At 70.7% G+C, this 48,465-nt stretch carries 44 protein-coding genes; 18 read left to right on the top strand and 26 right to left on the bottom strand.

Annotated features, from left to right (window positions below; all coding sequences use genetic code 11):
* Positions 1-213: 213 nt before the first annotated feature.
* The 3 genes from ACFQ79_RS25700 to ACFQ79_RS25690 all read left to right on the top strand — a co-directional run bounded on the left by ACFQ79_RS25700 (position 214) and on the right by ACFQ79_RS25690 (position 2,925).
* Positions 214-579 (top strand): hypothetical protein, encoded by a 366-nt coding sequence (locus ACFQ79_RS25700; RefSeq protein WP_383587412.1) that lies wholly within the window; start codon positions 214-216, stop codon positions 577-579.
* Between the two features lie 44 nt (positions 580-623).
* Positions 624-1,409 carry a HEAT repeat domain-containing protein gene (locus ACFQ79_RS25695; RefSeq protein ID WP_383587409.1) on the top strand — a complete coding sequence of 262 codons (786 nt, stop codon included), beginning with the start codon at positions 624-626 and terminating at the stop codon, positions 1,407-1,409.
* Positions 1,410-1,611: 202 nt separating this feature from the next.
* Positions 1,612-2,925 (top strand): M28 family metallopeptidase, encoded by a 1,314-nt coding sequence (locus ACFQ79_RS25690; protein ID WP_383587407.1) that lies wholly within the window; start codon positions 1,612-1,614, stop codon positions 2,923-2,925.
* 90 nt (positions 2,926-3,015) lie between these two features.
* Here ACFQ79_RS25690 and ACFQ79_RS25685 read toward each other — a convergent pair whose 3' ends face one another.
* Together ACFQ79_RS25685 and ACFQ79_RS25680 are read right to left on the bottom strand one after the other, a co-directional pair.
* Positions 3,016-4,230, bottom strand: coding sequence for an outer membrane lipoprotein carrier protein LolA (locus tag ACFQ79_RS25685; RefSeq protein ID WP_383587404.1), 1,215 nt, complete (start codon positions 4,228-4,230; stop codon positions 3,016-3,018).
* A 318-nt stretch (positions 4,231-4,548) separates the two neighbouring features.
* Positions 4,549-5,559, bottom strand: a complete 1,011-nt coding sequence (locus tag ACFQ79_RS25680; RefSeq protein ID WP_209496298.1) for a polyprenyl synthetase family protein — start codon at positions 5,557-5,559, stop codon at positions 4,549-4,551.
* Between the two features lie 210 nt (positions 5,560-5,769).
* On the opposite strand from ACFQ79_RS25680, the gene ACFQ79_RS25675 reads away from it, so the two are divergent.
* Together ACFQ79_RS25675 and ACFQ79_RS25670 are read left to right on the top strand one after the other, a co-directional pair.
* A complete protein-coding gene (locus tag ACFQ79_RS25675) occupies positions 5,770-7,275 on the top strand; it encodes a peptide MFS transporter (protein WP_383587400.1) in 1,506 nt (501 codons plus the stop codon).
* Between the two features lie 31 nt (positions 7,276-7,306).
* Positions 7,307-9,307 carry a CocE/NonD family hydrolase gene (locus ACFQ79_RS25670; RefSeq protein WP_383587397.1) on the top strand — a complete coding sequence of 667 codons (2,001 nt, stop codon included), beginning with the start codon at positions 7,307-7,309 and terminating at the stop codon, positions 9,305-9,307.
* A gap of 39 nt (positions 9,308-9,346) precedes the next feature.
* Here ACFQ79_RS25670 and ACFQ79_RS25665 read toward each other — a convergent pair whose 3' ends face one another.
* Positions 9,347-10,678 carry a peptidase gene (locus tag ACFQ79_RS25665; protein WP_383587394.1) on the bottom strand — a complete coding sequence of 444 codons (1,332 nt, stop codon included), beginning with the start codon at positions 10,676-10,678 and terminating at the stop codon, positions 9,347-9,349.
* Positions 10,679-10,968: 290 nt separating this feature from the next.
* Here ACFQ79_RS25665 and fahA point away from each other — a divergent pair, with 290 nt between their 5' ends.
* Positions 10,969-12,195, top strand: coding sequence for a fumarylacetoacetase (gene fahA / locus ACFQ79_RS25660; protein ID WP_383587391.1), 1,227 nt, complete (start codon positions 10,969-10,971; stop codon positions 12,193-12,195).
* 25 nt (positions 12,196-12,220) lie between these two features.
* Here the strand turns inward: fahA and ACFQ79_RS25655 are convergent, their stop codons facing one another.
* The 16 genes from ACFQ79_RS25655 to ACFQ79_RS25580 form a co-directional block, all read right to left on the bottom strand.
* Positions 12,221-13,045: a carbohydrate-binding protein gene (locus ACFQ79_RS25655; RefSeq protein WP_383587388.1), complete on the bottom strand. Its 825-nt coding sequence runs from the start codon at positions 13,043-13,045 to the stop codon at positions 12,221-12,223.
* 46 nt (positions 13,046-13,091) lie between these two features.
* Entirely contained in the window at positions 13,092-14,096 is a 1,005-nt protein-coding gene (locus tag ACFQ79_RS25650; RefSeq protein WP_383587385.1) for a helix-turn-helix domain-containing protein, read from the bottom strand.
* Positions 14,097-14,238: 142 nt separating this feature from the next.
* Positions 14,239-15,900 carry an NADH-quinone oxidoreductase subunit NuoN gene (gene nuoN / locus ACFQ79_RS25645; protein ID WP_383587382.1) on the bottom strand — a complete coding sequence of 554 codons (1,662 nt, stop codon included), beginning with the start codon at positions 15,898-15,900 and terminating at the stop codon, positions 14,239-14,241.
* The gene (locus tag ACFQ79_RS25640) at positions 15,897-17,468 is read right to left on the bottom strand and encodes an NADH-quinone oxidoreductase subunit M (protein WP_383587379.1); all 1,572 of its coding nucleotides are present in this window, start codon (positions 17,466-17,468) and stop codon (positions 15,897-15,899) included. The genes nuoN and ACFQ79_RS25640 overlap by 4 nt, the downstream gene beginning before the upstream one ends.
* A 5-nt stretch (positions 17,469-17,473) precedes the next feature.
* The gene (gene nuoL, locus ACFQ79_RS25635) at positions 17,474-19,366 is read right to left on the bottom strand and encodes an NADH-quinone oxidoreductase subunit L (protein WP_383587377.1); all 1,893 of its coding nucleotides are present in this window, start codon (positions 19,364-19,366) and stop codon (positions 17,474-17,476) included.
* A 10-nt stretch (positions 19,367-19,376) separates the two neighbouring features.
* Positions 19,377-19,676: an NADH-quinone oxidoreductase subunit NuoK gene (gene nuoK, locus ACFQ79_RS25630; protein ID WP_189800457.1), complete on the bottom strand. Its 300-nt coding sequence runs from the start codon at positions 19,674-19,676 to the stop codon at positions 19,377-19,379.
* A complete protein-coding gene (locus ACFQ79_RS25625; RefSeq protein WP_383587373.1) occupies positions 19,673-20,497 on the bottom strand; it encodes an NADH-quinone oxidoreductase subunit J in 825 nt (274 codons plus the stop codon). The genes nuoK and ACFQ79_RS25625 overlap by 4 nt, the downstream gene beginning before the upstream one ends.
* Entirely contained in the window at positions 20,494-21,090 is a 597-nt protein-coding gene (nuoI, locus tag ACFQ79_RS25620; protein WP_383587370.1) for an NADH-quinone oxidoreductase subunit NuoI, read from the bottom strand. Before nuoI ends, ACFQ79_RS25625 begins: the two co-directional genes overlap by 4 nt.
* Positions 21,065-22,426 (bottom strand): NADH-quinone oxidoreductase subunit NuoH, encoded by a 1,362-nt coding sequence (gene nuoH / locus ACFQ79_RS25615; protein WP_383587367.1) that lies wholly within the window; start codon positions 22,424-22,426, stop codon positions 21,065-21,067. Before nuoH ends, nuoI begins: the two co-directional genes overlap by 26 nt.
* Positions 22,423-24,921 carry an NADH-quinone oxidoreductase subunit G gene (locus ACFQ79_RS25610; protein WP_383587364.1) on the bottom strand — a complete coding sequence of 833 codons (2,499 nt, stop codon included), beginning with the start codon at positions 24,919-24,921 and terminating at the stop codon, positions 22,423-22,425. Before ACFQ79_RS25610 ends, nuoH begins: the two co-directional genes overlap by 4 nt.
* A complete protein-coding gene (gene nuoF / locus ACFQ79_RS25605) occupies positions 24,918-26,270 on the bottom strand; it encodes an NADH-quinone oxidoreductase subunit NuoF (RefSeq protein ID WP_383587361.1) in 1,353 nt (450 codons plus the stop codon). The genes ACFQ79_RS25610 and nuoF overlap by 4 nt, the downstream gene beginning before the upstream one ends.
* Positions 26,267-27,007: an NADH-quinone oxidoreductase subunit NuoE gene (nuoE, locus tag ACFQ79_RS25600; RefSeq protein WP_030318838.1), complete on the bottom strand. Its 741-nt coding sequence runs from the start codon at positions 27,005-27,007 to the stop codon at positions 26,267-26,269. Before nuoE ends, nuoF begins: the two co-directional genes overlap by 4 nt.
* Positions 27,004-28,326, bottom strand: a complete 1,323-nt coding sequence (locus tag ACFQ79_RS25595) for an NADH-quinone oxidoreductase subunit D (RefSeq protein ID WP_383587358.1) — start codon at positions 28,324-28,326, stop codon at positions 27,004-27,006. Before ACFQ79_RS25595 ends, nuoE begins: the two co-directional genes overlap by 4 nt.
* Positions 28,326-29,057: an NADH-quinone oxidoreductase subunit C gene (locus ACFQ79_RS25590; protein WP_383587355.1), complete on the bottom strand. Its 732-nt coding sequence runs from the start codon at positions 29,055-29,057 to the stop codon at positions 28,326-28,328. Before ACFQ79_RS25590 ends, ACFQ79_RS25595 begins: the two co-directional genes overlap by 1 nt.
* Positions 29,054-29,608: an NADH-quinone oxidoreductase subunit B family protein gene (locus ACFQ79_RS25585; RefSeq protein ID WP_319310819.1), complete on the bottom strand. Its 555-nt coding sequence runs from the start codon at positions 29,606-29,608 to the stop codon at positions 29,054-29,056. The genes ACFQ79_RS25590 and ACFQ79_RS25585 overlap by 4 nt, the downstream gene beginning before the upstream one ends.
* A gap of 17 nt (positions 29,609-29,625) precedes the next feature.
* On the bottom strand, positions 29,626-29,985 hold the full coding sequence (locus ACFQ79_RS25580) for an NADH-quinone oxidoreductase subunit A (RefSeq protein ID WP_019888619.1): 360 nt from the start codon (positions 29,983-29,985) through the stop codon (positions 29,626-29,628).
* A 670-nt stretch (positions 29,986-30,655) separates the two neighbouring features.
* Between ACFQ79_RS25580 and ACFQ79_RS25575 the strand changes: the two genes are divergently transcribed.
* A complete protein-coding gene (locus ACFQ79_RS25575) occupies positions 30,656-31,540 on the top strand; it encodes a C40 family peptidase (RefSeq protein ID WP_383587352.1) in 885 nt (294 codons plus the stop codon).
* Between the two features lie 90 nt (positions 31,541-31,630).
* Here the strand turns inward: ACFQ79_RS25575 and ACFQ79_RS25570 are convergent, their stop codons facing one another.
* Positions 31,631-32,524 (bottom strand): NAD(P)-dependent oxidoreductase, encoded by an 894-nt coding sequence (locus ACFQ79_RS25570; RefSeq protein ID WP_383587350.1) that lies wholly within the window; start codon positions 32,522-32,524, stop codon positions 31,631-31,633.
* Between the two features lie 85 nt (positions 32,525-32,609).
* On the opposite strand from ACFQ79_RS25570, the gene ACFQ79_RS25565 reads away from it, so the two are divergent.
* A complete protein-coding gene (locus tag ACFQ79_RS25565) occupies positions 32,610-33,605 on the top strand; it encodes a GlxA family transcriptional regulator (RefSeq protein WP_383587347.1) in 996 nt (331 codons plus the stop codon).
* On the opposite strand, the gene ACFQ79_RS25560 is transcribed toward ACFQ79_RS25565, so the two are convergent.
* The gene (locus tag ACFQ79_RS25560; protein ID WP_383587344.1) at positions 33,571-34,857 is read right to left on the bottom strand and encodes a geranylgeranyl reductase family protein; all 1,287 of its coding nucleotides are present in this window, start codon (positions 34,855-34,857) and stop codon (positions 33,571-33,573) included. The two genes, ACFQ79_RS25565 and ACFQ79_RS25560, sit on opposite strands and share 35 nt — an antisense overlap.
* 176 nt (positions 34,858-35,033) lie before the next feature.
* Here ACFQ79_RS25560 and ACFQ79_RS25555 point away from each other — a divergent pair, with 176 nt between their 5' ends.
* Both ACFQ79_RS25555 and ACFQ79_RS25550 read left to right on the top strand, forming a co-directional pair.
* Entirely contained in the window at positions 35,034-35,759 is a 726-nt protein-coding gene (locus tag ACFQ79_RS25555; RefSeq protein ID WP_383587342.1) for a peptidase inhibitor family I36 protein, read from the top strand.
* Positions 35,756-37,216 carry a phosphodiester glycosidase family protein gene (locus ACFQ79_RS25550; RefSeq protein WP_383587339.1) on the top strand — a complete coding sequence of 487 codons (1,461 nt, stop codon included), beginning with the start codon at positions 35,756-35,758 and terminating at the stop codon, positions 37,214-37,216. The genes ACFQ79_RS25555 and ACFQ79_RS25550 overlap by 4 nt, the downstream gene beginning before the upstream one ends.
* Positions 37,217-37,230: 14 nt before the next feature.
* On the opposite strand, the gene ACFQ79_RS25545 is transcribed toward ACFQ79_RS25550, so the two are convergent.
* Positions 37,231-37,923: a demethylmenaquinone methyltransferase gene (locus ACFQ79_RS25545; RefSeq protein WP_383587336.1), complete on the bottom strand. Its 693-nt coding sequence runs from the start codon at positions 37,921-37,923 to the stop codon at positions 37,231-37,233.
* A 126-nt stretch (positions 37,924-38,049) separates the two neighbouring features.
* Between ACFQ79_RS25545 and ACFQ79_RS25540 the strand changes: the two genes are divergently transcribed.
* Complete coding sequence (locus ACFQ79_RS25540; protein WP_383587334.1) at positions 38,050-38,268, top strand: hypothetical protein; 219 nt, start codon at positions 38,050-38,052, stop codon at positions 38,266-38,268.
* A 13-nt stretch (positions 38,269-38,281) separates the two neighbouring features.
* Here the strand turns inward: ACFQ79_RS25540 and ACFQ79_RS25535 are convergent, their stop codons facing one another.
* The 3 genes from ACFQ79_RS25535 to ACFQ79_RS25525 form a co-directional block, all read right to left on the bottom strand.
* Positions 38,282-38,881 carry a hypothetical protein gene (locus ACFQ79_RS25535; RefSeq protein ID WP_383587331.1) on the bottom strand — a complete coding sequence of 200 codons (600 nt, stop codon included), beginning with the start codon at positions 38,879-38,881 and terminating at the stop codon, positions 38,282-38,284.
* Between the two features lie 7 nt (positions 38,882-38,888).
* Positions 38,889-40,088 (bottom strand): cyclic dehypoxanthinyl futalosine synthase, encoded by a 1,200-nt coding sequence (gene mqnC / locus ACFQ79_RS25530; RefSeq protein ID WP_187623262.1) that lies wholly within the window; start codon positions 40,086-40,088, stop codon positions 38,889-38,891.
* A 199-nt stretch (positions 40,089-40,287) separates the two neighbouring features.
* Positions 40,288-41,160 (bottom strand): menaquinone biosynthetic enzyme MqnA/MqnD family protein, encoded by an 873-nt coding sequence (locus ACFQ79_RS25525; RefSeq protein WP_383587329.1) that lies wholly within the window; start codon positions 41,158-41,160, stop codon positions 40,288-40,290.
* Positions 41,161-41,421: 261 nt separating this feature from the next.
* On the opposite strand from ACFQ79_RS25525, the gene ACFQ79_RS25520 reads away from it, so the two are divergent.
* Entirely contained in the window at positions 41,422-41,625 is a 204-nt protein-coding gene (locus tag ACFQ79_RS25520; RefSeq protein WP_015035453.1) for a cold-shock protein, read from the top strand.
* 178 nt (positions 41,626-41,803) lie between these two features.
* On the opposite strand, the gene ACFQ79_RS25515 is transcribed toward ACFQ79_RS25520, so the two are convergent.
* Positions 41,804-42,640: a M23 family metallopeptidase gene (locus ACFQ79_RS25515; protein WP_383587326.1), complete on the bottom strand. Its 837-nt coding sequence runs from the start codon at positions 42,638-42,640 to the stop codon at positions 41,804-41,806.
* A gap of 152 nt (positions 42,641-42,792) precedes the next feature.
* On the opposite strand from ACFQ79_RS25515, the gene ACFQ79_RS25510 reads away from it, so the two are divergent.
* From ACFQ79_RS25510 to ACFQ79_RS25485, 6 genes are all read left to right on the top strand, one after another.
* Positions 42,793-43,194 carry a DUF1992 domain-containing protein gene (locus ACFQ79_RS25510; RefSeq protein WP_319310837.1) on the top strand — a complete coding sequence of 134 codons (402 nt, stop codon included), beginning with the start codon at positions 42,793-42,795 and terminating at the stop codon, positions 43,192-43,194.
* Positions 43,195-43,270: 76 nt separating this feature from the next.
* Positions 43,271-43,777, top strand: a complete 507-nt coding sequence (locus tag ACFQ79_RS25505) for a DinB family protein (RefSeq protein ID WP_383587415.1) — start codon at positions 43,271-43,273, stop codon at positions 43,775-43,777.
* Positions 43,778-43,961: 184 nt separating this feature from the next.
* Positions 43,962-46,277 carry an FG-GAP-like repeat-containing protein gene (locus tag ACFQ79_RS25500; RefSeq protein ID WP_383587323.1) on the top strand — a complete coding sequence of 772 codons (2,316 nt, stop codon included), beginning with the start codon at positions 43,962-43,964 and terminating at the stop codon, positions 46,275-46,277.
* A gap of 107 nt (positions 46,278-46,384) precedes the next feature.
* Entirely contained in the window at positions 46,385-46,891 is a 507-nt protein-coding gene (locus ACFQ79_RS25495; RefSeq protein ID WP_383587320.1) for a DinB family protein, read from the top strand.
* A gap of 10 nt (positions 46,892-46,901) precedes the next feature.
* Positions 46,902-47,522, top strand: coding sequence for an HAD family hydrolase (locus ACFQ79_RS25490; RefSeq protein WP_383587317.1), 621 nt, complete (start codon positions 46,902-46,904; stop codon positions 47,520-47,522).
* Positions 47,523-47,617: 95 nt separating this feature from the next.
* Positions 47,618-48,169 (top strand): DinB family protein, encoded by a 552-nt coding sequence (locus ACFQ79_RS25485; protein ID WP_383587314.1) that lies wholly within the window; start codon positions 47,618-47,620, stop codon positions 48,167-48,169.
* The last annotated feature ends 296 nt before the right edge of the window (positions 48,170-48,465 follow it).

Genomic DNA, 48,465 nt, shown 5'->3' with positions numbered 1-48,465 from the left:
CCGCCCTCCGAGTGTGAAAAGGCGGCCTCCGCCGCCGGGTCAAGGGTGGGCGCAGCCCATCGGCGAAGCCGACGCCGAAGGCGCCCTTGACGCGGCGGTGGAGGACGCCACACTCGGAAAGAGGGCGGCCGCACCCGAGGTAGACCTGGGCGGCAACCCCAGACACCTCACCCCCGCACCCGCACCCCCCACACCCTCCGTACGCTCCCACCCATGGACCAGGATCCTCCCGCTCCCCCCGCTCCCCCGCTCCTCCGTGACGTCCACCCGTCCCTCGTCCGTGAGCTCGTGCGGCTGCTCGAGAGCGAGGGCGAGCGGGAGCTCGCCCTCGTCGTTCACGACGTGCGGATGTACGGGCCCTGCGGCTGCAGTGACGACTTCTGCCAGAGCATCCGCACCTCCGACCACCCCCAAGGGCAGCCCTTCGGCGAAGGCCATCGCTGCGTCCTGCTCCTCCCCGAGTCCGGGATGCTCAACCTGGACGTCGTGCACGGCCGGATCGTCTACATCGAGGTCATCGACCAACCTCCGCTGTTCCGGGCCGACTTCGGCCCCGTCACGCCCTCCCCCTCCAGCTGAAACTCGGTCGAGACCAGCCCGCCGGGCCTCCTACGATCACGCCCATGGCGACCTTCGTTCACCTCACCCCCGCCGCCCACTCCGCCCGCGTCCGTCGTGCCGGGCTCAAGGCCGCCGGGCACGCCCAGTGGCGCGGCGTGTTCCTCTTCCCCGTACTCCCCTCGTACACCCTCACCCACCAGTGGCTGCGCGAGCTCGCCCGTCGCCCCGGCCCCCGTGGGCTCGTCGCCGTCCACGTGCGGCTGCCCGACGACGAGCCCGTGACCGTCGGGCGGTACAGCGACCACCGGCCCCCGCAGGTGTCGGCCGCCGAGGCCGTGCGGCGGGTCGCCGACGCCGAGGACTGCCGGGGCTGGGAGGTGTTCCTGCCGCGCTCCGTCTCCCCCTCCGAGGTCCGGCACATCCGGCCCGTGCGCCAGGTCAACGGGTGGCGCTACCGACCCGACGCCCACGGCCGACCGCCCTGTCTCTGTTTCGGCTGCCGGGACCGCGGCGGCTACGGCGCCCGCCGGCTCCGTGAGCGGCGGCCCCATCCGCTCGACGGGCCGCCGCCCGCGCCCCGCGTCCTGCTCGCCCGGATCGACGCCGCCGAGGCCCGCGGCGACACGGCGGCGCTCCGCGAGGCGCTCGGCTGGTACGGGATGCGGCGGCGCGCTCCGCTCGCCCGGCTGTCACGGCTCGCGCGGCACGACGACCCGACCGTGCGGATCGCCCTCGTCGAGGCCGCGTCCTCCTGGTCCACGCCCGGAGTCGACCTGCTTCTGGGGGAGTTGGAGAACGACTCCGATCCGGGGGTACGAGAGGCCGTCATGGAAGCGCTTGTTCGGTGAGCGAACGTACCTGACCGGTTTCCGCTCTTGACGCGGAGTCAAAATCTCACTGAACATTCAGCACGCACAACAGAACATCTGAACACCCAGACAACTGAACACAGCACACGCACTCGCACAGCTCCAGCGCCTCGTGGCACTCAAGCCCGAGGCGTCTCGCACGTTCCGTCCCATCCCCGTTCGGAATCCGGAGCCCCCACAGATGAACATCTCCGTGCCCAGACGTGTCACCAAAGCCACCGCGGTCGCCGCTCTCGCGGCGCTCGCCCTCGCCGGGCTCACCGGCACCACCGCCTCGGCCAACCCGGCCGCGGCCGCAGCCGCGCCCGACATCCCGCTGGCCAACGTCAAGCAGCACTTGACGGACCTCCAGTCGATCGCCACCGCCAACGGCGGCAACCGCGCCCACGGCCGCACCGGCTACAAGGCGTCGATCGACTTCGTGAAGGCCAAGCTGGACGCCGCCGGCTACACCACCACGGTCCAGCAGTTCACCTCCGGCGGTTCCACCGGCTACAACCTGATAGCCGACTGGCCCGGCGGCGACCCGAACCAGGTCCTGATGGCCGGTTCGCACCTGGACTCCGTGACCTCGGGTCCCGGCATCAACGACAACGGGTCCGGTTCCGCGGCCGTCCTGGAGACCGCCCTCGCCGTCGCCCGCTCCGGCTACCAGCCCACCAAGCACCTGCGTTTCGGCTGGTGGGGCGCTGAGGAGCTCGGTCTCGTCGGCTCGAAGTACTACGTGGCGCAGCTGCCCACCGCCGAGCGGGCCAAGCTCTCCGGCTACCTGAACTTCGACATGATCGGCTCGCCGAACCCGGGCTACTTCGTCTACGACGACGACCCGACGATCGAGACGACCTTCAAGAACTACTTCGCCGGTCTCGGCGTTCCGACGGAGATCGAGACGGAGGGCGACGGCCGCTCCGACCACGCGTCCTTCAAGAACGTCGGTGTCCCGGTCGGCGGCCTCTTCACGGGCGCCAGCCGGGTCAAGTCCAGTGCCCAGGTGCAGAAGTGGGGCGGTACGGCCACGGCCTTCGACCGCTGCTACCACTCGTCCTGCGACACGACGTCGAACATCAACGACACCGCTCTCGACCGCAACAGCGACGCGATCGCGCACGCGATCTGGACGCTGTCCGCCGGTACGACCACGCCGCCCGGCACGGTCTTCGAGAACACGGCCGACGTCTCGATCCCGGACAACGGCGCCGCGGTGACCTCGACGGTGAACGTCACGGGTGTCACGGGCAACGCCCCGAGCAACCTCGCCGTCGGCGTGGACATCGTCCACACCTACCGCGGTGACCTCGTCGTCGACCTCGTCGCCCCGGACGGCTCGGTCTACAGCCTGTCCAACCGGTCGGGCGGCAGCGCCGACAACATCGTCCAGACCTTCACCGTGAACGCCTCCTCCGAGGTCGCCAACGGTGCCTGGAAGCTCCGCGTCCAGGACAAGGCCTCGGTCGACACCGGCTACATCAGCGGCTTCAAGCTGACGTTCCCGTAAGGCCGCTGGAGCGGAACACAAGAACGCCCGGGCGGGTCGGTGAACATCGCCCCCGACCCGCCCGGGGTCCCAACTCTCTTCCGTGCCGCTCTACTTGCCGGCGTTCGCCGCCTGCACCAGCGCGTCCTTCGTCACCGCGCCGACGTAGACCTTGCCGTCGTCGGTGAGGAGCGCGTTCACGATCTTCGTCTTGAAGAGAGTGCCCGAGCCGAACGCGCCGGTGACCTTGTCGCCGAAGGAGTCCAGGAGCCCCTGGAACTCCTTCGGCGCCTCGTCCGTCCTGGGCGCGGGCGCCCCGGTGTCGATCTTCGCGATCGTCGTCCAGCCCTCGCCGATGACGTTCACGCCGCCCTTGTCGGAGTCGGCGCCGGGACCGAAGCCGCCGAACGCGTCCTCGAGGCCCTCCGGCAGCTGTCCGCCGAACGGGTCGCCCTTCTCGCCGGCCTCCTTCTCCGCCCCGCCCTCGGTCACCTTCGCGCCCTCCGGCGCCTTGAAGGTGAAGTCGGAGGCGGCCGGCTTCGAGAAGTCGATCTTCGTGAAGCCCGCGTCGACGACGGGCTTGCCGCCCTCGACCGAGGCGAGGGTGAACTTCAGCGGGGTGCCGTTCGCCGCGTCCACCGCGATCTTCACGGACTCGACCGTCGAACCGGACTGCTTGGGCTTGATCACCAGCTGGTACGCGTCCCGGCCGGCCACCTTCGCCGTCCCGTCGACGGTGATCGACGTGGTGTCGCCCGCCGCCTTCAGGACCTCGTCCGCGAGCTGCTTGGGCGTGCCCGGGAGCTCCTGGCCCTTCGGTCCTTCGTGGGCGCCCGGGGCGTCCGCGTCAGCCGGGGCCTTCTCGTGGAAGACCTCCTTGGACTTGCTGTCGTAGGCCCAGACGTCGTTGCCGTTGTGGATCAGGCTGTACTCGTCGGAGCCGTCGAGCACGGTCAGCTTCTGGCGCTCGGGGCCGTCCGCCGCCACCCGCAGGGTGTGGCTGCCGGAGACGAGCTGGGTCAGCCGCTCCGAGGGGTCGGCCGACGAGCCGCCGCCCGCGCCGCCGCCCAGGCCGCCGGCGAGGCCGCCGAGGCCGGACGTCAGGCCGTCCAGGGGCAGGCCCAGGTCGGTGGAGATCCGGAACGTGCCGGACAGGGTCTGGGTGTCGGAGGCGGCGATCTTCTCGATGAGCTGCTGGGCGCTGATCTCCGGCAGATCGGGGTCGCCGGACGCCGCCAGCGCCGGGACAAGGCCGATGGTCGCCGCGGCAACTCCTGCCACCGCGACCGGGACGATGTACCGGCTCGCCTTACGGGACTCTGCCATGGTCTCCCCTACCTCCGTGCCCTTGCGGGCCCTCTTGGTCGATGTCTCCATCTCACCAAAAGGGAGGGGCGGAAGCGTCAGCCCCGGGGATCAACCTCACGTACTGCTTCGGGATGACCCGACCCTGAGAAGGGCCACCGCACGGCGGACCGCGCCGGACCCGACGGCACGCCGCTTCCGGACCGCGCCGGACCCGACGGCACGCCGCCTCCGGACCGCGTCGGACAACGCCCGTACGCCCGTTCAGGGGCCGCCGGCCCGTCCTGTACGCCGTTCCCGGAGGCCGCCGGCCCGCCCTGTACGCCGTTCCGGAGGCCGTCAGCCCGCCCGGTGCACCACCGCGTCGCACATCTCGGCGAGGGCCGCCTTCGCGTACCCGTCCGGCAGCGGTGCGAGCATCGCGCGCGCCTCCTCGGCGTACCGCACGGTGTCCCGGCGTGCCTGCTCCAGGGCCGGGTGGGCGCGCAGCCGGCGCAGGACCTCGGCGTGCCGGGTGTCGTCGGTCAGGTCGCCGTCGACGAGTTCGACGAGCTCCAGGTCCTCGGGGCGTCCGTGCGCGGCGGCCGCGGCCCGCAGGTGCAGGACGGGCAGGGTCGGGATGCCCTCGCGGAGGTCGGTGCCGGGGGTCTTGCCGGACTCGTGGGAGTCGGAGGCGATGTCGAGGACGTCGTCGGCGAGCTGGAAGGCGACGCCGAGCCGTTCGCCGTACTGGGTGAGGATGTCGACGACGCTCTCGTCGGCGCCGGACATCATGGCGCCGAAGCGGCAGGAGACGGCCACGAGGGAGCCGGTCTTGCCGCCGAGGACGTCGAGGTAGTGGTCGACCGGGTCGCGGTCCTCCTGCGGACCGGCGGTCTCCAGGATCTGGCCGGTGACGAGCCGTTCGAACGCCTCGGACTGGATGCGTACGGCCTCGGGGCCGAGGTCCGCGAGCGTGTGCGAGGCGCGGGCGAAGAGGAAGTCACCCGTGAGGACGGCGATCGAGTTGCCCCAGCGGGTGTTGGCGCTGTCGACGCCGCGCCGGACGTCGGCCTCGTCCATGACGTCGTCGTGGTACAGCGTGGCCAGGTGGGTGAGTTCGACGACGACGGCGGAGGGCACCACGCCGGGCGCGTAGGGGTCGCCGAACTGGGCGGCGAGCATCACGAGCAGGGGGCGGAACCGCTTGCCACCGGCCAGGACGAGGTGCTGCGCGGCCTCCGTGATGAAGGGGACATCGCTCTTGGTGGCGTCGAGGAGGCCCGCCTCCACTGCCGCCAACCCGGTCTGGACATCGGCCTCAAGAGCCTGGTCCCGCACGCTAAGACCGAACGGCCCGACGACGGTCACGAGGGGGTCTCCTGTCTGCTGACGCCTGCTGATGTTCCCACGAATCGTTCACACGGATTGCGGGCGATCACGCTGACGATCACATGGATTGTCGATGTGTCGCTCGATTCACTCAAGCCAGCGTATCCGGTCACCTTTCGATCACCGTGGGCGCCTTCCCGTCACCCCCGGTATGTTCGGGATCAGCTCATACGACCAGGAGTATGCCCTTTGTCCCGAACAACGATCGACACCGATCCGAACGGCGAGCAGCCTCCCCCCGAGGACGACCACGCCTTCCTCGGGCACCCCCGGGGTCTGCTGACGCTGTCGGGCCTGGAGGTCTGGGAGCGGTTCTCGTTCCTCGGCATGCAGGCGATCCTCGTCCTCTACTTCGCCGCGGCCGTCTCCGACGGCGGTCTCGGCATGGCGTCGGGCACCGCGGCCTCGGTCGCCGCGGCGTACGGCACGCTCGTCTACCTGGTCTCGGTGGCCGGCGGCTGGCTCGCGGACCGCATCCTCGGCTCGTACCGGGCGGTCCTCTGGGGCGGCATCCTGATCGCCTGCGGCCACTACGCGATGGCCGTGCCGACGGCCGCCATGACCTGGGTGGGCCTCGGCCTGATCAGCGCGGGCACGGGACTGCTCAAGCCGAACGTGGCGACCATGGTCGGCAAGCTGTACCGGACGGACGACGACCGCCGGGACGCCGGCTTCGCGCTGTACTACATGGCGATCAACATCGGCGCCTTCGCCGGCCCGCTGATCACCGGCTGGCTCGCCGACCACAAGGGCTACCACTGGGGCTTCTCTGCCGCCGCGCTCGGCATGACGCTCGGCCTCGTGCAGTACGTGGCGGGCCGCCGTCACCTGGCCGGACGCAAGCACTCCGCCGAGTTCGCGCTGGCCCCCGAGGCCATGCGGCGGGCGGTCCGGCTGATGATCGCCGGCGCGGTCGTCGTGGCCGTCCTCGCCACCGCCCTCGCGCTCGCGGGCTGGCTGACCATGGACCGCTTCGTGGACGTGCTGACCGTGATCTCGGTGATCGCGCCGGTCGTCTACTTCTGGGTGATGTTCACGAGCCCCCGCGTCACCGCGGAGGAGCGCGGCCGCCTCAAGCCGTACATCGTGCTCTTCCTCGCCTCGGTCGTCTTCAACTTCATCCTCTTCCAGGCGTACTCGACGATGATCCTGCTGGCGTCGACCAACGCCCGTACGACCATCCTCGGCTTCGACTTCCCGGCGAGCTGGTACGCCTCCGCGCTCGGCGCCTTCGAGGTGGCGCTGGCGCCCGTCGTGGCCGCCGTCTGGGCCCGGATGGGGCACAGGCAGCCGCACGCCTCCAACAAGATCGCCTTCGGCGTGATCCTCGGCGGTCTGTCGTTCCTCCTGATGGTCCTGCCGACCTCCGGGCACGCGGACGACACGTACCAGATGGCCGCCTGGTGGATCGTCGGCTCGTACCTGCTGCTCGGTCTCGGTGACGTGCTCCTGGAGACCTCCGGCATGTCGGCCACCAGCAAGCTCGCCCCGAAGGCCTTCTCCAGCCAGACCATGTCGCTCTGGTTCCTCTCGCTGGCGCTCGCCAACGGCATCCAGGCGCAGACCGTGAAGCTCTACGACGACGTCTCCAAGCCCGTCTACTTCGGCGTGAACGGCGCCGTGGCCGTGGTCGTCGGCCTCGTCGTGATCGCCCTGGCGCCCTGGCTGCGCCGCACCATGCACCCCGTCCGCTGAGGACCGCCCACCCGTCCCTTGAGGTGACGTGATGACGAAGATCCGTACCGACTTCCCGTACGAGACCCGCCACGAGGACCTCCGCATCCCGCTGCCGGACGGAACCCGGCTGTACGCGCGCGTGTGGCGGCCGCTCACCGACGAGCCCGTGCCGGCGCTCCTGGAGTACCTGCCGTACCGGCTCACCGACTGGACGGCGCCCCGCGACTGGCAGCGCCACCCCTGGTACGCGGGCCACGGCTACGCCTCCGTACGGGTCGACGTCCGCGGCCACGGCAACAGCGACGGCCTGCCCGGCGACGAGTACGACCCGGTCGAGCTCGCCGACGGCGTGGCCGTCGTGAACTGGCTCGCCGAGCAGCCCTGGTGCACCGGCAAGGTCGGCATGTTCGGCATCTCCTGGGGCGGCTTCAACTCGCTCCAGATCGCCGCGCTCGCCCCCGAGCCGCTCAAGGCGATCGTCACCGTCTGCTCCACCGACGACCGCTACGACAACGACGTCCACTACATGGGCGGCTCGGTCCTCGCCGTCGACATGCACGCCTGGGCCGCCACCATGCTCGCCTTCGTCTGCCGGCCGCCCGATCCGCAGTACGTGGGCGAGGAGTGGCGGGAGATGTGGCTGAAGCGCCTGGAGGCCGTGGAACCCTTCCTGCACACCTGGCTCTCGCACCAGACCCGCGACGCCTACTGGCGGCACGGCAGCGTCTGCGAGGACTACGGCGCCATCCGGGCCGCCGTCCTCGCCGTCGGCGGCTGGCACGACCCGTACCGCGACACCGTCCTGCGGCTCGCCCGGCACCTTCCCCAGGACCGGGTGCGCGGCATCATCGGCCCCTGGTCGCACCAGTACCCGGACCGCGGCCTGCCGCCCGGCCCGGCCATCGGCTTCCTCCAGGAGACGCTGCGCTGGTGGGACCACCACCTCAAGGACGCCGACAACGACGTGATGGCCGAGCCGCTGCTCCGCTCCTGGATCAGCGACTCGCACCTGCCGGCGACGGTGTACGACGAGCTGCCGGGGCGCTGGGTCACCGACCCCGCCTGGCCCTCCCCGAACGTCACCCCCGTGACGTACGCCTTCCAGGGCGCGCCGGTCGTGGTCGACTCGCCGCAGCAGACCGGACTCGACGCGGGCCGCTTCTTCCCCTTCGGCAACGACGCCGACCTGCCGCCCGACCAGCGCGACGAGGACGCCCACTCGGCCTGCTTCGACTTCCCCGTCCCGGAGGACGGCGGCCCGGTGGAGATCCTGGGCCGCCCGTCGGTGAGCCTCGCCCTGCGCACGGCCGCCCCGACCGGCCAGGTCGTCGCCCGGCTCTGCGACATCGCCCCCGACGGCTCCTCCACCCTGGTCACCCGGGGCGTGCTGAACTTCTCCGCCCGCTACGGCCGGGACCGGGCCGTGGAGGCGCAGATCGGCGAGACGGAGAGCTTCGTCTTCGAGCTGAACGGCATCGGGCACGCCTTCGCGCCCGGCCACCGGGTGCGCCTCGCGGTCTCGTCCGCGTACTGGCCGTGGATCTGGCCGCAGCCGGACGCGGCGGGCTTCACCCTCGACCCGGCGGGCTCCTCCCTGACCCTGCCGGTCCGCCGCCCCACCCAGGACGCCGTCGCATGGGAGGAGCCGGAGCAGTCCGAGCCGCTCGGCGTGGTCTTCCCGCGCACCCTGGAGGAACCGCGCCCGGAGCGGGTGGTGGTCAGGGACGTGGCGAAGGGCGAATGGACCCTGGAGGTCGACCCGAAGTACGGCGGCACGCGCGTGTACCCGGACGGTCTCGAGTTCACCGAGGACGCCGTGGAGACCTACACGATCGACGAGAGCGGCCCGCTGTCCGCCCGTACGAACTCGGAGTGGACGATCCGGCTGCACCGCCCGGAGCTGGCCTGGGACGTCACGGTCGACACCCGCTCGGAGATCACCTGCGACGCGGACTCGTTCTTCACGACGAACGAGGTGGTGTGCAAGGAGGGCGGGGAGGTCGTCTTCCACCGGACGTGGGAGAAGACGATCCCCCGTACGGCGGGCTGAGAGCACGCCGTACGGGGGACCGGGAGGAGCGGGTGCCGGTTACGCGTCCGCGCCGGCCTTGCGGCGGCGGGCGATCACCAGGGCGCCGGCGCCGAGGGCGACGGTCGCGGCGGCCGCGAGGCCGAGCCGGGTGAGGTTCTCGTTCGCGCCGGTGGCGGCCAGGCTGCCCTTCACCGGGGTGTTCGAGGAGCCGCCCTGCTGGGTGGTGTTGTCGTTGCCACCGGTGGTGGGCGCCGGGGTGGGCGTCGCGGTGGTCTCCGACGGGGTCGGCTCGGGCGTCGGCTTCGGCTTGTCGGTCTTGGCCGCGAGGATGTCGAAGTCGACCTGCGCGAACTGCTCGCCGCCGCACTCCTCGTCCATCTGCCCGTAGCCGGCGAAGCTGAAGGCCGCGCCCTTGCCCGGGGCGGCGTCGGCGGGGACCGTGAGGCGGAGCTTCACGTCGTAGTGGCCGCCCTTGACGAGCTTGCCGATCTCGATGGAGTCGAACTCCTCGGTGAACGGGGTCCACTCCAGGTTGTCGGCGGAGGACCACTCGACGGGGATGATCCGCTTGCTGAAGTCCGTCTCGTCGTCGATGAGCTCACCGGGCTCCGGGAAGCGCACGGCGTCGACGAAGGCCTCGACGTCCTCCAGGGTCCGCTCGGAGGTGTTGCTCACGCGCAGCGAGAAGGAGGCGCTCTTGCCGGCGGTGACCGCCTTCGGTCCGGTCAGCGCGACCTTGAGGGAGTCGTCCTCCTCGCAGTCGTCGAAGCCGCCCTCCTCGAACTCCTCCAGGGCCTTCTCGGCCTCGGCGAGATCGGTGCGGGCCAGCGTCAGGTCCACGTCGAGGAGGGAGATCTTCTGGCTGAGAGCGACGCGCGCGTCGTCGAAGGGCTTCGCGGCCTCCCCCGCCTTCTTGTTCCGCAGCTCGGCGGCGGTCAGGGTGGCGGCGGCCTCCTCGACGGCCGTCTTCGCGTCGGCGACCGCCTTCTCGGCCGCCTCCTTCTGCTCCGGCGTTGCGGCCGCAAGGGCCTCCTCGGCCTTGACCAGCTTCTCGTCCGCGTCCTTCTTGGCGGCCTTGGCCGCCACGAGGGCCTTCCAGGCCTCGGCCAGCTCGGTCGCCAGGGCCTCGTCGAGCTTCATGTTCCTGAGCTCGGTCACGAGGGTCTTGCGCTGCTTCTCCAGCGCGTCGACCTTCTCCTCCGCCTCGGTGACGGCGGCGACGAGCTTCTCGTACTCGTCGAAGTCGGGGTCTTCCTCACCCGGCGCGGGCTTCTGCGTCGACGCGGGCGCCGGCTTCGTGTCGGCGAAGGCGGGCGCGGCGGAGAGGAACACGACCGGGGTGGTCACGGCGGCGGCCACGGCGGTCGCGAGGATGCGACGAATCTTCACAGTGCGGGACCTTTTTCCTGGTCAGGGAAGGATGAGAGAAATGCGGGGCGCGCGCCTGCGGCAACCTCACGCGGCGCGATACCACCGTGATCGTATGGCCAGGAACGGCGGTTCGGGAGCCCTGTTCTCGCAGCTCGGAGCGGGGGTGAACGCCCTCCGGCCACGCAAAGCGCGCAAAGCCCGACAGTTGCCCACGGAGGCCGCGCTTTCTGTGTGATCCATGTCATCCACGCCCGAGAGCGCGCCCCGTAACGTGTCCCCCACACCCGTGGAAAGCGAGGCACGCACCGATGTCCGAGCACAGCCCGCTCGACCTGGCCGAGGGCGATCCCTTCGGCCCGCACAACCTCCCGTACGGCGTCTTCTCCACCGCCGACGAGCCCGACCGGCGCCGGCTCGGCGTCCGGATCGGCGGGCACGTGCTGGACGCGGGTGCCGCGGCGCACGCGCTCGGCTCCCCGTACGCGGCGCTCCTCGACCGGCCGAGCCTCAACCCGCTCCTCGCGGCCGGGCGGACCGCCTGGCGTGACGTCCGCCGGGCGCTCACCGCCTGGCTCACGGTGCCCGCGCACCGGGCGGACATCGAGCCGCTGCTGCACCCGCTCGACGAGGTGACCCTGCATCTGCCGTACGAGGTCGCGGACTACGTCGACTTCTACGCGAGCGAGCACCACGCGACGAACGTGGGCAGGATCTTCCGCCCCGACGGCGACGCGCTCACCCCCAACTGGAAGCATCTGCCGATCGGTTACCACGGTCGCGCGGGCACGGTCGTGGTCTCCGGCACCGATGTCGTACGCCCTTCGGGGCAGCGCAAGGCCCCGACGGACCCGGCGCCGGTCTTCGGCCCCTCCGTCAAGCTGGACATCGAGGCGGAGGTCGGCTTCCTGGTCGGCACGCCGTCGGAGCTCGGCACGCCGGTCGCGCTCGCCGACTTCCGGGAGCACGTGTTCGGTCTGACGCTGCTCAACGACTGGTCGGCGCGGGACGTGCAGGCCTGGGAGTACGTGCCGCTCGGCCCGTTCCTGGGCAAGTCGTTCCAGACCTCGGTGGCGGCGTGGGTGACGCCCCTGGAGGCGCTGGACGCCGCCCGGACCGCCCCGCCCGCGCGGGACTTCCCGCTCCTTCCGTACCTGGACGACGCGGGCGAGGAGGAGCCGGGCGGCTTCGACGTGCGGATCACGGTGGAGATCAACGGCGAGGCGGTGGCCGAGCCGCCGTTCTCCACCATGTACTGGACGGCCGCGCAGCAGCTGGCCCACATGACGGTGAACGGCGCCTCTCTGCGCACGGGTGACCTGTACGGCTCGGGGACGGTGTCCGGGCCCGAGGTGAACCAGCGCGGTTCGCTGCTCGAACTCACCTGGAACGGCCGCGACGCGATCGAACTCGCCGGTGGCAAGCGGACGTTCCTGGAGGACGGCGACGAGGTCGTGATGACGGCCTGGGCGCCGGGCCCGGACGGCACGCGGGTGGGCCTCGGCGAGGTCCGGGGCCGGATCGTCCCCTCGGCCTGATCGTCCCCTCCGCCTGATCGCCCGCCTACACGGCCCGCCAGAGCGCGGGCACGTTCGGCGGCTCCCAGCCGGCCTGGCCCGTGTGTGCCTGGAGGCACACATAGGCCGGGCCGCCGTACGTGACCCGGTCGCCCGCCCGGTAGGCGGTCCCCGCGGCCCAGCTCCCGCCGGGCGGCTGGGTGGTCGCGGTGGGGGTCGGGCTCGGGCCGGGGTTCTGCGGCACGTTCAGGACGAAGTCGAAGGCCGCCTCCTTGGCCGTGCCCGCGTCCCGCACGCTCATCAGGAGCCGGGCGTCGAAGATGCTGTCGGTGTTGTTGCGGGGCTCTCCCGGGAAGTACAGCTGCGAGGTGAGCACCGGGCGTCCGGGCGCCTGCACCTTGACGTGGAGGTGCCGGGTGCGGCCGGGATAGAGGCCGGGCACGATGGTGGTCAGCTTGAACGCGCCCTGGGCGTCGGTGAACTGGTGCCCGCGGAACCGGAAGCCGGTGTTGTCGTAGGCGCCGTTGGTGTCGGCCTGCCAGAAGTCGAGCAGGGCGCCGGCTATCGGCCGGCAGGCGAGCCCGAAGACGTAGCCGCTCACCGTCAGCCGTACGCCGGTCGTCCCGGACTCCAACAGGCTGTTCCGCAAGGGCGAGTTGGGCTTGAAGTACGGGCCCTCGGTCTGCGGCACCGTGGGGTCGTCGCCGTCGTCGCACTCCGGCGTGAGCGCGGGCGCCGTCTCGCCGGCCGTGAGCGTACGGGCGAGCGCCGGTACGCCCATGAGGACCGTGGGCGCCGCGATGCCGGCCGCGAGCGCGGCCCGCAGCACCGCCTTACGGGTGACGTGCCCGGTACTGGTCTCGTTGTCCATGCCTGCCTGCTCCTCGCGTGGGGGCTGAGGGGGGTCGGCACTGAACCTAGGCGGGCCGGGCGGCACCTTCGATGGACGGATCGCGGCGGTCGTGGTGTTTCCGTTCGCCGCGCTTCCCTTCGCCGCGCTTCCCTTCGCCGGGCGTCCCTTCGCCGCGCCTCCGTTCGTGGGACCTCCGGAAGTCCCCGGGGCTGAGGCCGGTCTCGCGGCGGAAGAAGCGGCAGAAGTACGCGGGGTCGTCGAAGCCGACCCGGGCGGCCACCTGACGGATCGAAAGGCCGGTTCCGACGAGCAGCCGTTGGGCCTCGCGGGAGCGCGCCTCGCGGAGCAGCGCGCCGGGGGTGCGGCCGGTGGCGGCCCTGACGGATTCGGCGAGGTAGCCCGGGGTGACGCCGATCAGCTCGGCGCACTCGCGCACGGTCACCCCTGCCGTTCCGGTACGGGCGAGCAGGCGGGCGAACTCCTCGGCGACGGCCGCGGGTCTGCCCGACGGAGGCGCGTGGGTGCCGGGGCCGCGCAGTCTCGCCGTACGGACCAGGAGGACGTGCAGGAGGGAGCGCAGGACGGTCGCGAAGCCGTCGGCGCCGTGGCCGTACTCCTCGATGAGTTCGCCCATGAGGCGGCCGGTGCGCGCGTGCGCGGGTCCGTCGAGGGTGAGCCAGGGCCGCTCACCGAGGCGGCGCAGGAGGTCCCGGTCGCCGGGGTGGTCGAGGAGGAAGTCCTCGGTGAAGAGGACGACGGTGCCGTCCAGGCCCCGGGCGTCCTCCCAGTGGTGCAGCTGCCCGGGCAGGATGAGGCCCAGGTGGGGCGGGTGGAGCTCCCAGCGGGCGAGGTCCACGACATGGGTGCCGGTCCCGGCGGTGACGTGGACGATCTCGTAGAAGGTGTGCCGGTGCGGGAAGGCGGCCCTGGACATGGGGCCGATGGTGTCGAAGGTCCCGACGGCGAAGGGGACCTGGTCGGGCAGCCTGACCTCCAGGCGGTGCATGGGCGGGTCGCCGGCCCTGGGGGCGGTGCAGGGGGTTCCGGGTAAGGCGGTCGTGCCGCTCATGGTGCGGCTCCCTCTCCTCGACTGGTACAGACCACTGGGGGCGGTTGCCACGATGGCACGCCTCCCTCCCCCGGGTCACCCCCGCGTACGGCGAAGGGCCCGGCTCGCCCCCGAGCCGGGCCCCTCACGCGTGCGGCCGGAGCTACCGGACGAACACGCTCGCCTGGTTCGCGAGGTCCAGGAAGTACTGGGGCGCGAAGCCGAGGACCAGCGTGACCGCCACGCCCGCCGCGATCGTGACCGTCGTCAGGGCCGAGGGCACGGCGACCGTGGGGCCGTCCGCCTTCGGCTCGCTGAAGAACATGAGCACGATGACCCGGATGTAGAAGAACGCGGCGATCGCCGAGGAGATCACACCGACCACGACGAGCGCGCCCGCGCCGCCGTCGGCCGCCGCCTTGAAGACCGCGAACTTGCCGGAGAAGCCGGAGGTCAGCGGAATGCCGGCGAAGGCGAGCAGGAACACCGCGAAGACCGCCGCGACGAGCGGCGAACGGCGCCCGAGGCCGGCCCACTTGGAGAGGTGGGTGGCCTCGCCGCCCGCGTCCCTGACCAGGGTGACGACGGCGAAGGCGCCGATGGTCACGAAGGAGTAGGCGCCCAGGTAGAAGAGGACGGACGAGATTCCGCTGGGCGTGGCCGCGATGACACCGGCGAGCAGGAAGCCCGCGTGCGCGATCGACGAGTAGGCGAGGAGCCGCTTGATGTCGGTCTGGGTGATGGCGACGATCGCACCGCCCAGCATGGTGACGATGGCGACGCCCCACATGACCGGCCGCCAGTCCCAGGTGAGGCCGGGCAGCACCACGTACAGCAGGCGGAGCAGGGCGCCGAAGGCGGCGACCTTGGTCGCGGCGGCCATGAAGCCGGTGACCGGGGTCGGGGCGCCCTGGTAGACGTCCGGGGTCCACATGTGGAACGGCACGGCGCCGACCTTGAAGAGGAGCCCGGTGAGGACCATCGCGAAGCCGATGAGCAGCAGTGCGTCGTTGCCCATGGTGTCGGCGAGCGCCGGGTTGACGGTGGCGATGGAGCCGTCGACGACCTGGGCGATGGTGGCGTACGAGACGGAGCCCGCGTAGCCGTAGAGCAGGGCGATCCCGAAGAGCAGGAAGGCCGAGGAGAAGGCGCCGAGCAGGAAGTACTTGACGGCCGCCTCCTGCGACATCAGCCGCTTGCGGCGGGCGACGGCGCAGAGCAGGTACAGAGGGAGGGAGAAGACCTCCAGGGCGACGAAGAGCGTCAGGAGGTCGTTGGCGGCCGGGAAGACGAGCATGCCGGCGATGGCGAAGAGGGCGAGCGGGAAGACCTCGGTGGTGGTGAACCCGGCCTTGACGGCGGCCTTCTCGTGGTCGCTGCCGGGGACGGCGGCGGCCTCGGCGGCGAAGGAGTCGACCTTGTGGCCGTGGTCGGCCGGGTCGAGCCTGCGCTCGGCGAAGGTGAAGATCGCGACGACGGAGGCGAGGAGAATGGTGCCCTGGAGGAAGAGGGCGGGTCCGTCGACGGCGATGGCGCCCATGGCCGCGATGTGGGCCTTGGTGGAGCCGTATCCGCCGGCCGCGAGGCCGACGATGGCGGCGAAGGCGGCGACGAGCGCCACGACGCTGAGGAAGACCTGGCTGTGGTAGCGGGCCTTGCGGGGCACGAAGGCCTCGACGAGGACGCTGACGATCGCGGCGCCGAGCACGATGAGTACGGGCGAGAGCTGGACGTACTCGATGTGGGGTGCCGGGATCTTGTCCAGCGGTTCGGCAGCGGTCGTCCACAGGCTGTGGACAGAGGATGCGACGGCGATCGAGCTCACTTGGCCGCCTCCACTTCTGGCTGGGGGTCCTTCTGCTGGACGTCGGACATGGTGTGCTGCACGGCCGGGTTGACGACGTCCGTCAGCGGCTTCGGGAAGACCCCGAGGAAGATCAGGACGGCGATCAGCGGCACGACGACCGCGAGTTCACGCACCCGCAGGTCGGGCAGCTCCCGTACCTCCTCCTTCACCGGCCCGGTCATCGTCCGCTGGTACAGGACGAGGGTGTAGAGCGCGGCGAGGACGATGCCGGTGGTGGCGATGACACCGGCCACCGGGTAGCGGGCGTACGTGCCGACCAGGACGAGGAACTCGCTGACGAACGGGGCGAGTCCGGGCAGCGACAGGGTCGCGAGACCGCCGATGAGGAAGGTGCCGGCGAGCACCGGGGCGACCTTCTGCACACCGCCGTAGTCGGCGATGAGCCGAGAGCCCCGCCGGGAGATCAGGAAGCCGGCTACGAGCATCAGGGCGGCGGTCGAGATGCCGTGGTTGACCATGTAGAGCGTGGCGCCGGACTGGCCCTGGGTGGTCATCGCGAAGATGCCCAGGATGATGAAGCCGAAGTGCGAGATCGACGCGTAGGCGACCAGACGCTTGATGTCGCGCTGGCCGACGGCGAGCAGCGCCCCGTACACGATGCTGATGAGGGCGAGGACGACGATCGCGGGGGTGGCCCACTTGCTCGCCTCGGGGAAGAGTCCGAGGCAGAAGCGGAGCATCGCGAAGGTGCCGACCTTGTCGACGACGGCGGTGATGAGGACGGCCACCGGGGCGGTCGCCTCCCCCATCGCGTTCGGCAGCCAGGTGTGCAGCGGCCAGAGCGGGGCCTTCACCGCGAAGGCGAAGAAGAAGCCGAGGAACAGCCACCGCTCGGTGCTGGTCGCCATCTCCAGCGAGCCGTTGGCCCGGGCCTCGGCGATCTCGGTGAGCGAGAAGTTCCCCGCGACCACGTAGAGCCCGATGACGGCGGCCAGCATGATGAGGCCGCCGACCAGGTTGTAGAGGAGGAACTTGACGGCGGCGTAGGAGCGCTGGGCCGCCGCGTTCTCGTCGGAGCCCGTGTGGGCGCGGTCACCGAAGCCGCCGATGAGGAAGTACATCGGGATGAGCATGGCTTCGAACAGGATGTAGAAGAGGAAGACGTCGGTGGCCTCGAAGGAGAGGATCACCATCGCCTCGACCATGAGGATCAGCGCGAAGAAGCCCTGGGTGGGCCGCCACCGCTTGGAGGAGGTCTCCAGGGGGTCGGCGTCGTGCCAGCCGGCCAGGATGATGAACGGGATCAGCAGCGCGGTCAGCGCGATGAGCGCGACCCCGATGCCGTCGACCCCGAGCTCGTACCGGACGCCGAAGTCCTTGATCCAGGAGTGGGACTCGGTCAGCTGGTACCGCTCGCCGCCGGGCTCGAACCGTACGAAGACGACGGCGGCGAGCACGAGCGTGGCGAGCGAGACGAGCAGCGCCAGCCACTTGGCGGCGGTGCGGCGGGCGGCGGGGACGGCGGCGGTGAGGATCGCACCGACCGCCGGAACCGCTGCCGTCACCGTAAGGAGCGGGAATGACATGGTGGTTACACCGCCCTCATCAGCAGGGTCGCGGCGATCAGCACCGCCGTACCTCCGAACATGGAGACCGCGTACGAGCGGGCGTAGCCGTTCTGGAGCTTGCGCAGCCGGCCGGAGAGTCCGCCGACGGAGGCCGCGGTGCCGTTGACCACGCCGTCGACCAGGGTGTGGTCGACGTAGACGAGCGAGCGGGTCAGGTGGGTGCCGCCGCGGACGAACACGGCGTGGTTGAGGTCGTCCTGGAGGAGGTCGCGGCGGGCGGCCCGGGTGAGGAGCGAGCCGCGCGGGGCGACGACCGGGACGGGCTTGCGCCCGTACTGGACGTACGCGAGGGCGACGCCGATCACCATGACGGCGACGGTGGCGGTGGTGACGGTGGCGGCGCTGAGCGGCGAGTGGCCGTGGTCGTAGCCGGTGACCGGCTCCAGCCATTCGACGAAGCCGGCGAACTCGAAGATCGCGCCCGCGGCGACGGAGCCGACGGCGAGCAGGACCATGGGGACGACCATGGACTTGGGCGACTCGTGCGGGTGCGGCGGGTTGCCGTCCGCGTCGGGCTGCCAGCGCTTCTCGCCGAAGAAGGTCATCAGCATCACGCGGGTCATGTAGTACGCGGTGATGGCCGCGCCGAGCAGGGTGACCGCGCCGAGGATCCAGCCCTCGGTGCCGCCCTTGGCGAAGGCCGCCTCGATGATCTTGTCCTTGGAGAAGAAGCCGGACAGACCGGGGAATCCGATGATCGCGAGGTAGCCGAGACCGAAGGTGACGAAGGTGACCGGCATGTACTTCCGCAGGCCGCCGTACTTCCGCATGTCGACCTCGTCGTTCATGCCGTGCATGACCGAACCGGCGCCGAGGAACAGACCGGCCTTGAAGAAGCCGTGGGTCACCAGGTGCATGATCGCGAAGACGTAGCCGATGGGGCCGAGGCCGGCGGCCAGGATCATGTAGCCGATCTGCGACATCGTCGAGCCGGCGAGGGCCTTCTTGATGTCGTCCTTGGCGCAACCGACGATCGCACCGAAGAGGAGCGTGACCGCGCCGACGACGGTGACGACCAGCTGCGCGTCCGGCGCGGCGTTGAAGATGTCGGCGGAGCGGACGATCAGATAGACACCGGCGGTCACCATCGTGGCCGCGTGGATGAGGGCCGAGACCGGGGTCGGGCCCTCCATCGCGTCCCCGAGCCAGGACTGCAGCGGCACCTGGGCCGACTTGCCGCAGGCGGCGAGGAGCAGCATCAGACCGATCGCGGTCAGCGTGCCCTCACTGGCCTCGCCGGTCGACGCCAGCACCGGCCCGAAGGCGAAGGTGCCGAACGTGGTGAACATGATCATGATGGCGATGGAGAGGCCCATGTCGCCGACCCTGTTGACCAGGAAGGCCTTCTTCGCGGCGGTGGCCGCGGTGGGCTTGTGCTGCCAGAAGCCGATCAGGAGGTACGAGGCGAGGCCGACGCCCTCCCAGCCGAAGTAGAGGAGCAGGTAGTTGTCGGCGAGGACGAGCAGGAGCATCGCCGCGACGAACAGGTTGAGGTAGCCGAAGAAGCGGCGGCGGCGCTCGTCGTGCTCCATGTATCCGATGGAGTAGACGTGGATGAGCGTGCCGACCCCGCTGATCAGCAGGACGAAGGTCATCGACAGCTGGTCGAGCTGGAAGGCCATGTCCGCCTGGAAGCCCTCGACGGGGATCCAGGTGAAGAGCCGCTGGTGCAGGGCCCGGTCGTCGGCGCTCTTGCCGAGCATGTCGGCGAAGAGCGCGAGGCCGATGGCGAAGGAGGCGGCCGCGAAGAGCGTGCCGATCCAGTGCCCGACCTTGTCGAGCCGCCGTCCTCCCAGGAGCAGGACGGCCGCGCCGAGCAGGGGTGCCCCGATGAGCAGCGCAATGAGATTTTCCACGGTCAGCCCCTCACAGCTTCATCAGGCTGGCGTCGTCGACCGAGGCCGAGTGGCGGGCACGGAAGACGGACACGATGATCGCGAGCCCGACGACGACCTCCGCGGCGGCGACGACCATCGTGAAGAACGCGATGATCTGGCCGTCGAGGTTTCCGTGCATGCGGGAGAAGGTGACGAACGCGAGGTTGCAGGCGTTGAGCATGAGCTCGACGCACATGAAGACCACGATCGCGTTGCGCCGGATCAGGACCCCGACCGCACCGATGGTGAACAGCAGGGCGGCGAGGTACAGGTAGTTGACGGGATTCACCGGGTGGCCTCCTCTTCGTCCCGGTCCCGGCCGAGCCGCTCCTCGGAGCGCTGCTCCAGGGCCTTGAGGTCGGCGATGGCCTCGGTGGACACGTCCCGGATCTGACCCCGCTTGCGCAGGGTCTGCATGACGGTGAGCTCCGCGGGCGTGCCGTCGGGCAGCAGGCCGGCGATGTCCACGGCGTTGTGCCGGGCGTAGACGCCGGGCGCGGGCAGCGGCGGCACGTGCGTGCCCTCGCGTACGCGCTGCTCGGAGAGTTCGCGCTGGGTGCGGGCCTTCTCGGTGCGCTCGCGGTGGGTGAGCACCATCGCGCCGACGGCGGCGGTGATGAGGAGCGCGCCGGTGATCTCGAAGGCGAAGACGTACTTGGTGAAGATGAGGGCGGCGAGGCCCTCGACGTTTCCGCCGTGGGCGCTGTTCGCGGCACCGAGTCCGGCGAACTCCTTCAGCGAGGCGTTGCCGATGCCGGCGGCGAGCAGGATGCCGAAGCCGAGGCCGCAGGCGACGGCCCACCAGCGCTGGCCCTTGATGGTCTCCTTCAGCGAGTCCGCGGCCGTGACACCGACCAGCATGACGACGAAGAGGAAGAGCATCATGATCGCGCCGGTGTAGACGACGATCTGGACGATGCCGAGGAAGTACGCCCCGTTGGCCAGGTAGAAGACCGCCAGGATGATCATGGTTCCGGCGAGGCAGAGCGCCGAGTGCACGGCCCGCCTCATCAGGATCGTGCAGAGGGCGCCGACGACGGCGACGGTGCCGAGGACCCAGAACTGGAAGGCCTCACCGGACGAGGTTGCGTAGGCCGCGAGGTTGCTCATGCGCCCGCCCCCTCCGGCTCGCCCTTCTCCCCCTTGGACACGGCGACCTGGCGGACCGTCCCCGGCGCGGCCCCTTCGACGAGGCCCAGGTAGTAGTCCTGCTCCGTCATGCCCGGGAAGATCGCGTGCGGCGAGTCGACCATGGTGTCCTCGAGGCCCGCGAGGAGCTGCTCCTTGGTGTAGATCAGGTTCTCGCGGGAGGAGTCGGCCAGTTCGAACTCGTTGGTCATCGTCAGCGCCCGGGTGGGGCAGGCCTCGATGCAGAGTCCGCAGAGGATGCAGCGGGCGTAGTTGATCTGGTAGACGCGGCCGTACCGCTCGCCCGGGGAGTAGCGCTCCTCGTCCGTGTTGTCCGCGCCCTCGACGTAGATGGCGTCGGCGGGACAGGCCCAGGCGCACAACTCGCAGCCGACGCACTTCTCCAGACCGTCGGGGTGACGGTTGAGCTGGTGCCGGCCGTGGAAGCGGGGCGCCGTCGTCTTCTGCTGCTCCGGGTACTGCTCGGTCAGCCGCTTCTTGAACATGGCCTTGAAGGTCACGCCGAAGCCGGCCACCGGATTCTGGAAATCAGACACCGTCCGTCTCCTTTCCATCACTCGCAGTAGCAGTATCGGGGGCGCCACTGACAACGAGGTCCCCGTCCCGTCGCGGACTGCGCCGCGGCACGGGCGGCAGGGACTGTCCGGGCTTGGGCGGTACGGGGAAGCCTCCGGCCATCGGGTCGAAGGAGCGGGTGTCCTCCGCGGGGGGCGCCGCGGCCTTCGCCTTGCGGTCGCGGAACACGTCGACCACGAAGGAGAGCAGCAGCAGTCCGAGGACGGCTCCGGCGACGTACAGGACGATGTTGCCGAAGGCGATGTTCTCGTTCCGGAGCGCCCGGACGGTGGCGACCAGCATCAGCCAGACCACGGAGACCGGGATGAGGACCTTCCAGCCGAGCTTCATCAGCTGGTCGTAGCGGACGCGGGGCAGCGTGCCGCGGAGCCAGATGAAGAAGAAGAGCAGCAGCTGCACCTTGATGACGAACCAGAGCATCGGCCACCAGCCGTGGTTCGCGCCCTCCCAGAAGGTGGAGACCGGGTACGGGGCACGCCAGCCGCCCAGGAAGAGCGTCACCGACACGGCCGAGACCGTCACCATGTTCACGTACTCGGCGAGCATGAACAGCGCGAACTTGATCGACGAGTACTCGGTGTTGAAGCCGCCGACGAGGTCGCCCTCGGACTCCGGCATGTCGAACGGGGCGCGGTTCGTCTCGCCGACCATCGTGACGATGTAGATGATGAACGAGACCGGCAGCAGGATCACGAACCAGCGGTCGGCCTGCGCCTCGACGATCGCCGAGGTCGACATCGACCCCGAGTAGAGGAAGACGGAGGCGAAGGCCGCGCCCATGGCGATCTCGTACGAGATCATCTGCGCGCAGGAGCGCAGACCGCCGAGCAGCGGGTACGTGGAGCCGGAGGACCAGCCGGCGAGGACGATGCCGTAGATGCCGACGGAGGCGACCGCGAGGACGTACAGCATCGCGATCGGCAGGTCGGTGAGCTGCATCGAGGTGCGCTGACCGAAGATCGACACCTCGTTGCCGGCCGGCCCGAAGGGGATCACGGCGATCGCCATGAACGCCGGGATGGCGGCGATGATCGGGGCGAGGACGTAGACGACCTTGTCGGCCTTCTTGACGATCACGTCCTCCTTGAGCATCAGCTTGACGCCGTCCGCGAGGGACTGGAGGAGGCCCCAGGGGCCGTGCCGGTTGGGGCCGATGCGCAGCTGCATCCAGGCGACGACCTTGCGTTCCCACACGATGGAGAACAGCACGGTGATCATCAGGAAGGCGAAGCAGAAGACGGCCTTGATCAGGACGAGCCACCAGGGGTCCGTTCCGAACATGGACAGGTCTTCGGCGGCGAGCGGCGTGGTCATGCCTGCACCTCCGTGACATCGACGGGGCTCGGGGTCGCCGGGCCGATGCGGACCAGGTCGCCGGGGTGGGCGCCGGTGTCGGAGAGGACACCGCGCCCGGCCGAGTTCAGCGGGAGCCAGACGACGCGGTCGGGCATCTCGGTGACCCGGAGCGGGAAGGCGACGGAGCCCGCGGGGCCGGTGACTTCGAGGGTGTCGCCGTCCTTGACGCCGGTGTCGGCGGCGGTGGCGGCGGAGAGCCGGGCGACGGCCGCGTGCCGGGTGCCCGCGAGGGCGGTGTCGCCCTCCTGGAGCCGGCCGAGGTCGAGCAGCATCCGGTGTCCGGCGAGGACGGCCTCGCCGTCGCCGGGCCGCGGCGCGGACTGGCCGGGCTCGACGGGCTCGGAGGCCCGCTCCTCCGTCCAGCCGCCGAGCCGGTCGAGTTCCCGGCGTACGGCCCTGAGGTCGGGCAGCGCCAGGTGGGCGTCGAGGGCGTCGGCGAGCATGTGGAGCACGCGCGCGTCGGCCGGGGCCAGGGGCCGGGTCATCTGCTCGGGCTTGAGCGCGGCCTCGAACATCCGCGCCCGGCCCTCCCAGTTGAGGAAGGTGCCGGGCTTCTCGGCGACGGCGGCGACCGGGAGGACGACGTCGGCGCGTGCGGTGACCTCGCTGGGCCGCAGCTCGAGGGAGACGACGAAGGCCGCGTCGAGGGCCTCCCGCGCGCGTGCCGGGTCCGGGAGGTCGGAGACCTCGACGGCGCCGACGAGGAGGGCGGCGAGTTCGCCGGTGGCGGCGGCCTCCACGATCTGGCCGGTGTCGCGGCCGTAGCCGTGCGGGAGTTCGCGGACGCCCCAGGCGGCGGCGACCTCCTCACGCGCGCGCGGGTTGGTCGCGGGCCGGCCGCCGGGCAGCAGCGCGGGGAGCGCTCCGGCTTCGACGGCTCCGCGTTCGCCGGAGCGGCGCGGGATCCACACGAGCCGGGCGCCGGTGGCGGCGGAGGCGCGCAGGGCGGCGGTCAGCGCGCCGGGGACGCCGGCGAGGCGCTCGCCGACGACGAGGACGGCGCCGTCCTGGCGGAGGGCCTCGGCGGCGGCGAGTCCGTCGCCTTCGAGGCCGACCCGGGAGGTGAGCGCGTCGAGCCACTCGGTCTCGGTGCCGGGGGCGGCGGGCAGCAGGGTGCCGCCCGACTTCTCCAGGCCGCGGGTGGCGAAGGCGGCGACCGCGTAGGTCTTCTGGCCGTGCTTGCGCCAGGCCTTGCGGAGCCGCAGGAAGACGCCGGGGGCCTCCTCCTCGGATTCGATGCCGACGAGGAGGACGGCCGGGGCGGCTTCGAGCGAGGTGTACGTGACGCCCGTGCCGTCCAGGTCACGGCCGCGGCCCGCGACGGCGGAGGCCAGGAAGTCGGTCTCCTCGCCGGAGTGGATGCGGGCCCGGAAGTCGATGTCGTTGGTGTCGAGGGCGACCCGGGCGAACTTGGCGTACGCGTAGGAGTCCTCGACGGTCAGCCTGCCGCCGGTGAGGACGCCGGTGCGGCCGCGGACGAGTCCGCGGGCGGCCGCCTCCAGGGCCTCGGGCCAGGACGCGGGCTCCAGTTCACCGGTGTCGGGGTTGCGGACCAGCGGGGTGGTGAGCCGGTCGCGCTGCTGGGCGTACCGGAAGCCGAAGCGGCCCTTGTCGCAGATCCACTCCTCGTTGACCTCCGGGTCGTCGGCGGCGAGCCGCCGCATGACCTTGCCGCGCCGGTGGTCGGTGCGGGTGGCGCAGCCGCCGGCGCACTGCTCGCACACGGAAGGCGAGGAGACGAGGTCGAAGGGGCGGGAGCGGAAGCGGTAGGCGGCCGAGGTGAGGGCGCCGACCGGGCAGATCTGGATGGTGTTGCCGGAGAAGTACGACTCGAAGGGGTCGCCCTCGCCGGTGCCGACCTGCTGGAGGGCGCCGCGCTCGATGAGTTCGATCATCGGGTCGCCGGCGACCTGGTTGGAGAAGCGGGTGCAGCGGGCGCACAGGACGCAGCGCTCGCGGTCGAGCAGCACCTGGGTGGAGATCGGGACCGGCTTCTCGTAGGTGCGCTTGACGCCCTCGAAGCGGGACTCGGACTGCCCGTGGGACATGGCCTGGTTCTGCAGGGGGCACTCGCCGCCCTTGTCGCAGACGGGGCAGTCCAGCGGGTGGTTGACGAGCAGCAGCTCCATCACACCGTGCTGGGCCTTCTCGGCGACGGGGCTGGTGAGCTGTGACTTCACCACCATGCCGTCGGTGCAGGTGATGGTGCAGGAGGCCATCGGCTTGCGCTGGCCCTCGACCTCGACGATGCACTGGCGGCAGGCGCCGGCGGGGTCGAGGAGCGGGTGGTCGCAGAAGCGCGGGATCTCGATGCCGAGCTGTTCGGCGGCGCGGATGACCAGGGTCCCCTTGGGGACGGAGATCTCGATGCCGTCGATCGTCAGCGAGACGAGATCTTCCGGTGGTACGGCCGGGCTGCCGCCGCCGGCGGGCTGGGGCGTGGTGACGGTCATGCGGTCACCTCCTTGTGGTTGTCCGCCCAGGCGGTCGACTTGGCCGGGTCGAAGGGGCAGCCGCGGCCGGTGATGTGCTGCTCGTACTCCTCGCGGAAGTACTTGAGCGAGGAGAAGATCGGCGAGGCGGCGCCGTCGCCGAGGGCGCAGAACGACTTGCCGTTGATGTTGTCGGCGATGTCGTTGAGCTTGTCGAGGTCGGACAGCTTGCCCTTGCCGGCCTCGATGTCCCTGAGCAACTGGACGAGCCAGTACGTGCCTTCGCGGCAGGGCGTGCACTTGCCGCAGGACTCGTGGGCGTAGAACTCGGTCCAGCGGGTGACGGCGCGGACGACGCAGGTGGTCTCGTCGAAGCACTGGAGCGCCTTGGTGCCGAGCATCGATCCGGCGGCGCCGACGCCCTCGTAGTCGAGGGGCACGTCGAGGTGTTCGTCGGTGAACATCGGGGTGGAGGAGCCGCCGGGCGTCCAGAACTTGAGCCGGTGGCCGGGGCGCATGCCGCCGCTCATGTCGAGGAGCTGGCGCAGGGTGATGCCGAGGGGGGCCTCGTACTGGCCGGGCGAGGTGACGTGCCCGGACAGCGAGTACAGCGTGAAGCCCGGGGACTTCTCGCTGCCCATCGAGGTGAACCACTCCTTGCCCCGGTTGAGGATCGCGGGAACGGACGCGATGGACTCGACGTTGTTCACCACGGTGGGGCAGGCGTACAGACCGGCGACCGCGGGGAAGGGCGGGCGCAGCCGGGGCTGGCCGCGGCGCCCTTCGAGCGAGTCGAGCAGCGCGGTCTCCTCACCGCAGATGTACGCGCCGGCGCCGGCGTGCACGGTGATGTCCAGGTTCAGTCCGCTGCCGAGGACGTCCCGGCCGAGGTAGCCGGCGGCGTACGCCTCGCGCACCGCCTCGTGGAGGCGGCGCAGCACGGGGACGACCTCGCCGCGCAGATAGATGAACGCGTGCTCGGAGCGGATCGCGTAGCAGGCGATGATCATTCCCTCGATGAGGGAGTGCGGGTTGGCGAAGAGGAGGGGGATGTCCTTGCAGGTGCCGGGCTCGGACTCGTCGGCGTTGACGACGAGGTAGTGCGGCTTGCCGTCGCCCTGCGGGATGAACTGCCACTTCATGCCGGTGGGGAAGCCTGCGCCGCCGCGACCGCGGAGGCCGGATTCCTTGACGTACGCGATGAGGGCGTCGGGGCTCATCGCGAGGGCCCGCCTGAGCCCCTGGTATCCCTCGTGCCGCTCGTACGTCTCCAGGGTCCAGGAGTCGGGCTGGTCCCAGAAGGCGGAGAGGACGGGCGACAGGAGCTTCTCGGGGCTGCTGTTGTTGATCTCGGCGGCCAAGGTCATCACTCCCCCTCCTGACCGGAGGTCTCACCACGCGGGTGGACGATTCGGTGGTGCGGCTGCTCGCCCTTGGCGAGTCGGAGTCCCACGAGCGAGGCGGGACCCGCGCCGCCGGTGGCCTCGACGGCGCCCGGGCGCTCGTCGGGGAAGCCGGCGAGGATGCGGGCGGTCTCCTTGAACGTGCAGATCGGGGCGCCGCGGGTGGGTTCGACGGTCCGGCCGGCCCGCAGGTCGTCGACCATGCGCTTGGCGGACTCGGGGGTCTGGTTGTCGAAGAACTCCCAGTTGACCATCACCACGGGGGCGAAGTCGCAGGCCGCGTTGCACTCGATGTGCTCGAGCGTGATCTTGCCGTCGTCGGTGGTCTCGTTGTTGCCGACGGCGAGGTGCTCCTTGAGCTCCTCGAAGATGGCGTCGCCGCCCATGACCGCGCAGAGCGTGTTCGTACAGACGCCGACCTGGTAGTCGCCGGAGGGCTTGCGGCGGTACATCGTGTAGAAGGTGGCGACGGCGGTGACCTCGGCGGTGGTCAGGCCGAGGGTCTCGGCGCAGAACGCCATGCCGGTACGGGTGACATGGCCCTCCTCCGACTGCACGAGGTGCAGCATCGGCAGGAGCGCGGAGCGGGAGTCCGGGTAGCGGTCGATGATCGCGCGCGCGTCCTCGGTCAGGCGGGCGTGGACCTCGGCCGGGTACGCGGGGGCGGGGAGCTGGGGCATGCCCAGACTGATCTGGTCGGTCATCGGTCGACGCCTCCCATCACGGGGTCGATGGAGGCGACGGCGACGATGACGTCGGCGACCTGGCCGCCCTCGCACATCGCGGCCATGGCCTGGAGGTTGGTGAAGGACGGGTCGCGGAAGTGGACCCGGAAGGGGCGGGTGCCGCCGTCGGAGACGACGTGCACGCCGAGCTCGCCCTTGGGCGACTCGACGGCCGCGTAGGCCTGTCCGGCCGGGACCCGGAAGCCCTCGGTGACCAGCTTGAAGTGGTGGATCAGGGCCTCCATGGAGGTGCCCATGATCTTCGCGATGTGGTCCATCGAGTTGCCGAGGCCGTCGGCGCCGAGCGCGAGCTGCGCGGGCCAGGCGATCTTCTTGTCGCCGACCATGACGTCGCCCGGCTCCAGACGGTCGAGGCACTGCTCGACGATCCGGAGGGACTGCCGCATCTCCTCCAGGCGGACGAGGAAGCGTCCGTAGGAGTCGCAGGTGTCGGCGGTGGGGACCTCGAAGTCGTAGTCCTCGTAGCCGCAGTACGGGTCGGTCTTGCGCAGGTCGTGCGGGAGGCCCGCCGAGCGCAGGATCGGTCCGGTGGCACCGAGCGCCATGCAGCCGGTGAGGTCGAGGTAGCCGACGTCCTGCATGCGGGCCTTGAAGATGGGGTTGCCGGTGGCGAGCTTGTCGTACTCCGGCAGGTTCTTCTTCATGGTCTTCACGAACTCGCGCACGGCGTCGACGGCACCGGGCGGCAGGTCCTGGGCGAGGCCGCCGGGGCGGATGAACGCGTGGTTCATGCGCAGGCCGGTGATCAGCTCGTACAGGTCCAGGATCATCTCTCGGTCCCGGAAGCCGTAGATCATGATCGTGGTGGCGCCGAGCTCCATGCCGCCGGTGGCGATGCACACCAGGTGGGAGGAGAGCCGGTTGAGCTCCATCAGCAGGACGCGGATGACGCTGGCCCGGTCCGGGATCTGGTCGGTGATGCCGAGCAGCTTCTCCACGCCCAGGCAGTACGCCGTCTCGTTGTAGAACGAGGTGAGGTAGTCCATGCGCGTGACGAAGGTGGTGCCCTGCGTCCAGGTCCGGTACTCGAGGTTCTTCTCGATGCCGGTGTGGAGGTAGCCGATGCCGCAGCGGGCCTCGGTGACGGTCTCGCCGTCGATCTCCAGGATGAGCCGGAGCACGCCGTGGGTGGACGGGTGCTGGGGGCCCATGTTGACGATGATGCGCTCGTCGTCGGCCTTGGCCGCCGACTGGACGACCTCTTCCCAGTCGCCGCCGGTCACCGTGTAGACGGTGCCTTCTGTGGTCTCTCGGGGAGACGCGTGGGACGTGGACATCAGCTGTACGACCTCCGCTGGTCCGGAGCCGGGATCTGGGCGCCCTTGTACTCGATGGCGATGCCGCCGAGGGGGTAGTCCTTGCGCTGCGGGTGCCCCTGCCAGTCGTCCGGCATCATGATCCGGGTGAGGGCGGGGTGGCCGTCGAAGACGATGCCGAAGAAGTCGTACGTCTCGCGCTCGTGCCAGTCGTTCGTCGGGTAGACCGCGACGAGCGACGGCAGGTGCGGGTCGGTGTCCGGGGCGGACGTCTCCAGGCGGATCAGCCGGCCGTGGGTGAGCGAGCGCAGGTGGTAGACGGCGTGCAGCTCGCGGCCCTTGTCGCCCGGGTAGTGGACGCCCGAGACGCCGGTGCAGAGCTCGAAGCGGAGCGCCGGGTCGTCGCGGAGGGTCCGGGCGACGCGGACGAGGTGCTCCCGCTCGACGTGGAAGGTGAGCTCGTCCCGGTCGACGACCGTCCTCTCGATGGCGTTCTCGGGGAGCAGGCCCTGCTCCTCGAGTGCGCCCTCGAGTTCGTCGGCCACCTCGTCGAACCAGCCGCCGTAGGGGCGGGAGGCCGGGCCGGGGAGCCGGATCGAGCGGACGAGTCCGCCGTAGCCGGAGGTGTCGCCGCCTTTGTCGGCGCCGAACATGCCGCGCTGGACGCGGACCTCCTCGCCGTGCTCCCCGCGCTGCCCCGGCAGGTTCTGCGCGCTGAGGTCCTTCTCGGGGTTGGGTGTCTCGTCGCTCACCGGAGCAGACCCTTCAGTTCAATCGTCGGCAGCGCCTTGAGCGCCGCCTCCTCCGCCTCCCGGGCCGCCTCCTCGGCGTTCACGCCGAGCTTGGAGCCCTGGATCTTCTGGTGGAGCTTGAGGATCGCGTCGAGCAGCATCTCCGGCCGCGGCGGGCAGCCGGGCAGGTAGATGTCGACCGGCACGATGTGGTCGACGCCCTGGACGATCGCGTAGTTGTTGAACATGCCGCCCGAGGAGGCGCAGACGCCCATGGAGATGACCCACTTGGGGTTGGGCATCTGGTCGTAGACCTGCCTCAGGACCGGCGCCATCTTCTGGCTGACCCGGCCGGCCACGATCATCAGGTCGGCCTGGCGCGGTGAGCCGCGGAAGACCTCCATGCCGAAGCGGGCCAGGTCGTACCGGCCGGCTCCGGTGGTCATCATCTCGATGGCGCAGCAGGCGAGGCCGAAGGTCGCGGGGAACACGGACGCCTTGCGCACCCAGCCCGCGGCCTGTTCGACCGTCGTCAGCAGAAAGCCGCTCGGGAGTTTCTCTTCGAGTCCCATAGGTGCCCCTCAGCCCCTCAGTCCCATTCCAGGCCGCCGCGACGCCACACATACGCGTAGGCGACGAAGACGGTGAGCACGAAGAGCAGCATCTCCACGAGCCCGAAAAGCCCCAGGGCGTCGAAGGTGACCGCCCAGGGGTAGAGGAAGACGATCTCGATGTCGAAGACGATGAAGAGCATCGCCGTCAGGTAGTACTTGATCGGGAAGCGGCCGCCTCCGGCGGGAGTGGGTGTCGGCTCGATGCCGCACTCGTACGCCTCAAGCTTTGCCCTGTTGTACCGCTTTGGCCCGATAAGCGTGGCCATGACCACGGAGAAGATCGCAAACCCCGCACCCAGGGCGCCGAGCACGAGGACGGGCGCGTACGCATTCACGCTCCTCGCTCCTTCCAGTCGTCCTTGACCGTTGGACCGCACGGCCGGACCGTGAAAGATCGCCCCCATGTGAGGCAGTTCACAAGCCCGGCTGCCCCGCATCTTATGCCCGCCCCTCTGTGATCTGCGACACGGGGTACACCAACGACTTTGTGATCTCCACCACCTGACGAAGGATCATGAAGTCGGATGAGCGGTGATCTTGTTGCGCGAAGCGCCCAGGTGATCACCAGATGTGACATCCGGACCGGAAATCGCTGATCGGAGGGGGTGTCGCACTATCAAGTGATGGTCACTACAGGCAAATTGGTGATGGACGCATCCGGGTGATAAAGGAACCGGCCGTCGCCCGGTCGGGGGGTCCGACGGACGACGGTGGACGCGTGCGTCCGTTCACGAGCGTTCGTGAGACGGAAGTGTGACCTGCGCCACACCTCGAAGCCTCCGAAAACATGGGGCTTGGCCACATGCGTCAAGAGGTGGTAAGCGTCGGGCAATTCGGGCGTTTCATTGAAAACCCGTGATCAAGGGCCAGATGGACTGTGCCCGATTTGCCCGTTACGGCGTCAATAAAGGCGCCACAGAAGCGGATTAGGAGATTCCGAACGTAACTGTGGCGCAACCCACGTTTCTTGAAGGGAACCGTGAAGCCCTGATAGCGGTTGTCCTCATGTCCCACACCGCTCACATACCCAGCCACCGGAAGCCCCGCCGCAGCGCCTCGAAGCTCGCGCTGCGAGCCGGAGTTGCCGGTGGCGTCCTCGGCACCATCGCGGTGGCCGGTGCTGCCGGGCCGGCGAATGCCGAGCCGGTGACCGAGACCATCGAAATGCCCACCCTGGGCTCGCTCGAGACCGGCACCGGTCTCGCCTCCGCCGTCGCCGCCTCCGCCGAGGCCTCCCAGCAGGAGGCGCTCGACCAGAGCCTCCAGACGCAGGAGAACCTGGCGCTGCAGAAGGCCGCCAAGGAGGCCAAGACGGCCAAGGCCGAGGCCGACCGCAAGGCCGCCGCCGAGAAGGCCGAGAAGGCCCGCCTCAAGGCCGAGGCCGAGGCCAAGGCCGAGCAGGAGCGCAAGGAAGCCCAGGAGCGCGCCTCCCGCACCAGTGAGCGCACCCGGCTCACCTCCACGTCGGCGAGCGACGACTCCTCGGACTCCGGCTCCTCGACCGGTTCCGGCGAGAGCCAGACGCAGGCCCCCTCCGGCTCCGCCGCCGCGATCGTGGCCTTCGCCCGCGCCCAGGTCGGCGACTCGTACGTCACCGGCGGTACCGGCCCCAACTCCTGGGACTGCTCCGGCCTCGTCCAGGCCGCCTACCGCCAGGCCGGCATCGACCTGCCCCGCATCTCGTACGACCAGTCGAGCATGGGCACCTCCGTCTCCCTGAGCAACCTGCAGCCGGGCGACATCCTGTACTGGGGCAGCCGCAGCGGCTCGTACCACGTCGCGATCTACGTGGGCGGCGGCAACTACGTCGGCGCGCAGAACTCGTCGACCGGTGTCGTCGAGCGCTCCCTGGACTGGGACATGCCCTCCGGCGCGGTCCGTCTCCTCTGAGCGATCCGCACCACGCAGCACACGAGAAGCCGTCACTCCTCGGGGGAGTGACGGCTTTTCCCTGTTCAGTCCCGATCTGGCTCGTACGCCCTACTTGCGGAAGTTTTCAATGATCCGGGCGTAACTGTCCCCTCCGTGACCCGCCTCGACCGCCGCGCGCATCAGCTCCAGGTGCAGTTCCGGCAGCCGGTTGTCCACGCCCCGTGCCTCCGCCGCGTGCAGCAGGTGCCCGATCGTCGCCACCTGGACGTCGATCGTGGCGTCGTCACCCGGGTACTTCCCCTCGTCGATCTGCTCGGCGTACGTCGTCATGAACCAGGAGACCGTCTTCAGCCAGCGGGTGGCCACCGCCGTGAAGTCCCGGGCCGGCACCCCGTCCGCGCCCGCGAGGGCCGTCGCGTGCAGCCAGCCGCCGAAGACGGACCACATGAGGCCGAGCAGCCCCGCGTCGTAGAGCGAGGCGAGCCCCGCGTCCGGGCCGAGGTCCACCGGGTCGCCGAGGACGGCGAGCGTCGCGCGGTGCGCGGCCAGCAGCTCGGGCGAGCCCGAGTAGAGGAACATGTTGGCGCTGTCGCCGACCCCCGGCGGGGTCGTCATGACGGCGCCGTCGAGGTAGCCGATGCCCTGCTCGGCGGCCCACTCCGCCTCCGCACGGGCCTGCTCCGGCGAACCGGAGGTGAGGTTGACCAGGACCCGGCCGCGCAGCGACTCGGTGACGGGGGCGAGGAGTCCGCGGACGGCCGGGTAGTCGAGGACGCAGACCACGACGAGCTCGCTCGCGGTGACGGCATCGGCGACGGAGGCGGCGCGGACGGCGCCCCGGGCGACGAGGGCGTCGGCCTTCCCGGGGGTGCGGTTCCAGACGGTGGTGCGGTGGCCGGCGGCGAGGAAGGCGTCGGCGAGGGCGGACCCCATCTGGCCGAGACCGATGACCGTGATGCTCTGTGCGTCGGCGTTCCGCGCGGTGGTGTTCTGTGCGTTCATGGAATCCACGCTCTCAACGGCGGAATCCGGACGACAGTGGCAGGACCGACGATGACCGCACGATTCCTGCCGTACGGTCGACAGCATGAACGCAGGGGTCGTCGCCATCGCCGTCGTACCGGACCGGCGGATCGGAACGTCGTTGTGGGAGCTGTACGAACTCTCCCTGGCGTTGGGGGTCTTCGGCATCCCGCATCCGGACCTCGCCGACCCCTGGTACCGGCTGCGGCTGTGCGGTGACTCCGGCGAGGGCGGCGTCTTCTCCGTGCGGACCGACCACGGTCTCGACGGACTCGTGGGCGCGGACACCGCCATCGTGCCGTCCGTGCCCGACGCGGTCGTGGAGGACGGCGAGGAGGTGCCGGCCGAGCTGGTCGAGGCGCTGCGCGCGGCCGCCGCGTCCGGCGCCCGGATGGTGTCGCTGTGCACCGGTGCCTTCGCGCTCGCCGCGGCCGGCGTCCTCGACGGCCGCCGGGCCACCGCGCACTGGCAGCACAGCGCGCAACTGGCCGCCCGCCACCCCGAGGTGATCGTGGACGACTCGGTCCTCTACACGGACGAGGGGTCCGTCCTGACCAGCGCCGGGGCCACCGCCGCGCTCGACCTCTGCCTGCATCTGGTGCGCACCGACCTCGGGGCGACCGTCGCCGGTCAGCTGGCCCGTCGCCTCGTCGTCCCGGCCCACCGTCCCGGCGGCCAGGCCCAGTTCATCGAGGCGCCGCTGCCGCCGAGCGACGACGACAGCCTCGCGCCGGTGCTGCAGTGGGCGACCGCGCACCTCGCCGAGCCGCTGACCGTGGAGGACCTGGCCCGGCGGGCCCGGATGAGCCCGCGCACCTTCCACCGGCGGGTGCGCGAGGAGTACGGCACCACCCCGCTGCAGTGGCTGCTCCAGCAGCGGGTGGCCCGCGCCCAGACCCTGCTCGAGTCCACCGACCTGCCCGTGGAGCTGGTCGGCGACCACAGCGGTCTTGGCTCCGCGGCCAATCTGCGCCGCCACTTCACCCGTGCCGTCGGGGTGTCCCCGTCCGGCTACCGGCAGGCGTTCAGGCCTTCGGGGCCACCTTCGAGAGTCCGTTGATGATGCGGTCCATGGCGTCGCCGCCCGACGGGTCGGTCAGGTTCGCGAGCATCTTCAGCGTGAACTTCATGAGCAGCGGGTGGGTCAGGCCGCGCTGGGTCGCGATCTTCATGACCTTGGGGTTGCCGATGAGCTTCACGAAGGCGCGGCCGAGCGTGTAGTAGCCGCCGTAGGTGTCCTTGAGGACCTGGGGGTAGTTCTGCAGGGCGAGTTCGCGCTGGGCGGGGGTCGCGCGGGCGTGGGCCTGGACGATGACGTCGGCGGCGATCTGGCCGGACTCCATGGCGTACGCGATGCCCTCGCCGTTGAACGGGTTGACGAGACCGCCGGCGTCGCCGACGAGCAGCAGGCCCTTGGTGTAGTGCGGCTGGCGGTTGAAGGCCATCGGGAGGGCGGCGCCGCGGATCGGCATCGTCATGTTGTCCGGGGTGAAGCCCCAGTCCTCCGGCATCGAGGCGCACCAGGCCTTGAGGACCTCGCGCCAGTCCAGCTCGCGGAAGGCCTTGGAGGAGTTGAGGATGCCGAGGCCGACGTTGGACGTGCCGTCGCCCATGCCGAAGATCCAGCCGTAGCCGGGCAGGAGCCGGTCCTGCGCGCCGCGCCGGTCCCACAGCTCCAGCCAGGACTCCAGGTAGTCGTCGTCGTGCCGGGGCGAGGTGAAGTACGTGCGGACCGCGACGCCCATCGGGCGGTCCTCGCGCCGGTGCAGGCCCATCGCCAGGGAGATCCGGGTGGAGTTGCCGTCGGCGGCGACGACGAGCGGGGCGTGGAAGGTGACCTCGCGCTTCTCCTCGCCGAGCTTGGCGTGGACGCCGGTGATCCGGCCGGTACGGTCGTCGATGATCGGGGCGCCGACGTTGCAGCGCTCGTAGAGGCGCGCGCCGGCCTTCTGGGCCTGGCGGGCGAGCTGCTCGTCGAAGTCGTCGCGCTTGCGGACGAGTCCGTAGTCCGGGTACGAGGCGAGTTCCGGCCAGTCGAGCTCCAGGCGGACGCCGCCGCCGATGATCCGCAGGCCCTTGTTCCGCAGCCAGCCGGCCTCTTCGGAGATGTCGATGCCCATGGAGACGAGCTGCTTGGTGGCGCGGGGGGTGAGGCCGTCGCCGCAGACCTTCTCGCGGGGGAACGCGGTCTTCTCCAGGAGGAGGACGTCCAGTCCGGCCTTGGCGAGGTAGTACGCGGTGGTCGAGCCGGCCGGGCCCGCCCCGACGACGATCACATCTGCGCTGTGCTCGGAGAGGGGCTGCTCGGTCACGGCGGATTCTCCCGGAGACTCGACGGTAGGAGGCGGTACGGACGTACCGGGGCAGTCTATGGGGGCGGGTCGCGGACCGTCCGGAGGGCCACCCGAAGGCGTGCTGAGGACCGCTCGGCGAGACGGAACCGAACCGGAATTCGTACATCCGTGCGACGGTGTCATGATCGCCGGTCGTGACCACCATTCGTACGACCGGCATACGGCGGGGCTCGCTGATCACAGCCGTCCTCGCCCTCATCTGTTCGGCGTTCCTCATCCTGCCCGCGAACGCCGACCCCGTCCCCTTCGAGGACTGCGGCCAGGGCGTGCTCTGCCTCTACGACGGCTCCGGCGGCACCGGCACCCGCCTGGACGTCGCCGAGGGCGGCAAGGACGAGCAGTACACCGGCACCGCCCTGTCCGTGCAGAACAACACCCGCATGTGGGCCTGCGTCTACGGCAAGGGCCGGTACGGCGGCTCCCTCCAGACCGTCAAGCCGGGCAACGACGACGAGTACGTCACCGGCGGCACCCGCTGGATCGTCGCCTCGTACAAGCTCGTGCCCACCCGCGCCCTGTGCTTCACCGGCTACGAGCGCTGCGAGAACGGCAAGGTCTGCACCTTCGCCGAGCGCAACGGACGCGGCGCGATGACCGTCCACGTCCCGGCCGTCGACCCCGCCACACAGAACCTCGGCAACAGCTACGGCGCCGAGACCGCCCCCGAGTCCGTCTGGAACCGGACCGGCAGGCACCTGTGCTTCTACCTCGAGCCCGACTACACCGGCACCTGGACCGAGGGCACCCAGGCGTACGGCGCGTACGTCGTCCTCCGCGGCGACAGCATCACCCTCCCCTCCTCCCTCGCGCGCGCCTTCCGCTCCCACGAGCTCGTCAACGGAACCTCGGAGTGCCAGTGACCACGCCCCCGCGCCCGGCTCTCGCCGTCGCCGCCGCCCTCGTCGCGGCCCTCGCCCTGACCACCTCGGCCACCGCCTCCCCCGCCGTGGAGAAGGGGACGAGCCCACTCGCCGCGAACTGGATCAAGAAGGACGTCGACCGGACCGTCCCCGGCGTCACCCGCACCACCTGGATCGAGGACGAACCGGACAACCGCACCGCCGGCCGCGTCCTCCAGATCGTCGAGATCGACCCGAACACCGCCCCCGTAGGCCTGGCGAGCACGATCGGCACGGCCGACGGCCTGGCCGAGACAACCGCCGAACAGCTCGCCGGAGTCAGCTCGGTGCCCGCCAGGCACCCCGTGGCCGGCGTCAACGGCGGCCTGTTCAAGTCGGAGAGGAAGCACCCCTCCCACGTCCTGCCCGCCGACGCCGAGCCCACCACCCTCCAGCACGTGGGCGTCTCGGTCACCGACGGCGTCCTGCACAGCTCCAGCTGCTGGCGGCGGGACGGCAAGGGCACCTCGGGCGCCGTGATCCAGTACGGCGTCCCGTACATCACCACGCTCCGCACGGACCTCCGGCTCGCCTCCTCCGACGGAGCCACCGAGCGCCTCGACGACATCAACCGGGACCCGGGCCGCGCCCGCGGCTGCGCCCGCGACGGCGAGGACAGGCTCGTCCCCGAGGACGTCTCCAAGCAGAGAGGCGTCTACACCGACCCCGACGAGATCGTCCTGTTCACCGACGACTACCGGTTCCCGATCCCCAAGCCCGGCCTCGACCCCACCGTCGCCACCGAGGACGACCCCGGCTTCGAGGTCGTCCTCGACTCCACGGACAAGGTGACGGCCGCCCACGAGGGCCGCGGCGGCGGAGGCGCCGCCGCACAGGTCAAGGTGCCGGCCGGCGGCCGCATCCTGCAGGGCGTCGGCCAGGGCGCCGCGTGGCTGCGCACCCATGCCACCCCCGGCAGCACCCTGACGGTCGGCCAGAAGCTCACCGACACACGGCTCGACCGGGAGATCCCGCTGGACCCGTCGGTCGACGTCGTCGGCTCCTTCCACCAGGTCCTCCGTGACGGCGACGTCCCCGTCGAACTTCCCGACACCTGCAACCAGTCGGGCCCGGGCAAGGAACCCGGCACCGAGAACTGCACCGACTCCCGGGTCGCCCTCGGCACCGACGTCCACGGCCGGCCGGTGCTCGCCACCCTGACCGGGCAGGTCCAGGCGACGAACACCACCACCCACGAGGACGGAGCGACCCTGAGGACCTTCGCCGAGCTCCTGGGCTCCGAGGAGCTCGGGCTGATCGACGCGCTCAACCTGGACGGCGGCGGCTCGGCGACCCTGATGACGGGCACCAGGACGCACACCCCGCCGACGGACCGGGTGAACGGCGTGTACGTGCACCGGCACGTGGCCGACTCCGTGTACGCGGGGATCAGCGGCTACGGCATGTACGCCAGGTAACCGCCGGTACGCCCTCAGGCCTTGAAACCCCGGTGGAGGGCGACGATGCCACCGGTCAGGTTCCGCCACGCGACCTGCGACCAGCCGGCCTTCCGGAGCATGCCCGCCAGGGTCGGCTGGTCGGGCCAGGAGCGGATCGACTCGGCCAGGTACACGTAAGCGTCCGGGTTCGAGGAGACCGCGCGGGCCACCGGCGGCAGCGCGCGCATCAGGTACTCCTCGTACACCGTGCGGAACGGCGCCCAGGTGGCGTGCGAGAACTCGCTGATGACGACCCGGCCCCCGGGCTTCGTCACGCGGTACATCTCGCGCAGCGCCTGCTCGGTGTCCTGGATGTTCCGCAGGCCGAAGGAGATGGTGACGGCGTCGAACACGTCGTCGCGGAACGGCAGCTTCGTGCCGTCACCGGCCGTGAACGGCATCCACGGGTGGTTCTTCTTGCCGACCCGGAGCATCCCGAGCGAGAAGTCGCAGGGCACGACGTACGCGCCCGCGCGGGCGAAGGGCTGCGAGGAGGTGGCCGTGCCGGCGGCCAGGTCCAGGACCTTCTGCGCGGGGCGCGCGTCGACCGCCTTCGCGACCTCCTTGCGCCAGCGCCGGTCCTGGCCCAGGGAGAGCACGTCGTTCGTGAGGTCGTAGTTCGCCGCCACGTCGTCGAACATCGAGGCGACTTCGTGCGGCTGCTTGTCCAGGGAGGCTCGGGTCACCCGGCCATTGTGGCAGCCGCCGGAATCCGTCTTCGTACCGCTTCGGCCTTTCGGACCCGGTCGCTCTCAAGGATGGGCGAGTGCATGACAGCGGCCGGCGCAGGCCGGCGGGAAGGCAGGGGTGGGATGGCGGGAAGGCAGGGGTGGGATGGCGGCACCGACCGAAGCGGGGCCCGGACCGGCGGCCGGAGCGGCGAGCGGAGCGGGGCCCGGCCGGCGGCCGGAGCGGGGACACCGCGACAGCTGCCGGCCGTCGACCGGGACCCGCGCTTCCTCGACCTGGTGCGGGACGCGGACGAGAACCCGGTCGAGAAGGAGGCGCCGCCCGCGATCCCGGCCGGCTGATCCGCGTCGCCGCTCAGCGGGCCCGGAACACCAGCCGCCCGCCGATGACGGTGGCGACGCAGGTGGACGCGCCGAGGCGGGCCAGGGACGCCCGGTCCGGGACGTCGAAGACGGCGAAGCGGGCCGGGGATCCCGGTGCCAGGGCCGGCAGCAGCACCAGCGGCACGGGGGAGAACGACGGCCCGCCCGGGAGCTTCTCCGGGCGGCGGCCGACGGCGAGACCGGCCCGGCGTACGGCGTCCACCGCGGCCCGGTCGCGCAGTTCGCCGGCGACGGCCACCGTCCCGTGGGCGAGGAGCCGCTGCACGCCGCGGCGTGCGGAGGCGCCCCGGCGGGACGGGTCGGCCCGGAAGATCCGCTGCGCCCGCTCGCCGGTGATCGGCTCGGTGCCGAACCCCTCGGCCTCACGGGGGTCGGGGTGGTACATGCCTTCGAGCAGTTCGGGGCCGAACGGGTTGAGGAGTCCGGGGGTGAGGACGCCGGGCCACCGCCGCACCCGGGCCTCGGGCCGGACGGCGGCCAGGTCGTCGAACGGGCCGACGGCGGCGATGCGGTCGCCGTCGACGAGGACGGCGGTCTCGGGCGACGCCTCGGCGACGTGGATGGTCAGCACGGGCGCGTCAGTTGGCGTCGAGGAGCTTCAGCTCGGGGTGTGCCGTGCCGCCCTCGATCGCCGTGGACGAGATGTGGGAGGCGACGCGCTCGTCGACCGGGTCGTTCGCCGGGTCGTCGTGGACGACGATGTGCTCGTACGTCGTCGTGCGCTGCGCCGGGACGCGGTCCGCCGTACGGATCATGTCGATCATCTCGCGCAGGTTGGAGCGGTGCTTGGCGCCGGCCGAGGAGACGACGTTCTCCTCCAGCATGATCGAGCCGAGGTCGTCCGCGCCGTAGTGCAGGGTGAGCTGGCCGATCTCCTTGCCCGTGGTGAGCCACGAGCCCTGGATGTGGGCGACGTTGTCGAGGAACAGCCGGCCGATGGCGATCATGCGCAGGTACTCGAGGAGCGTGGCCTGCGTGCGGCCCTTGAGGTGGTTGTTCTCGGGCTGGTACGTGTACGGGATGAAGGCCCGGAAGCCGCCCGTCCGGTCCTGCACGTCACGGATCATCCGCAGGTGCTCGATCCGCTCGGCGTTGGTCTCGCCGGTGCCCATCAGCATGGTGGACGTCGACTCGACGCCGAGGCCGTGCGCGATCTCCATGATCTCCAGCCAGCGCTCGCCGCTCTCCTTGAGCGGGGCGATGGCCTTGCGCGGCCGCTCCGGCAGGAGCTCCGCGCCGGCGCCCGCGAAGGAGTCGAGGCCCGCCGCGTGGATGCGGGTGATGGCCTCCTCGACGGAGACCCCGCTGATCCGGGCCATGTGCTCGACCTCGGACGCGCCGAGGGAGTGGATGACCAGCTGCGGGAACTCGGCCTTGATGGCGGCGAAGTGCTTCTCGTAGTACTCGACGCCGTAGTCCGGGTGGTGGCCGCCCTGGAACATGATCTGGGTGCCGCCGAGCTCCACGGTCTCCGCGCAGCGGCGCAGGATGTCGTCGAGGTCGCGGCTCCACCCCTTCTTCGTGTCCTTGGGGGCCGCGTAGAAGGCGCAGAACTTGCACGCCGTCACGCAGACGTTCGTGTAGTTGATGTTCCGCTCGATGATGTACGTCGCGATGTGCTCGGTCCCCGCGTACCGGCGGCGGCGCACGGCGTCGGCGGCGGAGCCGAGCGCGTGCAGGGGCGCCGAGCGGTAGAGGTCGAGCGCCTCCTCGGGGGTGATCCGGCCACCCGCGGCAGCGCGGTCGAGAACAGACTGGAGTTCGGCCTTCTCGGTCACCGGGTGTGTCCCTTTCGGAGGGGTTCTGTCGACCGAACCAGCCTACGCCAGCGCTCCTCACGGCTTCCGTCGGGTGGCGTGCGGGGGCGGGACGGTAATACGGACGGTCCGGACATGGATAAAGGGGTGAATTACCGAACGGAGACGCGACGGCGAATTCCGGGAAGCCGAATCGGGAACCCGGAACGCGCGCGCCCCGCTAATCCCGCGCCGGCCGAAGCAGTTCCACGGTGACGTCCGACGGGAAGCCGGTCGTGGCGCCGGTGCGGCGGGCGAACTCACGGACCCCGGCGAGCTGCTCGGGACCGAAGCGGAAGTCGAGCGTACGGAAGTACCGCTCCAGGAGCTCGGCGTCGAAGGTCTCCCAGCGGGCGGCCTGCTCGGCGACCTTGGCGACCCCCTCGAGGGACAGGTCCCGGGAGGCCAGGAACGCCTGGTGCACCTCGTGGACGGTCTCCGGCTCGCGCGCCAGGAAGTCCTTGCGCGCCGCCCACACGGCGAAGACGAACGGGAGGCCCGTCCAGTCCTTCCACATGAGCCCGAGGTCGTGGACCTGGAGGCCGAGCCGGGGCGCGTCGTGCAGCGAGGCGCGGAGCGCGGCGTCGCCGATGAGGACGGCCGCCTCGGCCTCCTGCATCATCACGCCCAGGTCAGGCGGGCAGGTGTAGTAGTCCGGCGCCACCCCGTACTGCTCGGCGAGGAGCAGCTGGGCGAGGCGTACGGAGGTACGGGACGTGGAGCCGAGCGCGACGCGCGCCCCGTCCAGCTCCTCCAGGGGCCGCTGCGAGACGATCACGCAGGACATGACGGGCCCGTCGCAGCCGACGGCGATGTCGGGGAGCGCGACCAGGTCCGACGCGTTGCGGAGGTACTCGACGAGGGTGATGGGGCCGATGTCCAGATCGCCCCGGACGAGCCGCTCGCTGAGCTTCTCGGGGGTGTCCTTGGTCAGCTCGAGGTCGAGGAGCGTTCCGGTCCTGGCCAGGCCCCAGTAGAGGGGGAGGCAGTTCAGGAACTGGATGTGCCCGACGCGGGGCCGGCTGCGCTGCTGGTCGTCGGTTGCATTGTCCACATCGTGAGGCTAGACCCGTCTCGTACCGTGGGCATCGCCGGGGCACACGCGTCAGCACACGGAGCGAGATCAAACATGCGAGTGACGTGATCTTTCCCTCTACCGTCCTGGGCGACCTGCGTGCTACGCTCAACGCAAGTTGCAGTTTGGTTTCCCTTGCAGTACAGAGCCTGCGGAGCATGTGACCCGCAGGCTTTTGTAGTTTTCAGACTTGTTTGCAGGTTCTGGAGCAGGGCGACCCTTTGGCCCATAGGAGGGCTCATGGCTACCGGAACCGTGAAGTGGTTCAACGCTGAAAAGGGCTTCGGCTTCATCGCCCAGGACGGCGGCGGCCCGGATGTCTTCGTCCACTACTCCGCGATCAACGCGAACGGCTTCCGTTCGCTCGAGGAGAACCAGCTCGTGACCTTCGACGTCACGCAGGGCCCGAAGGGCCCGCAGGCGGAGAACGTCTCCCCGGCCTAAGGGCCTGGGTCGGCGAACACGCACGACTAGAGCAGTACCCAAGGAGCCCCGCTCCGTGCCTTCGGGCACGAGCGGGGCTCCTGCCCTTTCGGGGCCCTTTGATCCTTTCGGGCCCTTGAGCCCTTTCCCGCCCGTCAGGGCGCTCCGGGCTCCTCGTGGCTCGGGCCCTTTCCGGCGCTCAGCAGTTCGGGATCACGGCTCCGTTGTTGTCGCGGGCCTCGTCGTTGCCCCAGCGGGACAGGTAGTAGGCGGAGACGTACGCCCCGCGCCCGTTCTTCCCTGCGTACACGGTGTCGAGGTCGGTCTTGAGCCACCAGTGGTTGTAGTTCCCGGCGGAGTCCCGGATCTCCTGGCCCCAGACCTTGCAGTAGACGTAGTTCGTGCCCTGGTTCAGGACGCCCTGGGGTGCGGTCGTGTCGGCCTGGGCGTAGCCCGTGGCATTGGCGAAGGTGTCGACCCAGTACTTCCCGCCTCCCCCGCCCGAGCAGCCGTTGTCGCTGGTCAGGGACTTGGAGCCGTACGAGCCGGGGTAGGGCGCGAGCGAGGCGCCGTTGATCACGATCGACTGGCCGACGCCGTTGTAGAGCTGCTCGTAGTGGATGTGGGCGCCGGAGCTGTTGCCGGTGCTGCCGGTGGTGCCGATCTGCTGGCCCTGGGAGACAGCGGCGCCGTTCGCCACCGTGTACGCGTTCAGGTGGAAGTAGTACGTCTTCCAGCCGCCACCGTGGTCGACCACGATGTAGTTGCCGGCGCCGGACGGCTGGGAGTAGCGGTACGCGGTCCCGGACGCCGAGGCCAGGACGGGGGTGCCGGCGGTCGTACCGCCGTCGGACCGGATGAAGTCGAGGGCCTGGCGGACCTCGGCCGAGTGGTGGCTGTACGTCCAGGTCTGGCCGCAGGGGAAGGGCGCCTTGAAGAGCGGCGCCGCCTGGGCGGGCGTGGTGGTGACGAGCGCGGTGAGCAGGCCCGCGACGAGCGCGAGCAGGGTGCCGAGGGGGGTGATCCGGGCACGCATGCGTCCTCCGGTACGTGGGGGTCGGTGGCCTGGGGACAGGGGTCGACGCGCGTTGACCCCCGGGGAACGGACCACAGCGTGCCGGAAGATCACGTCGCGCAGTAGACCGCGAAGACCACACCCGCGCCACGGGACTTACGTAGTCTGGACACATGACCGAACGCAAGCCGCCCGGAGTCAGCTTCGAGTCGTTCGTGGACAAGCAGATCCGCGAGGCGTCGGAGCGTGGTGAGTTCAGCAGCCTGTCGGGGTTCGGGAAGCCGCTCCCCGACGACTCGGCCCCGTACGACGAGCTGTGGTGGATCAAGGGAAAGATGCACCGCGAGGGCGCGTCCGTGCTCCCCCCGTCGCTGGCCCTGCGCAAGGCCGCGGAGGACGCGGAGGAGGCGGTGGCCGCGGCCGTCTCCGAAAGCCAGGTCCGCCGGATCCTCGGCGAGATCAACACCAGGATCGCCGAGGCGCTGCTCCGCCCGCCGGCCGGCCCGCCGCTGAACCTCAAGCCCTTCGACGTCGAGGCGACGGTCGAACGGTGGCGCGCGGAGCGGAGCTCGTAACCCCGGCCGGCGCGTCACCCCGGCCGGCTCGCACCCCCTGCTCGCTCGTCGTCGAGAGGAGCCCCTCATGTCCCACCTGAACAGCGCCGGTCTGCTGCTCGACTCGTTCGGCCGGATCCAGGAGGCCGTCCACGAGGCCGTGGAGGGCCTCACCGAGGACCGGCTCGCCGCCCGGATCGATCCGGACGCCAACTCGATCGCCTGGCTCGTCTGGCACCTCACCCGGATCCAGGACGATCACCTCGCGGGTGCCTTCGGCACCGACCAGCTGTGGGACACGGACGGCTGGCGGGACCGCTTCGGGCTGCCCTTCGGGAAGCAGGCGACCGGGTACGGCCAGACGAGCGCGCAGGTGGGCAAGGTGCGCGTCCCGGCGGAGCTGCTGCTCGGCTACTACGACGCGGTGCACGCACGGAGCCTCGACCTGGTGCGGCCGGTGACCAACGCGGACCTCGACCGGGTCGTCGACGCCGCGTGGGACCCGCCGGTCACTCTCGGAGTGCGCCTGGTGTCGGTGATCGCGGAGGACCTCCAGCACGCGGGGCAGGCGGCGTACGTACGCGGTGTGGTGGAGCGCGGCTGACTCCCCCCGTCACGGGGCTCGAACTCACCGGTCCCGCCTTCCTCGTGAACCCCTCCCCTCACGAGCCCTGCTCTCGCGATCCCTTGACCTCGTGAACCCGTACAACCCCTTGGCCCCCTCGCGAGTCTCATCGAACGGCGCGCGCACGGTCGCGCGCCGTTCCATTGCCATGGGGGGCACTTCCTTGAGTTCAGCACGTACGTCGCGCCGTCACGTCTCCGTCGCGATCACCACCGTCCTCGCCGTCACCCTCGGCGCCGGCGCACTCGCCGCCCCGGCGAGTGCCGCGCCCGCGACGGCCGTCGTGGCGAAGGCCGCCGACGCCACCACCACACCCCTCGCGTACGCGGGCGGCGCCCTGCTCGGCGCCGGGACGACCGGATACCTGACGCGGAACGGCACCGACGAGAATCCGGAACTCCGCTGGACGACGTTCGCGGACGGCACCTCGACGGTGCTGCCCGCGACCCGGAAGACCCGCGCCGAGGTCTACGTCTCGGGCTCCTCCGACATCCTCATGACGTCCGAGGAGGGCCGGTACAACGGCACGTCCCAGCACATCACCCTGCGCAACCTGAGCACCGGCGCCGCACCCGTGGACATCGACTTCACGAAGCTCGGCGCGGACCACCGGTTCGCGGGGCTCGTCGGCTCCACGCTGCTCGCCAGGGGGACCGGCGCGGACGGCGTCGACGAGCTGCTGTTGCTCGACGCGACCGGCGACGGGCAGTCCGCCCGCAGGGTGACGGGTCTTCCCGAGGGCGCGATCGTCGGCACCGTCGCGGCCTCGCGCCCCGGGACCGCGCTGGTCAACTACGCCGTGCACTCCGGAACCGACATCTCGCGGTACCTGGTCACGGTGGACCTGGCGACGGCGGCGGTCACGGGCCCGGCGTACGACGTCATGGAGAGCCGCTACGCCGGCGACACCTCCGCACTCTCGGCCGCCCATGCCGCCTGGCCCGAGTCCGGCGACCGCACCGTGAAGCTGGTGATCGCCGACCTGGGCTCCGGGACGGTGCGGCGCATCCCCGTGGGCGAGGGCGGGACCGCGGGGACGAACGTCGGCCTGGTCGGCTCGTGGGTCACCTACGGAACCCCGACCGGGCTCGACGACGAGGGAACCACCGCCGTCCCTCCGCTGCAGACCTTCACGGCCAGGTCCCTGACCTCCGAGGAAACGATCCCGCTCCTCGACCACATGACCCACACCGTGGCCGCCCCGGACGGCACGCTGCTCGCCTTCGGCGGCACCGTCGAGAAGGGCGAGGGCCTCTACAGGATCGCGGCCGGCGCGGACGGGAGGCCGGCCGCCGAGCTGGTCGCCACCACCGGGCAGCCGACCAGGCTGACCTACCTGGGGGACCAGTTCCGGCACCTCGACCTCGACGGGGACCCGTCCAAGATCCATCTGAAGTGGCGGATGTCCCGGGTCAACGCCGACGTGTACCTCAAGCTGACCCACCGCCGGACCGGCGAGACCTTCTCGCTCAAGATGCACGTCTACCGCGAGTCCGCCGGCGCCTACTACTACGACGACCAGACCTTCGGCCTCACCTGGGCCGAGATCGCGCAGTCCTCGAAGCTGGGCAGGCTGGCCAACAGCGGCCACTACGACTGGTCGTTCCGCGCCGTCCCGCAGAACGGCATCGGGCCGGCCCTCGAGGCCAAGGGCGAGTTCTACGCCAAGCGCACGAGCGACCCGCACGACCTGAGCGAGAACCGCACCCCGGACCTGATCGCCCGGGACAGCGAGGGTCTGCTGTGGCAGATCGACACCGCGTACGACGCGGCCGGGAAGACCCTCGTCGCCACGGGCCCGCGCGACCCGGCCGGGTACAGCTGGCACGTCTACGACCGGATCGAGTCCATCGGCAACATCGGAGGAGCCGGCGGCGACTTCGTCGCCCGCGACCGGGACGGCGTCCTGTGGATCTACGACGGCGCCGGAGTCGGATTCAACGTGACGTTCCCTCCCCGGACGAGGATCGGCGGCGGCTGGAACACGTACACCGAGCTGACCGGCGGCAGCGACCTCAACGGCGACGGCAAGCCCGACCTCGTCGCCGTCGACAAGACCGGCGACCTCTACCTGTACCCGTCGAGCACCACCCGCCCCACGTTGTACAACCCGCGCAAGAAGGTCGGCCACGGCTGGGAGGTCTACGACCAGATCACCGCCACCGGCAACATCGGCGGCAACCCGGCGGGCGACCTCGTCGCCCGCGACAAGGCCGGGAAGCTGTGGCTGTACCTCGGCAAGGGCGACGGCACCTTCGCCACGCGGACACCGATCGGCAACGGCTGGGGCCCCTACACCGACCTCGTCGGCATCGGTGACGGCAACGGCGACGGCACGCCCGACCTGTACGCACGCGGAACGGGGAACACCTCGTACTTCTACGCCGGTACGGGCGACTGGAAGTACCCCTTCAAGGCCCGCACCGCCAGCAGCGTCCTGGGCGACGACGAGAACAACGCCTACGACAAGGTGTCCTGACCCACCGCCATCCGGCCCGGTGCCACGAGGGTCCTCCCCGGCAGCCTGCCGGGGAGGACCCGATAAACACGTCGACAGAAACGCGGTGATCGGCGAACCTTCGTGCGATGACCAGACTCAGCGACACTCCGCCCGCGTGGGACGAGCGCACCCAGCTCGCCACGTTCCTCGACTACGCACGCGACACCGCCCGAGCCAAGTGCGAGGGCGTCTCCGAGGAGAACGCCCGCACGGCGCCCCTGCCGGGCTCACCCCTGATGACCATGAGCGGAGTGATCAACCACCTCCGCTGGGTCGAGTACTACTGGTTCCAGGTGGTCTTCCTCGGCGAGGACGACAAGGGCCCCTGGACCGAGGAGGACCCCGACCGCGAGATGCGCATCGCGGTCGACTTCCCCGTCGCGCAGCTGCTCGACGAGTACGCCGGACAGAGCGCCCGCTACCGCGAACTCGTCGCCGGGCACGACCTGGACGCCCGGGCCGAGCGACCCATCCGCGACGGCCGGCACGTCGACCTCCGCTGGATCGTCCTCCACCTCGTGGAGGAGACGTCCCGGCACAACGGCCATCTGGACATCCTGCGCGAGCTGGTCGACGGCACGACCGGCGCCTAGCATCGGGCGCATGACCAGCACGTTCGTTCTCTTCGACGTAGACGGCACCCTCATGGACGCCGTCGCCAACCAGCGCCGCGTCTGGCACGAGTGGGCCGCGCGGTACGGGCTCGACGGGGACGAGGTGTACGCCGTCGCGCTCCGGACCCGGCCCGTCGAGACGTTCGCGGCCGTGGTCCCGGGACGGGACCCGGACGAGTGCCTCGCCCTGCTGCACGCGCTGGAGGACGAGGACGTCCGGACGGGCTCGTACGCGGCCTTCGACGGGGCCGCGGAGCTGCTGAACGCCCTGCCCGCGGACCGATGGGCACTCGTCACGTCGAACTACGAGCACCGGGTGCGGGGACGGTTCGAGCGGACCGGGCTTCCGATGCCGGGGCTGATCGTGGACGCGGCGTCGGTGGCCGAGGGAAAGCCGTCCCCGGTGCCGTACCTGCTCGCGGCGGAGAAGCTGGGAGCGGACCCGGCGGACTGCCTGGTGATCGAGGACGCGCCGTCCGGCGTCCGCTCGGGCCTGGCGGCCGGGATGACGGTCTGGACGGTCAACACCGAGGCTCCGCACCCGGAGGCCCACCGGCACTTCCGGTCGCTGGCGGAGGCCGCGCCTCACATCGCGGACGCGGTGGCCTGAGGAAGTCGGTCGGGTGTCGGGTCGGCTCTGGAGCTGACGCCGGCTCCGGCCTCGTACGGGTTATCGGGCGGGCGCCCGAAGACCATGATGCGGGTATGAAGATTCCCGACCGACGGATCGAACTGTTCACCGGCGCCGAGAGCGAGCGCCGGTTCGGCGGCCCTGCGACCGGCGACGAGAAGACCATGCTGGTGGCCATGCTGGACGCCCAGAGGGCCACGTTGAAGCTGAAGTGCTCGGGGCTGGGAGCGGAGGTGGCCACGCGGTCCGTGCCGCCGTCCTCGCTGTCCCTGCTGGGCCTCGTACGGCACCTCGCGGACGTGGAACGCCGCTGGTTCCGGTCCGTGCTCGCAGGACAGGACGTCGAGCTGCGCTTCTCCTCCGCCGAAGCCCCGGAGGGCGACTTCGACGGCTCAGGACCGGAACCCGAGATCGTCGCGGAGTCCTGGGAGGCCTGGGAGGCCGAAGTCGCCTTCGCGGAAGCCTTCGTGGCCGAGGCTCCGCACCTCGACGGCGAGGGTCACGACTCGTGGCGGGGAGCGGTCTCGCTGCGCTGGGTGCTCATCCACATGATCGAGGAGTACGCCCGCCACAACGGCCACGCAGACCTGATCCGCGAGCGGATCGATGGGGCGGTTGGGGTGTGATGGGTGTGGTGGGTGTGGTGGGCTTGGGGTCCTGGAGGGTGCGGGTCTTGGGGCCTTGGGGCGGGCGTTTCGAGTGAGCTTCTGGTGGGACCGCCCTCTTTCCGAGAGTCGCTCCTTCCGGTGGTGCGTCAAGGGCGCTCCTTCGTCCCGTCGCTGCGCGATGGGCTGCGCCCACCCTTGACCCACCACCTCCAGGAGCGAAAACACTCTCGGAGGGCGGTCCGGGGGCGGGGTCCACGCCGGGCTTCGGGCATCGGCCGGGCGTCGCGTGCGTGTGCCGGTCGGTGGGTGGGGGC

The organism is Streptomyces sp. NPDC056480 (assembly GCF_042795405.1).
Classification (GTDB): Bacteria; Actinomycetota; Actinomycetes; order Streptomycetales; family Streptomycetaceae; genus Streptomyces.
This window is presented reverse-complemented; position numbering and strand designations above follow the sequence as displayed.

Excerpts from the sequence above, each read along its gene's own strand:
- ACFQ79_RS25700 (WP_383587412.1), top strand. The coding sequence starts at position 214 with ATGGACCAGGATCCTCCCGCTCCCCCCGCTCCCCCGCTCCTCCGTGAC.
- ACFQ79_RS25695 (WP_383587409.1), top strand. The coding sequence starts at position 624 with ATGGCGACCTTCGTTCACCTCACCCCCGCCGCCCACTCCGCCCGCGTC.
- ACFQ79_RS25690 (WP_383587407.1), top strand. The coding sequence starts at position 1,612 with ATGAACATCTCCGTGCCCAGACGTGTCACCAAAGCCACCGCGGTCGCC.
- ACFQ79_RS25685 (WP_383587404.1), bottom strand. The coding sequence starts at position 4,230 with ATGGCAGAGTCCCGTAAGGCGAGCCGGTACATCGTCCCGGTCGCGGTG.
- ACFQ79_RS25670 (WP_383587397.1), top strand. The coding sequence starts at position 7,307 with ATGACGAAGATCCGTACCGACTTCCCGTACGAGACCCGCCACGAGGAC.
- fahA (WP_383587391.1), top strand. The coding sequence starts at position 10,969 with ATGTCCGAGCACAGCCCGCTCGACCTGGCCGAGGGCGATCCCTTCGGC.
- ACFQ79_RS25655 (WP_383587388.1), bottom strand. The coding sequence starts at position 13,045 with ATGGACAACGAGACCAGTACCGGGCACGTCACCCGTAAGGCGGTGCTG.
- ACFQ79_RS25650 (WP_383587385.1), bottom strand. The coding sequence starts at position 14,096 with ATGAGCGGCACGACCGCCTTACCCGGAACCCCCTGCACCGCCCCCAGG.
- ACFQ79_RS25640 (WP_383587379.1), bottom strand. The coding sequence starts at position 17,468 with ATGTCATTCCCGCTCCTTACGGTGACGGCAGCGGTTCCGGCGGTCGGT.
- ACFQ79_RS25625 (WP_383587373.1), bottom strand. The coding sequence starts at position 20,497 with ATGAGCAACCTCGCGGCCTACGCAACCTCGTCCGGTGAGGCCTTCCAG.
- nuoI (WP_383587370.1), bottom strand. The coding sequence starts at position 21,090 with ATGGAAAGGAGACGGACGGTGTCTGATTTCCAGAATCCGGTGGCCGGC.
- nuoH (WP_383587367.1), bottom strand. The coding sequence starts at position 22,426 with ATGACCACGCCGCTCGCCGCCGAAGACCTGTCCATGTTCGGAACGGAC.
- ACFQ79_RS25610 (WP_383587364.1), bottom strand. The coding sequence starts at position 24,921 with ATGACCGTCACCACGCCCCAGCCCGCCGGCGGCGGCAGCCCGGCCGTA.
- nuoE (WP_030318838.1), bottom strand. The coding sequence starts at position 27,007 with ATGACCGACCAGATCAGTCTGGGCATGCCCCAGCTCCCCGCCCCCGCG.
- ACFQ79_RS25595 (WP_383587358.1), bottom strand. The coding sequence starts at position 28,326 with ATGTCCACGTCCCACGCGTCTCCCCGAGAGACCACAGAAGGCACCGTC.
- ACFQ79_RS25585 (WP_319310819.1), bottom strand. The coding sequence starts at position 29,608 with ATGGGACTCGAAGAGAAACTCCCGAGCGGCTTTCTGCTGACGACGGTC.
- ACFQ79_RS25575 (WP_383587352.1), top strand. The coding sequence starts at position 30,656 with ATGTCCCACACCGCTCACATACCCAGCCACCGGAAGCCCCGCCGCAGC.
- ACFQ79_RS25570 (WP_383587350.1), bottom strand. The coding sequence starts at position 32,524 with ATGAACGCACAGAACACCACCGCGCGGAACGCCGACGCACAGAGCATC.
- ACFQ79_RS25565 (WP_383587347.1), top strand. The coding sequence starts at position 32,610 with ATGAACGCAGGGGTCGTCGCCATCGCCGTCGTACCGGACCGGCGGATC.
- ACFQ79_RS25540 (WP_383587334.1), top strand. The coding sequence starts at position 38,050 with ATGGCGGGAAGGCAGGGGTGGGATGGCGGCACCGACCGAAGCGGGGCC.
- ACFQ79_RS25520 (WP_015035453.1), top strand. The coding sequence starts at position 41,422 with ATGGCTACCGGAACCGTGAAGTGGTTCAACGCTGAAAAGGGCTTCGGC.
- ACFQ79_RS25515 (WP_383587326.1), bottom strand. The coding sequence starts at position 42,640 with ATGCGTGCCCGGATCACCCCCCTCGGCACCCTGCTCGCGCTCGTCGCG.
- ACFQ79_RS25510 (WP_319310837.1), top strand. The coding sequence starts at position 42,793 with ATGACCGAACGCAAGCCGCCCGGAGTCAGCTTCGAGTCGTTCGTGGAC.
- ACFQ79_RS25495 (WP_383587320.1), top strand. The coding sequence starts at position 46,385 with ATGACCAGACTCAGCGACACTCCGCCCGCGTGGGACGAGCGCACCCAG.
- ACFQ79_RS25490 (WP_383587317.1), top strand. The coding sequence starts at position 46,902 with ATGACCAGCACGTTCGTTCTCTTCGACGTAGACGGCACCCTCATGGAC.
- ACFQ79_RS25485 (WP_383587314.1), top strand. The coding sequence starts at position 47,618 with ATGAAGATTCCCGACCGACGGATCGAACTGTTCACCGGCGCCGAGAGC.